Raw genomic sequence first — 57,671 nt, 5'->3', positions numbered from 1 at the left:
GGTGCCTGGTTTGCGGACCTTCCTTCTCGACGCGCTGGGGTATCAAGAAAGGCTTGCCGAAAAGAATGTTGACGCCCGCACCGCGGAGTCCAAGCACGTACACGATGCGTACGCCGACGCCCGTTCAATCATCAAGGGCGAGTTGAGTCGGGAAGGCCTCAGCGAGGAGCGCCGACAGGCCCTTCTCGACGAGGCGTTGAAGACGGCCGACAAGCAAGCCGCCTTCGCCGCCGAGAACGGCGCCGCGAACGAACGCGCGCTGCGAGGCGTGAACAGCGCGGGTGTGAAGTACGCCATCATTGCCACCTCCACCCTTTTCGCCATCGCAGGTGTCCGGGCCGTGATCACTCGGCTGCGGTAGCCGGTGGTAGAAGTCGACTCCGTGACCTCCGCCCGGGCCGCGTCCTCACCTGACGTCGCGCGCCACACCCCGCCATCGGGCACTGCCCTCATGCGGATCCGATGCCGTGGCGCCACGTTGTGCGACGCCATTGCGGTTGAGGCACGGGCGATCCACGTCTACTCGCTCACCAGGACTGCTCGAGCTTGCAGAGGCGGACGGCACGGAGGGCGAAAGCACACCCCACACCAGCACCTGAACGCCGTGAGCAGCGGATCCAACCTTCTTCTTAATCGTCCGCGGCTCCCCGGCCCGGCCACAGGCATCACCAGCGACGCCGTGCGGGTGTGCTGTCGCTCTAGGTACATCGTGAGGGCCTGCCAGCCCGTGACAATCGCCGCGGCTATCGCGACGATGAGCGTCCACGTCGCGATGCATCGGCTGTCTGTGCTGCCTGAATGGCGGGGTTCACTTGGTCACGATATCGGCTCCCGCGCTTCGCTAGCGTAGGTGCCTTGACTGTTCTCGACGACATCATCGACGCCAGCGTCGATTCGAACGTCGCCGCGTCTGACCTGCTCCGCAGAGTTCAGGTCGCCGCGTCTCGCCTCGGTACGGCCGAGGTCGTCGAGTGGGCTCGGAACGAACTCTCCGGCTACAGGGCGGATGATCCCCTGCCGACGTACCGCGTACGCGAAACCGAGGTCAACGGTGTGTTCACAGGGCCGATGCGGGAGGTGCGCCAGTTCAACTTGAGCGTGAAACTGCCGTCACTGGAACCATGGTGGACGGTTGAGATGCGGCAACCCGTGATGGAGATCCAGGCGCTCGCCGAGGCCGAGGGCAACCTATCGCGCGAGTGGTCCGCATACGCCGTCCACGAGTACGAGCACTCGAAGATCTTCGCGCTGGAGTTCTTCGGGTTGTACCAGGCGCACAACATCATCACCCCGCAGAGCCTGCGCGGAGTGATCGACGTGATCCGGTCGAAGGCGCTGGAGTTCGCACTCGATCTGCAGAGCGCCGACCCGACAGCCGGCTCGGTCGGTGGGCCGACCGTCGCCACCGAGCCTGCGCTCGCGTTGGTCGTCTACAACGTCACGAACAACATCTATGGCGACGGCGCTAACGTCGCGACCGGCTCACAGATTGAGCAGCGCTCGAAGGTGAACATGGGCGATGCCGAGGCGCTCCGTCGCGAGGCCGAGGCGCTGGGGCTCTCAGGCGCTGATGCCGAGGAGTTTACTCAGATCCTGATCGAGGAGGAGAGCGTCGACACCCCAAAGGTGAGGCGCTTCCTCGACAGGGTGCGCACGGGTGCGGTCGCCGCCGCCGCTGGCGTCGGGACCGACCTGGCTGCCGGTTCGCTGCTCGAACTGGGCAAGGGGTTCCTTGGATTGTGACGGAGACACCGCAGGACTGGGAGCCGCGATGAACAACGAGCCGGATAGCGGCGAGGATGCCGAAGAGGCGGCACCAACGGAAGCACAGGAGACTTCGCCAGGCGAAGCCGAACCGGACCAATCGCCGGATGTTCATGTGAAGGTGAACGGCGAATGGGTCGTGCTCGAAAGTAGCCGCCCGAAGTCCGACGATCCAGAGATCGAACAGCTCTTGGACATGGGTCTTGAGGGACTGAACGCGATAGTCGATGACCAAGCGCACCCGCTTCATGACAAGGCGGTGGTGGTAGCTGCGCAGGCCTTTGCTCCGCTCACCGACGTAGTCGCCAACTGGAGCTCCTCCGCTGCTGAGTCGATCGCTGGTGCGCTCGCCGGGCTGGCCTTGACACCCGGGATCGACAAGTCGTGGGTGACCGACCTGGTTGTCGACTATCCGAACTGGAAGGCTTTCCGCGACTCGCTCCCGGAGCCGACGGAGCATCTCGTCATCGACGGAATCGACTTCGACTCCGCCGAAGCACCTGACCTCACCGCAGAGGAACTCGCCGCGAAGCTTCCGGGCATCACCATCGAACTCCTCAATGCGCTGCTGAGTCGGGCCGATGAGCAACTAACCGCGCAGCACGCGCAAATGGCCACCATGCGTGATCAACTCCAGACTCTGCGCGACCAGCTCCAGTCTCAGCGGGACCACACAAAGGCCGCATCCCAGTCAGACCAGGCAGCACTGACCGTTTCGAAGAGCGCCAAGAGAGGCAGCTGGTGGGCGGCGTGGGCGGCGATCGCAGGTGCCTTGATCGCCGCAGCTGCCCTAATCGTGACGATCTTCAAGCCGTAACTCGTAGAAACCACCTGACACTCACCAGATCCCGAACCACAATGGCTCCGTCAGCGCGCCGGGGTTCACATGAGCCAAGCGCACCGGCACCGCCTCCATGTCCGGGCCACGTCGGCCCACGCAGTGACACCGATCAGTTGCGGCTCGTGCATCCTCTTGCGCCGCGCGATGCTGTCGGGGTCGACGGCATCCCAGACGCTGCGCTCGAGCAGGCTCGGGACGATGCTGCCGATCTCATCCACCAGCGCCGCGTCGTCAGGGCAGAGATGCCCGCCGCGATACGCCGTAGCTGCGGTCGAGCCCTGCAGCGACAGCAGCCGTCTCGAGGTCACGACGCACGGCGCCCTGGTCCGACCGGTGCACCGGGTCGATGCGGAGGCAGGAGGCCCACGCGATGACTCAAACCTATCCAGACTCCCGGATGCGAGACGATCACCGGTCGACCCTCGCGGGAGGGCACGCCCACGTCACCGAGTCCTGCCACCGGCCCTTTGTCCGGCATTCTCCTGTGTCGCGATGGTCCTCGAATGCATAAGCACGCGGTGCCCGGCTGCTTCCCACTTGGCTCACTGCCCGGATAGGGATGCGACGAGGGCCACCCGGCAGGGCGATGGCAGTGACAGCGAGCGCGGCGGCGATGCGGGGAACTCTCCCTTGAGTGCCCGCACTAAGCATCTGTCCACGTCGGCGCCGAGAACCTCCGCGCCGGGTCGGAGAGAGTTCGGGGCGGCGCTCCAGAACTGGCAGCGCGCAGTGTGCGCCCAGCTTTCGTCGGTTCCATGGACGACGCGGTCTCCGGCTGGCGCGAGCCCGTGCGACAGGGGATACTGACCGTGCCCCGGGCGGCCGAGACTTGAGATGTAGACACAAACTCGACGGTTCAGATACCTCGAGATCTCTCCAGGACCGTCCAGATAGCTCGAACCCCAGTCGCGTATGCTGGCTATCACCACCACCGGAGTGAAGCCGAAGGGCTGGATCCCGGGGTTTTGGGCATCCGCGAGACCGTCCGGGCCTGTGGCGCAGCTGGTAGCGCACCTGCATGGCATGCAGGGGGTCAGGGGTTCGAGTCCCCTCAGGTCCACCAAAAACCCCCGTGATCCGAGCGATCACGGGGGTTTTCTCGTGTCCGGCGTACGGCGCCGCTCCGTGACGCGTCGCGGTCTGTCGTCAAACTCAGTTGGACGGCTGACTTAGTATGGGAGTGATCGTCATGAGCCGGCTGACAGGCCGCGCGGGACGATCGGAGCGGCGGTGGGCGACGAAATGATCGCCGGGGGACGCGGCGATCGTGCCCGCGCTGAGCGGCAGAGGGGGTGCTGCCGCGCCACCGGGAGTTCCCGCACCGATCGGGCGGTGCGGGAACTCCTCAGCGTGACAGCCCAGCAGCCGGCCTCCGACCCCGGAAGGTCTGAACGACGTGAGAGAAGCGAAGGCTGCGAAACGAGCGAATGGCGTGGAGACCCAGCAAGCCCTGCTGACGGCGGCGGGCGCGGTGTTCTCCCGGATGGCCTACGCCGATGCGCGGCTGAGGGACATCGCGGAACAGGCCGGGATCAGTCAGGGATCCCTGTACTTCCACTTCGGGAACAAGGACGACGTGGCACGTGCGGTCCTCGCCGCCCAGCAGGAGCGCATGGCGCAGGTGCTCGCCGACGTTCAGGAGCGTTCGCTCTCCGGCTTGGACTGCATCCTCCGTCTCTTCGACGGCCTCGCACAGCTGATCGCGAGGGACGAGCTCGTGCAGGCCGGAATCCGCCTCGCCATGCAGCCGGCCACGGGGCTGGAGGTCGACTCCAGCACTCCTTACGCTCTTCCCGTGATCGATGGCCTCGCCGTGTTCGAGTTCGGACTCCTGACCGAGGTGTTCGGGCTGGATCGCAGCGTCTACTCCGACGTGCCGGCGTTCGACTTCCGCGTCTGCGGCATCGAGCCCGGCCGGCCCGTGACCACGCAGGTGGGCGCGCAGGTCGTGCCCGAGCACGGCTTCGACGCGATGGAGGACGCCGACCTCATCGCGGTTCCCGCAGTGCGGGTCCGGCCCGCGGACGAGTATCCGGCGGAGCTGCTCGATGCGCTCCGGCGTGCATCCGACCGCGGTGCGATCCTGCTCAGCGCGTGCTCCGGAGCCTTCATCCTCGGAGCGGCGGGCCTGCTCGACGGTCGTGCCTGCACGACGCACTGGCGTTACGCCGAGGAGCTGCAGCGGCGCTATCCGACGGCGCGCGTCGATCCCGATGTGCTGTTCATCGACGACGGCGAGCTCATCACCAGCGCCGGGACTGCCGCGGGCATCGACGCGAGCCTGCACCTCGTGCGCCGGGAACTGGGCAGCGCTACGGCGAACATCATCGCCCGGAACATGGTCGTGCCGCCGCAGCGCGACGGCGGGCAGCGGCAGTACATCGAGCGCCCGGTGCCCCGGGTGCCCTCCGACGCCCTCGGCGACGTACTCGCGCACATGAACGATCACCTCGCCGAGCCGCACTCGGTGGCGTCGCTCGCCCGGCGCGCGCACATGTCCAGCCGGACTTTCGCACGGCGGTTCGTGGCCGAGACGGGCGTCACGCCGATGCAGTGGCTCGCGTCGCAGCGCGTGCTGCAGGCGCGGCTGGCGCTGGAGTCGACAGACGCGACGATCGAGGAGATCGCGGCGTCCTGCGGCTTCGGCAGCGCCACCCTCTTCCGGCACCACTTCACACGCGAGGTCGGCATCGCGCCGAGCGCCTATCGCCGGTCGTACGCCTGCGACGCACCGTTCCCGGACCCGGATCCGGTCCCGACGAGCGGAGACCTGGTCGCGACGCACTAGCGCCCCGACCCGCGGCGCGCGCCCACGCCGCGCCACGGGAACAGCGCGCGTCGTCGTGACGTTGCACCGGCGGTGGACATCCTCGACAGCATCGTGATCGGCGCCGGCCAGGCGGGGCTCTCGACCTCGTACCACCTGCGCCGGCTCGGCATCCCGCACGTGGTGCTGGACGCGGACGACGCACCGGGCGGCGCCTGGCGGCATCGCTGGGATGCGCTCACCATGCAGGACGTGCACGGCGTCGCCGAGCTGCCCGGCTCGGTGCCGCCTCCGCGCACCACGGCCCAGGCCAACCGGGCCGTGCCGGCCTATTTCTCCGCCTACGAAAGGGCGCACGACCTCCCGGTGCTGCGTCCCGTGCACGTGGACCGCGTGACGGATGACGACGGGATCCTGGTGGTGCACGCCGGGGAGGGAACGTGGCGCGCGCGCACGCTTGTCAACGCCACCGGCACCTGGACGCATCCGTTCCTGCCGCACTACCCGGGCATGGAGACGTTCCTCGGCGAGCAGTTCCACACCGTCGATTACCCCGGGCTGGAGCACTTACGCGGCAAGCGCGTGCTCGTCGTCGGCGGCGGCGCCTCGGCCGTGCAGTTTCTGGGGGCGCTCGCCCCGATCACGGACGTGCTGTGGGCGACCCGCCGACCGCCCGTCTGGCGCACGGACGACTTCACGCCCGAGGCGGGCGCGGCCGCGGTGGCACTCGTGGAGCAGCGCGTGGCGCAGGGGCTCGCGCCCCAGAGCGTGGTGAGCGTGACGGGTCTCATGCTGCGGCCGCAGGAGCAGGAGGCCGCCCGGCTCGGCGTCTACGACGCCCGGCGGCCGATGTTCCAGCGCATCGAGCCCGACGGCGTGCGCTGGGCGGACGGCTCCTTCGAGCGGGTGGATGCGATCCTGTGGGCCACCGGGTTCCGCCCCGCGATCGCGCACCTGGCACCGCTGCACCTGCGCAGCGAGCGCGGCGGGATCCAGCTCGATCACGGCGGTCGCGGCACCACCGCGGTGAAGGATCCGCGGATCCAGCTGGTCGGCTACGGTCCTTCCGCCAGCACGATCGGAGCGAACCGCGCCGGACGCACCGCAGCCCGCGGCGTGCGGCAGCACCTCGCTCGTGCACGCCTCGCGGCGGACGCCCGATAGGGCCGCGCTCCGTCGATCCGTTCAGCGGATGATGCGGATCGACCCGGTCGCGGTCGAAGGCGCCACCGGACGGGTGATCCGCAGCAGGTCGGCGAGGAGCGCGCCGACCTTCGTGCCGATGCACAGGCTGATGAAGATCATCGGCGCCGCAGCGAGCGCGGCCGCATCGAAGGAGGCGAGCGCGACCAGTCCGACCGTCCCGGGCACCAGCAGCAGGAACGCCGGCTGGAACGACACCGTCGCGGGCAGGGCCTGCGTCATCCGCTCCAGCACTCGGGCGGCGAGGAAGAGCAGACCCGCCGTGACCCCGGTCGCCACGGTGCTGCCGGTGAACGGACTGAGCAGCATGAGCGCCGCATAGGTGCAGATCATCACGATCACCGTGGCGATCGTGAGCCGGAAGCCGGATCCGAAGCTCAGCCCGATCCCGATCGCGAGCACCACGACGCCGATCCAGCTCCAGGCGAGCGGCGGAACCGCCTCCCAGCCGCCGTGCCCGGTGACGAGCGACGTCTCACCGACGAGCGCGGCGGAGTGCGGATCGACGCGGAGTCCGGTCGCGGCGGCGCCGGTGAAGATCCCCGCCGCCATGAACGTGAGCATGATGAGGCCGTAGACGAGCCGCGACGCCCCCGTGACGATGTCGGCCGCGGTGAGCTCGAGCAGGGCGTTCGTGATGAGCGCTCCCGGTACCAGGAGCGCCACCGGCGCGCACACGGCGAACAGCGGCACCGCACCGAAGTCGAGCCGATCGGCCACCACCCCGACGACGAGGGTCGAGATCAGCGACGCCACGAACGGCACCACGGCGGCCGCCGCACGGATCCGCTCGGTGATGAGCACGATCGACGCGACGAGCGCGCCCACGAGCATCGCGAGCAGGACGGCCCACCACGGGCACCGGAACAGCACCGCGAGCCCCGCGGAGAGCAGGGCTCCGCCGAGCCCCGTCTGCAGCACGGGGTGCCGACGCTCGAGGCCGCGGATGTGCGCCACGTGCCCGGGCACCTGGTCGAGCGTGACGCGTCCCGCCTCGAGTCGCCGGGCGAGCCGTGAGGCGTGCGCTGTCTGCCGGAACGTGAGCGCGGGCCCGCCGCCTGCCGCGATGGTCGTCGCCCGCGGCACGCCGGGGCGGCTCACGAAGACGTGCTCGGGCAGCACGGCGAACGCCAGCTCGGTGCCGGGGACGACGGCGTCGCGGGCGCGTTCGAGGGTGCCGCGCACGTCGGTCACCGACACGCCGGCGTCGAGCAGCAGCGCGCCGAGATCGCCGAGCGCGACGTCCGGCGAGACGGATTCGGAAGGGGACATCACAGAGATCGTAGAACCTGCGGCGATCTAGGCTGGAACCCATGCGATCGCGGGCGAGCAGTGGGCACGACGCGCGCCGGGCGGGCCGGCGCACGGCCGCCGCCACCGCGATGCTCGCCGCTGCCCTCGTGGCCGCGGCGTGCGCCCCCTCCGCAACCACGGGCGGGACGGCTTCCTCCGCACGGTCCAGCGCCTCACCGACTCCGACCGCCACGGCGAGCGCGCCCCCGACGCTCGCGGAGCGGACCCGGCGGATCGTCGAGCGGATGGACGTGGCGCAGCAGGCGGCCTGCGTGGTGATGGGCAACGCCCCGGGCACGGATCCCGCGGCGCTGCACGCGATGATGACCGGCGGGTTCGGCGGATTCATCCTGATGGCCGGCAACATACCGCCCACGGCGGACGGCCTGCGCGGCGTGACGACCGCCCTGACCGTCGACCCCGAGCTGCCGCCGCTCATCGCCACGGACGAGGAGGGCGGCGATGTGACGCGCCTGCCCTGGGACACGGAGCCCGGCGCCGACGTGCTGAAGTCCGAGCCGCCGAGCGCTGCGCAGGCGGCGTTCGCGGCGCGCGGTTCGCTGCTCGCCCAGGCGGGCGTCACCGTCAACTTCGGCGTGGTGGCCGACATCGCGCAGGGGCCCGACTCCTTCATCTACTCCCGCTCGTTCGGTACGGATCCGGCCGCGGCGGCGGAGCGCGTCGACGCGGCCGTGCGCGGGGAGGCGTCCGCAGTGCGTAGCACCCTCAAGCACTTCCCGGGCCACGGCGCCGCCGAGGGGGACTCGCACCACATGATCCCGGCGACCGCGATGGATCTGGAGACCTGGCGTGCGCAGGTGGCGCCGCCGTTCCTGGCCGGGATCAGGGCCGGAGCGCCGCTGGTGATGATGGGGCACCTCGCCTACACCGCCGTCGACGCCCAACCGGCATCCCTCTCGCCGACCTGGCACCGGATCCTGCGCGACGACCTGGGCTTCCGCGGTGTCATCGTGACCGACGACCTCGACATGCTCATCGACTCCGGCGAGTCGGCCTACGCGGACGAGGTCGCCGACGCCGTGCAGTCGATCGCCGCCGGCAGCGATCTCGTCCTCGCGCTCGACGGCGCGGGCCCCGACACCGCACGGCGGATCGCCGACGGTCTCGCCGCCGCCGTGCAGGGCGGCGCGCTGCCGAGGGATCGCCTCGTCGCGGCCGCATCGCGGGTGGTCGCGCTCCGCCTGCAGATCGCCGATCAGCTCGCCGGGCGCTGAAACGCAGCTCGGATCCCGATGGGGGTCAGACCGCGGACCCCAGCCACGCGTCGAGGATCCTGGACCGCAGCGCGTTCCCGCGCTCGGCGAAGCCGCGCTGCCGGCGCACGTACTCGGCCTTGCCCTCCGCGGTCTCGATCCGCACCGGCTCGACACCCCAGTCCGACAGGTCGTAGGGCGCCGCCTCCATGTCGAGGACGCGGATGTCGCGCGCGAGCTCGAACGCGTCCAGCAGCAGCTCGCCCGGCACCAGCGGGCCGAGCTTCATCGCCCACTTGTACACGTCCATCCCTGCGTGCAGGCACCCGGGCTGCTCCAGCTCCGGCTGGCTCTCGCGGGTCGGCGCGAGGCGGTTGCGCGGCACCGCGTCCGGGGTGAAGAACCGGAACGCGTCGATGTGCGTGCAGCGCAGCTCGCCCTGCTGGACCACGTTGTCCGTGCCGGCCTGACCGAGCCGCAGCGGCACCTCGTGACGGTGCTCCGGCGTGCGGTACACCATCGCCCACTCGTGCAGCCCGAAGCAGCCGAACTGCCCGGGGCGCGCCGCGGTGCGGGCGAGCATCGCGTGCACGAGCCGCGCGAGCTCGGGCTTGTCCGCCTGGTACGCGGCCGCGTCGGGTGCGTACGCGTCGCGACCCGGTGCGGGGGAGTACCAGCGCCATGCCGCCCGCTCCGGCGCGTCCTCGAGGGCGATGCCCGCACCGGGGTGCCAGCGGCGCAGCTGACCCGGCTTGTACCCGTAATACGTGAAGAGGAAGTCGTGCACCGGATGCTTCTCGCGGCGGGCCTGCCGAGCGCGGTGCTCCGCGGTCAGCGCGTCCGCGCGTGCGGCGTGCGCTTCCGCGCGAGCCGTCCATGCGGCGCGGTCGAGGCGCGCAGAGGGAGGCCCCGCCACCGCATCGGGGCGGATGGGCGCGCCGGTCTGGTTCATGGCTCGGCGCGGACGACGCCGACCTCGATGAGCTCGTCGAGGATGCCGGCGCCGTCCTCAGCGCTCACCCAGGGGGCGAGGTCGTCGGCCTCGGGCTGGTCGCCGTCGGCGCGGGCGGCGGCGCGGCGTCCTGCGAGCACGCCCTCGGCGGGGAGCAGGCGGCGGATCGCGACCGCGGCGACGTTGTCGGGGTGCTCGATGAGGAACTGGCCGTAGATCGCCTCGTCGTGCTGCCCGTCGTCGCCGATCAGGAGCCAGCGCACGTGGGGGAACTCCACGGCGAGACGCTCGAGGTTCTGCAGCTTGTGCTCGCGACCGCTGCGGAACCAGCGCTCGTGGGTCGGTCCCCAGTCGGTGAGCAGCATGGATCCGGCGGGGAACAGGTGCCGCGAGAGGAACCGGTTCAGCGTCGGCGCCACGTTCCAGGCACCCGTGGAGAGGTAGATCATGGGCGAGCCAGGGTGGTCGCGCATGAGCCGTTCCAGCAGCACCGCCATGCCGGGCACGGGCGTGCGGGCGTGCTCATCGACGACGAACGAGTTCCACGCGGCGATCAGAGGGCGCGGCAGCGCGGTCACCATGACGGTGTCGTCGACGTCGGACACCACGCCGAAGCGCACGTCCTCGGCGACGACGAACACGCGGGCGGGGGTGGGATCCTGGCCCTCGACGGTCATCGTCACCTGCTGCCAGCCGGCCTCGAGCTCGGCCTCGATGCGGCAGTCGATCACGCCGCCGCGGTCGGCCGCGACCTCGTGCGTGCGCCCGGCGACGGTGATCGTCACCGTCGCGAAGCTCACCGGGATGCCGACGAAGCTGCGCCAGCCGCGCACGCTCGCGTCCTTGCCGCCGCGTCGGCTCTTGGGCAGGATCAGCACCCGTCCGACGACCCGGATCCACCCGGGGCCGCCGTAACCGGGGAACGGCACGACGGTGGCGCTGCGGCCCCGCCGGCGGGCGCGTCGTTCGCGCCAGGCGTGGAAGCGGTGCTCCAGGCGGGCGAACCAGTGGATCCGCACGGGCGCGGACGAGGAGGAAGGCATAGGGACTCCAGTCTCCCATGCCCGGCCCGGATGCTCACCCGGCCCGGCCCGGGGTGCGCCACGGCCTGGGATAATCTGTAGGTTGCCCTGTTTCCGGGCGTTCTTCTCCCCTGCTGCAGAGAATGGTCGTCGCGTTGTCTGAGAACCCGTCCCACACCCCGTCGAATGAAGACTCGCCGTCGGTGCACGAGCTGCTTCAGGACAAGTGGCAGGCCTACTGGGCGGAGAACGACACGTTCCAGGCCGGCGGCAGCGAGGACGTGCGGCCGCGCAAGTACGTGCTGGCGATGTTCCCGTATCCCTCGGGCGACCTGCACATGGGACACGCCGAGAACTACCTGTACTCGGACATCGTCGCGCGCTTCTGGCGGCACCGCGGGCACAACGTGCTGAACCCGATCGGCTGGGACTCGTTCGGCCTGCCCGCGGAGAACGCCGCGATCCGCCGCGGGGCGGATCCCCGGGAGTGGACCTACCAGAACATCGCTCAGCAGAAGGCGAGCTTCAAGACCTACGGGGTCTCGTTCGACTGGAGCCGCGAGCTGCACACCTCCGATGAGGAGTACTACCGCTGGAACCAGTGGCTGTTCCTGAAGCTCTACGAGCGCGGGCTGGCCTATCGCAAGAAGAGCCCGGTGAACTGGTGCCCGAACGACCAGACCGTGCTGGCGAACGAGCAGGTCGTCGACGGCCGCTGCGAGCGCTGCGGCGCCGAGGTCGTGAAGAAGAATCTGACGCAGTGGTACTTCCGGATCACCGACTATGCCGACCGGCTGCTCGACGACCTGAACCAGCTCGAGGGGTTCTGGCCGCACAAGGTGCTGCAGATGCAGCGCAACTGGATCGGCCGCTCTGTCGGCGCCGACGTCGACTTCGAGATCGAGGGCCGCGAGGGCGTCGTCACGGTGTTCTCGACCCGTCCGGACACCCTGCACGGCGCGACCTTCATGGTCGTCGCGCCGGACTCCGACCTGGCGGCCGAACTGGCCGCGGGGGCGAGCGAGGACGTCCGCACGCGGTTCGCGGAGTACCTGACCCAGGTGCAGAAGACCAGCGAGATCGACCGCCAGTCGGCCGATCGCCCGAAGACCGGCGTGTTCCTGGACCGGTACGCGATCAACCCCGTCAACGGCGAGCGCCTGCCGATCTGGGCCGCCGACTACGTGCTGGCCGACTACGGCCACGGTGCCGTCATGGCCGTGCCCGCGCACGATCAGCGCGACCTCGACTTCGCCCGAGCGTTCGACCTGCCGGTGAAGGTCGTCGTGGACACGACCGCTCCGATCACCGGCGCCCTGCCCGTGATCGAGGTGGACGAGGACGGCGTGCCGATCGAGCCCGCGGAGTCGCTGGACGACCAGCACCCGGCGAAGACCGGCATCGCCCTGACCGGCGACGGCCGCATGATCAACTCGGGCGAGCTGAACGGGCTGTCCAAGCGCAACGCGATCGCCCGCGCGATCGAGCAGCTGGAGGCGGCCGGCAAGGGCCGCGCGGCGAAGAACTACCGCCTGCGCGACTGGCTGATCTCCCGGCAGCGCTTCTGGGGCACGCCGATCCCGATGCTGCACACGCAGGACGGCGAGATCGTGCCGGTGCCGGAGGACCAGCTGCCGGTGCGCCTGCCCAGCGTCGAGGGCCTGGACCTGTCCCCGAAGGGGACCAGCCCGCTGGGTGCGGCCGAGTCGTGGGTGCGCACGGTCGACCCCGCCACGGGAGAGCCGGCCCTGCGCGACCCCGACACGATGGACACCTTCGTGGACAGCTCGTGGTACTTCCTGCGCTTCCTGTCCCCGAACAGCGACTCCGTCGCCTTCGACGTCGCCGAGGCGCGCCGGTGGGCGCCCATCGACTCGTACATCGGCGGCGTGGAGCACGCGATCCTGCACCTGCTGTACGCGCGGTTCATCACCAAGGTGCTGTTCGACATGGGCCTGATCGACTTCACCGAGCCGTTCTCCAGCCTGATCAACCAGGGCATGGTGATCCTCGACGGCGCCAAGATGTCCAAGAGCAAGGGCAACCTGGTGCTGTTCCAGGAGGAGCTGGACGCCTACGGGGCCGACGCGCTGCGCGTCGCCCTGGCGTTCGCCGGCCCGGTCGAGGACGACAAGGACTGGAAAGACGTCTCCACCACCGGAGCGCAGAAGTTCCTGGCCCGCGCGCTGCGCGTCGCGCACGATGTGGCGAGCCCGGTCGACGTGGTCTTCGACGGCGGCGACGCGGCCCTGCGCCGGATCACGCACCATCTGCTGGCGGACGCGCCGGCGCTGGTCGAGCAGACCAAGTTCAACGTGCTGGTGGCGCGCCTGATGGAGCTGGTGAACGCGATCCGCAAGACGATCGACAGCGGCTCCGGCGCTTCCGACCCTGCCGTGCGCGAGGCGGCCGAGACCGTCGCCGTCATGCTGGATCTCGTCGCGCCGCACACGGCCGAGGAGATGTGGGAGGTCCTCGGGCACGAGCCTTCCGTCGGCCTCGTCACCTGGCGTCAGGCGGATCCGCTCCTGCTGGTCGAGGACACGGCGACTTGCGCTGTGCAGGTCAACGGCAAGGTGCGCGCCACCCTCGAGGTCCCGGCCAAGATCGGCGAGGCCGACCTGGAGGCGCTCGCCCGTGCCGACGAGAAGGTGCAGCGCGCCCTGGACGGCAAGGAGATCGTGCGGGTGATCGTGCGCGCTCCGAAGATCGTCAACTTCGCCGTCAAGGGCTGAGTCCGTGCGCTCCGGGGGGAAAGGAGCGCGCGCCCTCAGGGTGACGAGGCGCCTGCTCGGCACGGTGGCGCTGGTCGCTGTGCTGGCCGGCGCCGGCGTGCTGCTCGCGTGGCAGCTGCCGCGCCCGATCAGCGACAGCAGCGCGATCGGCGCGCTGTGGCACAGGCACAGCGACGAGCTCGGCGCGGCGTGGAACCGCGAGAGCTGCGCGGTCGGCGTCTGCGTGCAGGACTACCGCCGGGGCTCGATCTACGCGGGCGTGCACGGCTCGGCGCACATCGTTCGCGACGACGCGGTGGGCGAGGCGTTCCGGGATCGGGGCGGAGTCTCGCGGTTCGGATTGCCGATCGCGGAGGAGAGCGGATCCGCCGACCGGCCCTGGCAGGCATTCCAGCGTGCCGGGATCTTCGCGACCGGGGGCGAGACGACGCTCGTGCGCGGCGCGTTCTGGCGGTCGTGGCTGCGGTACTCCCAGGAACGCGGGGGACTCGGCTTCCCGAAGAACGCCGAGCACGCGGACCGGCGGGGCACGCGGGTGCAGGAGTTCGTGAACGGCGTCGTCTACCTGCGGGACGGCGATCCCGTGCCCACGATCTCGGACATCGCGACGGCGCACCGCCGCGCGGGAGGGACGTCCGGGCCGCTCGGCTATCCGAAGACCACCCAGCGCGCGGTCGGCGACCGGCTGGTGCAGGCCTTCGACGGCGGCGAGGTGTGGTGGTCCGCCGGTACGGGTGGGGTCTCGGTGCAGTCGCCGTTCCTCACCGCCTATCGCGAGCGCGGCGGCGCCGACGGCTCGCTCGGCCTGCCGACCGCCGAGGCGTCACGGGTCGAGGGCGGCTGGACGCAGCCCTTCCAGGGCGGTGCGCTGTACCGGTCGGACCACGACGGCACGATCCTCGCCACCACGGCCGGTGACATCCAGAAGCGCTACGAGGAGCTCGGCGGCGCCCGTGGCGACCTCGGGCTTCCGACGGGGGAGAAGGTCGACGTGGCCGGCGGGCGCTATCAGAGCTTCGCGGGCGGAGCGCTGCTGTGGCACGAGGGGTCCGGGGTGTTCCGGATGGACGCGGCCGACTTCGCGGTGTGGAAGGCTGATCCATCCCGGTTCGGCTGGCCGACAAAGGACTCCTGGACTGACGACCGTGGCGCGCATCAGGACTGGCAGAAGGGACAGACCGTCCTGCGGGAGGGGCGTCTGCTCACGGTTCCGCAGGCTTCCGTCGACGCGTCCACGGCCGTGCTCCTGTGCGACTCGCAATGCGACGGCAACTCGTGGATCGAGCAGGGAGCCCGCGGCGCGGGGTTCCCGAACATCGTGAAGCTCGGATTGGGCGGATCCGGATATCTGGCTCCGATCCGCGGACTCGGAGCAGGGTTCGCGGAGAGCGTCGCGAGCAACCGCCTCCTGCTGCCGGACGGGGATCCCGGAGTCGTGATCGTCACGCTCGGCGGCAACGATGCCGCGCAACAGCGCTCCACCGGCGAGGTCGCAGCCGCCGAGGAGCAGCTGATCGGGTTGCTGCGCGCGATCTATCCGCATGCGGCGATCGTCGTGGACGGCGTGATGAGCCGCGACGACGCCGCCCACGCGGCTCGGCGGGCGATGGACGCTGCGGTGACGGAACGGGCTCGGCAGCTCGGCGTCCACGCGATCTCCGTGGCCGGGTGGGTCAGCGACTATGCGGCACCGCAGGCCGACAACGTGCACCTCACGCCTGCGGGGCACGACAGGATCGGCCCGCACTACGCCGACGCGCTGCGGACCGAGCTCGGACGCTGACTGCGGCGATCCTGCTGCGTCGGCGCCGCACGAGCGTGACGCTGCTCGAGCGGATCACGGTCGAGCGGCGAGCGCCGCCTGGACCGTCAGAGCCGCTCGAGGGGGTTGGCCGCGAGCTTGCCGATCAGCCCGCCATCGACGAGGCGCCGCGCGTGGCTGTGCGGCTTCCGCTCGGATTGCGCCTGCACGCAGGCGCCGAACTCGTCGGCGAGATCGAGGCGAGGGTAGGCGGCGAGCACCTCCTGGCGGAAGGCGAGCGGGATCTCCTCGTCGCGCCGCCCGGAGATGTCGAGTCCCGTCGCGATCTCCAGCAGATAGCCCTCGACGTCCAGGGCCGGATCCACGGACGGCCAGTTGTGGCGCACGATGACGTCATTGAGGCGCTGCCGCCGCGCGGCGGCCCAGCCGGCGCCCGCGGCCAGCGCCTCGCCGACGAAGCCGCCGGCCTCCTCGTATCCGAGCACATGGTTGTCGTAGGCCGGAACCAAGCCGATGTCGTGCAGCAGCGCGCCGGTGTAGAGGAGTTCGTGGTCGATGCCGGAGCGGCCCTCGAGCAGCGCGAAGGCCTCGGCCCACAGCCAGCTGCGCTGCACGTGGTGCGCCAGCGCCGGGGAATGGAACTGTGCGACCAGATCGCGGGCGCCGCGGGCCGCAGCGGTGTCGGGCGGGAGGAAGTCGTGCAGGCGCATGGTCGCTCCGGTCGGGGGAGAGGATCGGGATCAGGCTATCCGGTGCGCGGGGGCGTCATGCGCGGGGCGGCGTGCGGCGCGGGCACTGCGAGCTGCGCGTGAGGGCTCCGTGCGGCGCAGCCCGCTCGTGCGGCCGTCGTGGGTGGCTCGGCCTCCACATCGATCGGGGTCAGGACGTTGCGCACGGGTTCCGGGGGCGACCCGGATCCGGCCATCCGCGCCGCCTAGCGTCGGCGTGTGAGCGAGCAGGCGGAGTCCGAGAGCCCGGCGCCCGTCGTCGCGCGCGCACCGCGGCGGCTGCGCCTCGGCCTGGGCGCTGCGGTGGTGGTGGCGCTGGCCGCCGTGTCGGTGACGGTCGGCATCGGGCTGCTGAGCCGTTCGACGGGGGCGGCGGAGATCCCGGTGAGCCCTGAGCCGAGCGCCGGCGTCTCGGGGATCTCGGCGGGGAGCGTCTACGTGCATGTGCTCGGCGAGGTCGCCAAGCCCGGGTTGTACGTGCTGGACGACGGCGCACGGGTCGCGGAGGCACTGGCGGCCGCGGGCGGAACCCTGCCCTCGGCCGATCTGGCCGCGGTGAACCTCGCCCGGCCCGTCACGGACGGGGAGCAGATCGCCGTGCCCGCCGTCGGCGCAGCGCCGGCAGCCGGTGCGGGGCCCGCAGCAGGGTCGGGAACGGCTCCTGCGGGCGCGGCGGGGGCACTCATCGACCTCAACACCGCCGATGCGGCGACGCTCGAAGAACTGCCTCGGGTCGGGCCGGCGCTCGCTCAGCGCATCATCGAGTGGCGCACGACGAACGGCCGCTTCACCAGCGTGGACGATCTGCTCGGGGTGTCCGGCATCGGCGAGAAGATGCTGGCCGGGATCCGCGACAAGGTGCGGGTATGAGGGCGGCTCCGCAGAACGCAGGGGTGGCGGGCGGCCGACGGGCGTCGACATCCGACGCGCCCGCGCCGCGCCGCCGGCTGCGCGACGTGCGGATGGTGCCGGTCGCGGTCACCGCGTGGGCGGTGGCGCTCCTCGTCTGCTTCGCGCCGTGGGCGGCCCCTCCGGCGGTCGGGGCGGCAGCGCTCGGAGCGGTTCTCGTGCTGGGCGTGTGCGCGCGCGTGTCTGCTCGCGGGCCGGCGTCTCGCGGACGCGGCGCGGGCCGACTGTCCGCCGGCTCGCGCTCGCCGGGTGGCGCGGTGATGGCGGCCGTCGCGCGGGCCGCGCCCCTGGTGGTCGTGTGCCTCGCGGTCGCCGGGGGCATCGCGCTGTCCGCGGCGTGGGCGGAGCCGGCGCGCGAGCGCGCTGCAGCGCTCGCGGGCCACGTGGTGACCGCCGAGGTCGGTGTGCGCTCGCTGCCCTCGCTCGGGGCGGACGGGCGGCTCTGGGCAGACGCCGAAGCCATCCGCCTGGGGCCGGGGCGCCACCCGGAGGCCCTCGCCGTGCCGGTGCGGATCGGCGTGCCGCCGGACGACCGCTCGGGCACCCTCGGTCCGGGAACGGTGCTCCGGTTCGCCGCGCAGGTGAAGGGCACGGACGCCGGCGAGCGTGCCGCGGTGGTGCTGTTCGCGCAGGGACCGGTGACGCACGTGTCCCGCGGCGGGCCGGTCGAGGCGATCGCCGGGGACGTGCGCGCGGCGTTCATCGCGCGCACCCAGCGCCTCCCGGAACCCGGGTCCGAGCTGCTCCCCGGACTGGCGGTGGGCGACGTCCGCGCCGTGGGCGACGAGCTCGACACGGCCATGAAGGCGAGCGGCCTCTCGCACCTGACCGCGGTGAGCGGCAGCAACCTGGCGCTCGTCGCGGCGGCCGCCTTCGGGCTCGTCGCGCTCTGCGGCTGCGGCCGAGTGCTGCGCATCCTGGTCGCGGTGCTCGCCCTGGCCGGCTTCGTGGTGCTGGTGACACCGCAGCCGAGCGTGATCCGGGCGGCGGCGATGGCCGGCGTCGCGATGGCGGCGCTGCTGCTCGGGCGCCCGCGTGCCGGACTGTCGGTGCTGCTGCTCGCCGTGACGGTGCTGCTGCTCGCGGAACCGCACCTCGCGGCGGCGCCCGGATTCGCGCTGTCCGCCGCCGCGACGGCGGGACTCATCGTGCTCGCGCCACCGCTGGCCGCGGGACTCGCCCGGTGGCTGCCCGGCCCTGTCGCGCTCGCCGTCGCGGTGCCGCTGTCGGCCCAACTCGCGTGCGGGCCCATCATCGCGCTCTTCGCCGCACAGCAGTCCCTGGTGTCGGTCGTGGCGAACCTGCTGGCGGAGCCCGCGTCGCCGATCGCGACGGTGCTCGGGTTGCTCGCCTGCCTCGCCATGCCGATCCCGCCGCTCGCCGACCTGCTCGCGGCAGCCGCGTGGCTGCCTTCCGCGTGGATCGCGCAGACGGCCGTGGTCACCGCCGGGCTTCCGCTCGCGACGATCGCGGCGCCGGCGGGGATCGTCACGGCGCTCGTCGTGGCGCTGCTCAGCGCGGCCGTGTTCTGGGCGATCGCGCCGCACCCGCCGCTGCGGAGTCCGTGGCGCGCGATCCTCGGCGGGCTCCTCGCGGTGCTGCTCGGCACCGGCGCGGGGTGGGGGATCGTGACCGGCCCCGTGGCGCTCCTGCAGCGGCCAGCGGACTGGGGGATCGCGATGTGCGACGTCGGCCAGGGCGACGCCGTGCTGGTGCGCAGCGCGGGCCGCACCCTGCTGATCGACACCGGACCAGAGCCGGAGCCGCTGCGGCGCTGCCTCGCCGAGCTCGGCATCGGGCGGCTGGACGTGCTCGTGCTTACGCACTTCGACCACGACCATGCCGGTGCATCGGATGTGCTGGTGGGCCGCGCGGATGTGGTGCTGCACGGGCCGGTGGACACGGCCGCGCACCAGCATCAGCTCGACCGGCTCGCGCGCGGGGGAGCACGCATCACGATCGCGGCAGCCGGGATGTCCGGCCGCCTGGGGGAGGCGGACTGGCGGGTGCTCTGGCCCCGCCGCGACGAGAAGGTGTTCCCGCCGGGCAACGACGCCGGCGTGATCCTCGAGGTCGCCGGAGGGGGAGTGCCGCGCTCGCTGTTCCTCGCCGATCTGTCCGCCGCCTCGCAGGGGATGCTGCGGCGGATCGCGCATCCACGGCACCTGACGGTCGTGAAGGTCGCCCATCACGGCAGTGCGGATCAGGATCCGCAGCTCTACGCCGATCTGGACCCTGCGCTCGCGCTGATCTCCGTCGGCGCGGGCAACGACTACGGGCATCCGCGCGCCGTGACCCTCGACATGCTCCGGGCCCTGCGCGTGCCCGTCCTGCGCACCGATCAGCGCGGGACGATCCTGGTGTCGCTCGGCGAGGACGGGCTGCGGATCTGGGCCGCGCGCCCGGCGCCGGCCGAGACCCAGGGACCGGCGCCCTCCGCGCCGGCCGACACGCCGGGACCGGCTCCCTCGGCGACGGCGAGAGCGCCGTGAAGGTCCGTGCCCGCCGGTACGCTGGGAGCATGGCTGCACCGCGCTCGTCCTCCGCCGCACGACGCGGGGGGAAGGCGACGAACATCCCGCAGGTGTCCTGGCGCGAGCCCCGGCCGGCGCCGATCGTGCTCGTGTCCGGGCCGGAGGAGATCTGCGCCGAACGAGCGATCGCGGGTGTGCGCGCGTATCTGCGCGCCGAGGACCCGGCGCTCGAGGTCAGCGACCTGCGCGCGGACGACTACGAGTCGGGGAGCCTGCTCGGCCTCGCGTCGCCCTCCCTGTTCGGTGAGCCGCGCCTGCTGCGCATCTCCGGTGTGGAGCGCTGCACCGACGCGTTCCTCGCGGAGGCCGTGGCCTACCTCGAGCACCCGCAGGAGGGGGCCACCGTCGTGCTGCGGCACACGGGGGCTACGGTGCGCGGCAAGAAGCTGCTCGACGCGGTCCGCGCCGGCACCGGCGGGGGGATCGAGATCGCCTGCCCGGCCATCAAGCGCGACGACGAGAAGGCCGACTTCGTGGCCGGGGAGTTCCGCGCCGCGGGCCGGAGGATCGCCCCGCAGGCCCTGCGCGCCCTGGTCTCGGCGTTCTCCGACGACATCACCGAGCTCGCCGCGGCATGTCAGCAGCTCATCACCGACGTGCAGGGCGACGTCATCCCGGAGCTCGTCGAGCGCTACTACGGCGGCCGCGTCGAGGTCTCCGCCTTCGTCGTCGCCGACACGGCCATCGCCGGCCGCCTCGGCGAGGCGCTCGTGGCGCTCCGGCATGCGCTCGCGTCCGGTGCGGATCCCGTGCCGATGGTGGCCGCGTTCGCGATGAAGCTGCGGTCGATGGCGCGCGTCGCCGGATCCCGCGAATCGAACGCGGCCCTCGCCGCTCGGCTCGGCATGAAGGACTGGCAAGTGGATCGTGCCCGCCGCGATCTCAGCGGGTGGAACGAGCGCACGCTCGGTCTCGCCATCCAGGCCACGGCGCGCGCAGACGCCGACGTCAAGGGCGCCGCCCGCGACCCCATCTTCGCGCTGGAGCGCATGATCACCGTGATCGCGACGCGGGCTCCCTACGGCGAGACGCCCACCGGGGCGCGCTGAGCGCATCCGCCGACGCCGCCGCGTGAGCTGCGCCGTTCCGGTGACAAGGACGCCGCCTCGGGCGCGAACGACCCCGCCTCGCGAACGACGCGGCCTCGGGGCGGGAACGACGCCGCCTCGGGCCGGGAACGACGAAGGCCCGCCCCAGACGGGACGGGCCTTCGGAAGAGTTGCGGCTCAGAGAGCGGCGACCTGCTTCGCGATCGACGACTTGCGGTTCGCGGCCTGGTTCGCGTGGATGACACCCTTGCTGACAGCCTTGTCGAGCTTCTTCGACGCCGTCTTCAGGGCGGCCTCGGCGGCAGCCTTGTCGCCACCGGCGATCGCCTTGCGGGTGTTGCGGACGGCGGTCTTGAGCTCGCTCTTGACAGCCTTGTTGCGCTCGTGCGCCTTCTCGTTGGTCTTGTTGCGCTTGATCTGCGACTTGATGTTCGCCACGGATGGAAACCTTCGTTCGAGTGATGGATGGTTGTGCCGGCCTGGCGGTAGAGGGGCGCCTCCGGCGGCGTGCAAGGGTGGGACCTGGCACGCAAGCCAATCACCTATCTTATCAGGGATCCGTCCGGAGTCCGAACCGGCGGATCGCGGCCGGAGCGCCCGGATCCGTGGCGCGTCGTGTGCAGCTCCGCGCGCCGCGATGGTGCATGCTGGCGAAGGACCCGAAGGAGCCGTCCATGCCCGTACCCGCTGCCCCGCTGGATCGTGCGCTGCTGCGCCGGCTGGGATTCTCCGCCGCGACGGCGGCGTTCCAGATCGAGGGGGCGAGGGACGAGGACGGCCGGTCCCGGTCCATCTGGGACGACTTCGTCGACGTGCCGGGGCGCGTGCGGGACGGCGCGACCGCGGATCCAGGCCCCGACAGCTACCACCGCGCCGCTGAGGACGTCGCGCTGCTCGCGCATCTCGGCGTCGACCAGTACCGGTTCTCGCTCTCCTGGGTGCGTGTGCTTCCGGAGGGGCGGCCCAACCCGCAGGGGCTCGCGTACTACGACCGCCTCGTCGATCGTCTCCTCGACGCGGGCATAACGCCGACGCCCACGCTGTACCACTGGGATCTGCCGTCCCGTCTGGAGGCGATGGGCGGCTGGCTGAGCCGTGGCACGGCGGAGCGGTTCGCGGAGTACGTCGAGGTGGTGGCGGACGCCCTCGGCGACCGGGTGCGGTCGTGGTACACGATCAACGAGCCCGTCTCCACGACGCTGCAGGGCTACGCGATCGGCGAGCTCGCGCCGGGACGCGCGCTGCTCTTCGACGCCCTGCCGACAGTGCACCACCAGCTCCTGGCCCACGGCTACGCCCTCCGGATCCTGCGTGGTCGCGGCGCGACGCGGGTCGGCATCGTCAACAACCACACGCAGGTGCTCCCCGCATCCACGTCGGACGCCGATCTGCAGGCGGCGTATCTGTACGACCTGCTGCACAACCGGCTGTTCGCGGATCCCGTGCTGCTCGGCCGATATCCGGACCTCGAACCGCTGGGCGTCACCCTGCCGGTGCAGGACGGCGACCTCGCGCTGATCGGCGCCCCGAGCGACGTCTACGGCGTCAACTACTACAACCCGACGACGGTGGCCGCCGCGGAAGGACCCGTGCCGTTCGAGGTGGTGCCCACGCCGGGAGCGCCGGTGACCGGCTTCGGTCCGCTGTGGCCGATCGTGCCCGAGGCGCTCACCGCCTTCCTCGTCGACGCGAAGGCGCGCTACGCCGATGCGCTGCCGCCCGTGGTGATCGCCGAGAACGGCGCGTCCTTCCCCGAGCCGGACCACGTCGACGGTCCGGTCGACGACGCCGATCGCATCGCGTACCTGCGCGGGCACCTGGCCGCCGTGCTCGATGCGATGCGCGCGGGGGTGCGCATCGACGCGTACACGGTGTGGTCGCTGCTGGACAACTTCGAATGGGCGGAGGGATACACGCAGCGCTTCGGACTCGTGCATGTCGACATGGCCACGGGGCAGCGCACTCCCAAGGCCTCCTACTCCTGGTATCGCGCACTCATCGAAGAGGCACGGTCGTGACCGCAGCCGCAGGATCCGTCGCCGGCGCGCCGAAGCGCGTCGGCCCGGTCTGGATGACGCTGTTCACGCTCGCGTGGCTGGCGATCTGGACGGTCCAGCTCACTCCGATCCAGCTGCTGCTGCCCTTGCAGCTGGACACGAACAGCCAGGGCCAGGATTGGATCGCGGGCGTCGTCTGGGCCGGCATCGTGCTCTCCGTCGGCGGGCTCGTCGGCATCATCGCCGCCCCGGTGTCCGGACGCTGGTCCGACCGCACTCGCTCGCGCTGGGGCCGGCGGCGCCCGTGGGCGATCGCCGGCTCCCTGGTGGCGGCTGCGGGACTGGTGCTCACGGGACTCGCGACCGGTCCGGTCGCCGTGGGCGCCGCGTGGATCGTGGTGTCCGTGGGCGTCTCGGTCGCGATGGCCGCGCTCACGGCCATGATCGCCGATCAGCTGACGACCCAGCGCGGCTCCGCGTCGGCGGCGGCGAGCTCCGCACAGGCGGTCGGGATCGTCGTCGGCGTGGGCGCCGTCGTGCTGCTGGGCCTGGGCATCTGGGACGCGTACCTGCTGCTCGCTGCGGTCATCGCGGTCGTCGGCGTCGGCACCGCCGTGCTGCTCCCGGATGCGCCGGCGCATGAGCTCGCCCTGCCCGCGCCGCGCACGGCGGCCCACCGTGCCTCCTGGCGCGACCGCGACTTCCTCTGGCTGCTGGTCAGCCGTCTCGTGGTGAACATCGGCAACGCCTTCGGCACGTCGCTGCTGCTGTTCTTCCTGCTCTACGGCGTCCGGGTGCCGGCGGCGGAGGCGCAGGACGACCTGCTGCTGCTCATCGTGATCTACACGGTGTTCGTCGTGATCGCGTCGATCGTCGCCGGCATGGTGTCGGACCGCACCGCCGGGAACCCGCTGCGGCGGCGTCGCGCGCTCACCGCGGCGTCCGCGGTCGTGCAGGCGGTCTCCGGCGTCGTCATCCTGATCAGCCCGTCCCTCGTGATGACCTCGATCGCGGCGGCGATCATGGGGGCCGGCTACGGGGCCTACATGGCGGTGAGCCTCGCCTTCGCCACCGATCTGCTCACAGATCCGGACGACCACGCCCGAGACCTCGGGCTGGTGAACGTGTCGGCGCAGCTCGGCCAGCTGCTCGGTCCGCTGCTGGGCGCCGGACTGGTGGCCCTCGTCGGCGGATTCTGGCTGCTGTTCACCGCCGCGGCGGTGCTGTCCGTGGTCGGGGGAGTGATGACCTATGTGGTCAGGACGTCCGCTCCAGCGTCGCGAGCGCCAGTTCCAACACCGCGTTGAACACGCGCGGCCGCATCGCGGTGACGAGGTGGGTGGTCCGCGGCACGACGATGAACTCCGCGTCGGGAGCGAGCCGGCGGTAGAGCGTCTCGTGCGTGCGGAGCTGGTCGAACTGTCCGTTCACGAACCACGTCGGCACCGTGATGCGCGGCACGGCGGACAGCAGATCCAGCGCGGCCAGCGCGCGCAGGGCCTCGTCCTGTGCGGCCATCGCGTACCCGCCGGCTCCGAAGTCGTCGCGGGTGGAGGCGGGCAGAGTGATGTCCAGCACCCGCCGGCTCAGCCACAACCCGCGGTCGGGCATCGCGTTGAGCGCCCCCGCGAGCACGCGATAGGCGGCGAGTCCGGCGCCGCGGGGAAGCGCCGTGCACGACGCGCCGATCAGGCCCGCGATCGGGGCCGGCTCCTCCGCGCCGGCGTACGCGGTGCAGAGCAGGCCGCCCATCGAATGCCCCACCAGCAGCACCGTGCCGTCGGCGCTCCGCACCGCATCGTCGATCGTGCGCATCGCCTCCGCGAGCGTGAACCGCTCGTCCCTGCGCGTGCCGTGGCCCGGCAGATCCACCGCCACCGAGGAGGTTCCTCGTGCGGACAGGTACTCCTGCTGCGCGCGCCACATGGTCGCCGAGGTGCGGATCCCGTGCACGAACACCACGGAGACGGTCATGCCTCGAGTCTAGGAAGCCGGTCCGCACACGCGAAAGCGGGGCCGGTGGCGAACCACCGACCCCGCTCGGGAACCGCGTGAGCTTACTTCTCCCAGCCCACGTTCTCCACGGGCTGCACACCGAACCCGTCGAGGCCCACGTAGGGCTCCGGGGTGAGGTTCGACAGGCCCTTCTTGGCCGTCACGATCCAGGGACCGTTGTAGAGCGGGATGACGCCCCAGGTCTCCTTGATGATCTCGGGCTCGAGCTTCATCGCGGCCTTGGTCCACGACTCGGCGGTCGTCTGCGACTCGACGTCCTTCTTGATCTTCTCGTCGATCGCCGGCGTGCTCGTGCCGGACAGGTTCAGGGAGCTGTCCGAGCAGTAGAGCTGGCAGAAGTAGGCCGGGCCGAACGGGTCGCCGTCCGTGAACTGCAGCGAGAACGCGTCCCAGTTCTTCGTGGTGAAGTCGGTCGAGAAGTCGGAAGACGGACGCTGCTCGATCTTGATGTCGATGCCGATGGCCTTCTCCTGCTGCTGCAGGGCCTTCAGCATCGCGATCGTGGTGGGCGAGTCGTTGTGGTTGGGGAAGACGACGGAGAGCTTGACGCCGTCCTTCTCGCGGACGCCGTCCTTGCCTTCCTTCCAGCCCGCCTCGTCGAGGAGCTTCTTGGCGCCGGCGGCGTCGAACTTCAGGCCCGCCTCCTTGAAGGAGTCGGCGTAGCCGTCCTGGAAGCTGTAGAGGTTCATCGAGCCCACGGCGTTCTCGGAGTAGCCGAGGCCGTTCCAGATGACCTTCTTCAGCTCATCGATGTTGGCGCCCATGAAGAACGCCTGACGCACCTTGATGTCCTTGAACTGCGGCTTGGACGAGTCGACGATCAGCACCGTCTTCGAGGTGCGCTGCGCGCGGTAGGTGACGACGTTCTTCATGCCGGCGACCTGCGCGAGAGCGTCCTTGTTGGGCGTCTCGGCGGCGTCGATCTCGCCGTTCTTGAAGGCGTTGATGCGTGCCGTCGAGTCCAGCCCCGTGAAGGTGACCTTGTCGAGCAGCGGCTTGTCCCCCCACCACTTCTCGTTGGGCTCGAGCGTCGCGCTCTGGCACTTCGTGTCGAACTTGGTGAGCTTGTACGGGCCGGCGCCCCACTCGGGGTGCGCGTTCTCCACGTAGGCGGTTTTGAACGCGTCGGCCGAGTTGACCTTCGGGTTCAGGATCGTGGAGAAGACGGCCTCGGGCCAGGCGAACTTGCCCTTGAAGGTGACGATGACGTCCTTGTCGGTGGCGCCCTTGGTCACCGACTCGATGTTCTTCCAGTTGTCCGTCGAGCTGACCTTGTAGGCCTCGTCGGAGCCGTTGTTGGCCTTCCAGGTGGTCTCGAAGGCGGTCCAGTCGATCGGCGTCCCGTCGTTCCAGACGGCCTTACGGCGCTGGATCGGTGCCGTGTCGAGCACCGCCGGCGAGACCGTCATGTGGCGCTCCGCTCGTGGACTCGCATGAGACGGAGTGCAGTGACCCCTGGGACCCGGTGTCGAGCGGGGGCAACTTCGCGAGACTATCACCGCCCGGGCGCTGACCCGTATATCGGGCGCGGCCCCGTCCGCACCCGCCCGCCGGTCGAGCCGCCTCCGCGCGGGTCGAGCGCTCCCGTAGAATCGACGGGATACCCGGCTCGCGCCGGGAGAGCCCGATCCGCTCGCCGGACCCCGCATCGTTCAGGACCCCATGTCACCTCGCGCCCTTACTCCGCTGCAGCCGGCCGCCACGCCGCCGCAGCAGATCCGCAACTTCTGCATCATCGCCCACATCGACCACGGCAAGTCGACGCTGGCCGACCGGATGCTCCAGATCACCGGCGTGGTGGCCGACCGCGACATGCGCGCGCAGTACCTCGACCGCATGGACATCGAGCGCGAGCGCGGGATCACGATCAAGAGCCAGGCCGTGCGGATGCCGTGGCAGATCGGCGGGGAGACGTTCGCGCTGAACATGATCGACACGCCCGGGCACGTCGACTTCACCTACGAGGTGTCGCGGTCGCTCGCGGCGTGCGAGGGTGCGATCCTGCTCGTGGACGCCGCCCAGGGCATCGAGGCCCAGACGCTGGCGAACCTGTACCTGGCGCTCGAGAACGACCTCACGATCATCCCGGTGCTGAACAAGATCGACCTCCCCGCGGCCGAGCCGGAGAAGTACGCCAAGGAGCTGGCGGACCTCATCGGCGGCAGCCCCGACGACGTGCTGCGGGTGTCCGGCAAGACCGGCGTCGGCGTGGAGGCCCTCCTCGACCGGCTCGTGCAGGAGATCCCGGCCCCGGTCGGCGACGCCGACGCGCCGGCCCGCGCGATGATCTTCGACTCCGTGTACGACGCGTACCGCGGCGTGGTGACCTACGTCCGCATGGTGGACGGCAAGCTGTCGCCGCGTGAGCGGATCCAGATGATGTCCACCGGCGCCAACCACGAGCTGCTCGAGATCGGCGTCTCCAGCCCCGAGCCGGTGCCGACCAAGGGCCTGGGCGTGGGGGAGGTCGGCTACCTCATCACCGGCGTGAAGGACGTGCGGCAGTCGAAGGTCGGCGACACCATCACGAACGCCCGCAAGCCCGCGGCCGAGGCGCTCGCCGGATACACGGATCCCAAGCCGATGGTCTTCAGCGGCATCTACCCGATCGACGGCAGCGACTACGCCGAGCTCCGCGAGGCGCTGGACAAGCTGAAGCTGTCGGACGCATCGCTGCAGTACGAGCCGGAGACCTCGGTCGCGCTCGGCTTCGGCTTCCGCTGCGGCTTCCTCGGCCTGCTGCACCTGGAGATCATCACCGAGCGCCTCTCGCGCGAGTTCGGGCTCGACCTCATCACGACCGCGCCCAGCGTGATCTACGAAGTCGTCACCAGCGACACCGGCGAGACCGTCACGGTCACGAACCCCAGCGAGTACCCGGACGGGCGGATCGGGTCCGTCTCCGAGCCCATGGTGAAGGCCGCGATCCTGCTGCCGAAGGACTACGTGGGCACGGTCATGGAGCTGTGCCAGTCCCGCCGCGGCTCGCTGCTGGGCATGGAGTACTTCTCCGAGGAGCGTGTCGAGCTGCGCTACAACATGCCGCTCGGCGAGATCGTCTTCGACTTCTTCGACCAGCTCAAGTCGAAGACCCAGGGCTACGCCTCGCTCGACTACGAGCCGAACGGATCCCAGGAGGCCGACCTGGTCAAGGTCGACATCCTGCTGCAGGGGGAGAAGGTCGACGCGTTCAGTTCGATCGTGCACCGTGACAAGGCCTACGCCTACGGCACGATGATGGCCGAGCGCCTGCGCAAGCTCATCCCTCGCCAGCAGTTCGAGGTGCCGATCCAGGCGGCGATCGGCGCCCGGATCATCGCCCGCGAGACCATCCGCGCGATCCGCAAGGACGTGCTGGCCAAGTGCTACGGCGGCGACATCACCCGCAAGCGCAAGCTCCTCGAGAAGCAGAAGGAGGGCAAGAAGCGGATGAAGATGGTCGGCCGCGTCGAGGTCCCTCAGGAGGCGTTCATCGCCGCGCTCTCGGGCGACGTCGAGGGCAAGGACAAGAAGTAGCGGACGGCACGCGGAGCACGCCACCCTTGGGAGAACCTGGGCGAGGCGCCGGTGCCGGCAAGTAGGGTGGTTGTCATGCGTCGCGGGACATTCCGAGAAGGAACGGTGGACTATGCCGCCGTGGGGGCGACCCACGCGCCCGACCTGATGCAGTATCCGCCGGAGCAGAGCATCCCCGCGGAGGAGTCCTGGCCGCTCGGCAGCGGCGAGGAGCGGTTCCGCACGGCCGGCGACGCGCTGCTGTCGTGGACGGCGCAGCGAGCGGCCGGTCTGCAGCTCACGGATGTGCGCCCCGCTTCGAGCCCCGGCTATGCCGGCGTCAGCTTCGACGCGGAGGGCAAGCCGATCGCGCCGAGCCACCTGGAGATCGAGCCGCGTTATGCGGAGGACGGCACCCCGTGGGCGGGCCCCGGGATGACGCTGAAGGTGCACGGCCGTGTCGGCGGCATGCGCGCCGACGCGGAGCTGCGGGTGATCTCGGTGACCGAGCAGACGCATCGGATCGGATTCGTGCTCGGCACGGTCGCCGGATCCGTGGTCAGCGGCGAGGAGTCCTTCGACATCGAGTGGAACGACGCCGACGAGGTGTGGTTCACCGTGCGCGCCTTCGACCGCCCGAACAGCTTCCTGTACCGGAGCTTCCCGTTCCTCGTGAAGCGCCGCCGCCGCGAGCTCTTCGCCCGCTATCTGCGCGCGATCTCGCCGCTGTACGCGACACCGGTGTGATAGTGCGGTCCTGATGGCCGGCCCGCTCCCGCTCGGGGATCCGGCGCCGGCGGACGGGCGGCTGCCCGCCGATCTGCGGATCGATCCGGATGCGGCGTTCTCCGCCTACCTTCACGTGCCGTTCTGCCGCGTGCGCTGCGGCTACTGCGACTTCAACACGTACACGGCCTCCGAGCTGCGCGGCGCGCGCCAGGACGCGTACGCCGACACGCTCATCCAGGAGATCGCGCTCGCCCGTGACGTCCTCGCGGAGCGCGGACCCCTGCGCCCCCTGAGCACCGTGTTCTTCGGCGGCGGCACGCCGACGCTGCTGCCGGCCGGCGACCTGGCGCGCATGCTCGGCGCCGCGATCGACGCGTTCGGCATCGTCGACGGCGCCGAGGTCACCGTGGAGGCCAACCCCGACACCGTCACCCCGGCCGTGGCGCGGGAGCTCGCCGACGCCGGCGTCACCCGCATGTCGATCGGGATGCAGTCGGCCGTGCCGCACGTGCTGGCAGCCCTGGACCGCACCCACCGGCCGGAGAACGTGCGCACGGCCGTGGACGCTGCACGTGCTGCCGGCCTCGCGGTGAGCGTCGACCTCATCTACGGCGCGCCCGGGGAATCGCTGGACGACTGGCGCACCTCGCTGGAGACCGCGGTCGGACTGGATCCCGATCACCTCTCGGCGTACGCGCTGATCATCGAGGACGGCACCAAGCTCGCGCGGCAGATCCGCCGCGGCGAGGTTCCGGCGCCGGACGACGACCTGCAGGCCGACATGTACGAGCTCGCGGACACCGTGCTGGCGGAGGCGGGGTACGACTGGTACGAGGTGAGCAACTGGGCACGCCGACCGGAAGTCGGCGGGGACGCCGGCGGCGGGGCGGATCAGCGGTCCCGGCACAACATGGCGTACTGGCGGGGGACGGACTGGTGGGGGTTCGGCCCGGGCGCCCACAGCCACGTCGCCGGGCTGCGCTGGTGGAACGTGAAGCACCCGGCGGCGTACGCGCAGCGGCTCGCCGCAGGGGAATCGCCGGCGGCCGGCACGGAGCGCCCCGACGCCGATGCCGCCGGGCTGGAGCGGATCCTGCTGCGCTCGCGGATGGCCGAGGGGCTCCCGCTCGCCGACCTCGTCCCGGACGCGCGCACGCGGGTCGCCGGGCTCATCGCCGACGGGCTCGTCGATGCAGCGAGCGCGCTGCGCGGCTCGCTCGTGCTCACCCTGCGCGGCCGCCTGCTCGCCGACGCTGTGGTGCGCGCCCTGACGGACTGAGCCCCGGACCAGGGAGTGTCGTTGCTCGGCCCGCTCTCGGCGGGGCAGGATAGGATTGGCACTCAACAGGTACGAGTGCCAGCCAAGAGGAGGAGCGATGGTCTCGGAACGCGGGCTCCAGGTGCTCCGCGCCATCGTCGAGGACTACGTCGAGACGAACGAGCCGGTCGGGAGCAAGTCGATCGTCGAGCGGCATGCCTTCGGCGTGTCCGCCGCCACGATCCGCAACGACATGGCGCAGCTCGAGGACGAGGAGCTCATCGCGGCCCCGCACACCTCCTCCGGTCGCGTCCCCACCGACAAGGGCTACCGCGTCTTCGTCGACCACCTGGCGCAGGTGCGGCCGCTCACCGCGGCCCAGCGCAGCGCCATCACGACCTTCCTCGCGGATGCGGCCGACCTGGACGATCTGATGGTCCGCACAGTTCGGGTGCTCACCCGGCTCACCGGGCAGGTGGCGCTCGCGCAGTACCCGTCGTTCGCCCAGGCGCACGTCACGCACGTCGAGCTCGTCGCTCTCGCGCCCAACCGGCTGCTCGTCGTGCTGGTGACCGACGCGGGCGGGGTGTCGCAGCGGATCGTGCCGCTGCCCGTGGAGCTCGACGAGGGCGAGATCGCGGCACTGCGCGCCACGATCACCGCGCTCATCACGGGCCACTCCGTGCGCCGCGGCGCCGAGCGCATCGCCGCGGCGAGCGAGGGGGCGCTCGGCCCCCGGCTCGGCGCGGCGCAGACCGCGCTGCTGCGGGCGGTGGCGGAGGAGCTCGCCGAGTTCCGGCAGGAGCGCCTCGTGATGGCGGGCGCGGCGACCCTGGCGCGCCGCGAGCACGACTTCCGCGGCAGCATCCACCCGCTCCTCGAGGCGATCGAGGAGCAGGTGACGCTGCTGCGGCTGATGAGCGAGATGCGCGTCGACGAGCACGGGCTCGCGGCGAGCATCGGCACCGAGAACGCGGCGTTCGGCCTGGACGAGGCCTCGATCGTGGCGAGCGACTACATGACGCACGGGGGCACCGCCCGCGTGGGCGTCATGGGCCCGACCCGCATGGACTATCCGAGCAACCTCGCGGCGGCGCGGGCCGTGGCCCGCTACCTGTCGCGCCTGCTCGAGGAGGACGAGACCGGTCGCTGAGCGGCCGGATCCAGACACGCCGCCGCAGGGCGGCCCGGAAAGGCGATGGTGACGGATCACTACGAGGTCCTCGGCGTCTCGCGCGACGCCAGTGAGGACGAGATCAAGAAGGCGTACCGGCGGCTCGCACGGGAGCTGCACCCCGACGTGAACCCCAGTGAGGAGGCCGCGGAGCGGTTCAAGCTCGTGACGCACGCCTACGACGTGCTCAGCGACGCCGACTCCCGGCGCCGCTACGACATGGGCGGCGACCAGAACGGCAACGGCGGCTTCGGCGGGTTCGGCGGCTTCAGCGACATCTTCGAGACATTCTTCGGCGGCGGAGGTGCGCGGGCCGCGCGTCCGCGTTCGCGCCGGGAGCGCGGCCAGGACGCGCTCGTCCGGGTCACCCTCGACCTCTCCGACGTCGTGTTCGGTGTGCATCGCGACATCGAGGTCGACACGGCCGTGCTGTGCGAGACCTGCCACGGATCCTGCTGCGCGGAGGGCACGTCGCCCGTGACCTGCGACATCTGTGGCGGATCCGGTCACGTGCAGCAGCAGGTGCGGAGTCTGCTCGGCAACGTCATCACGACGGCCCCCTGCGGTTCCTGCGAGGGCTTCGGCACCACCATCCCGTTCCCGTGCCAGACCTGCAACGGGCAGGGCCGGGTGCGCTCGCGTCGCACCGTCGGACTGGACATCCCGTCCGGCGTGGAGACGGGTCTGCGCCTGCAGCTGCCCGGATCCGGCGAGGTCGGCCGCGCCGGCGGCCCGAACGGCGATCTGTACGTCGAGGTGACGGTCGCCCCGCACCCGCGCTTCAGCCGCGACGGCGACGACCTGCTCGCCACGCTCGAGGTCGCGATGAGCGATGCGATCCTCGGCACCACGACCACCATCGAGTCGCTGGACGGCCCCGTGGAGCTGGAGATCCGGCAGGGCCTGCAGTCGGGCGACGTGCTGACGATCAAGGGCCGTGGCATCACGCCCCTGCGCGGAACCCAGCGGGGCGACCTGCGCGTCGGCGTGCAGGTGCTCACCCCGACGAAGCTCGACCACAAGCAGCGCCAGCTCATCGAGGAGTTCGCCAAGCGCACCAAGGCGCCCGCGCCGAAGCTGGCCGAGTTCCACCAGGGGCTGTTCTCCAAGCTGCGCGACCGGTTCCGCGGCTGACGCCCATGGCGCTGCACTTCGTGACGCCGGACGCGACCGGGGCGCCCGTCGGATCCCTGGTCTCCCTCACCGGGCCGGAGGCCAAGCACGCGGCCGTCGTGCGCCGGGTGCGCCTCGGCGAGCCCATCACACTGGGCGACGGCGCCGGCGTCTGGCTCGAGGGCGAGGTCGTCTCCGCCGCGCCGGCGCTGGTCGAGGTGCGCGTCCTGGAGCGCCGCGAGGACCCGCGCCCCGATCCGCGGATCCTGCTCGTGCAGGCGCTGGCGAAGGGCGACCGCGACGAGCTCGCCGTGCAGGCGGCCTGCGAACTCGGTGTGGACGAGATCGTCCCGTGGCAGGCGGCGCGCAGCGTGTCCCGCTGGGAGGGCGCCAAGGCGGCCAAGGGCCGGGAGCGCTGGGCGACCATCGTTCGGGAGGCCGCGAAGCAGGCGCATCGGTCGTGGATCCCCGAGGTGTCCGCAGTGGAGAGCACCGCCGATCTGGTGCGCCGTGCCGGAGCCCAGCGCGTGCTGATCCTGGATCCGACCGCGCCGGAGCGGCTCTCCACGATCGTGCCCGATAGGCGGGACATCGTGCTCGTGGTGGGGCCGGAGGGGGGCATCGCGCCCGAGGAGCTCGAGCGCCTGGCGGCAGCCGGTGCCGAGCGCGTGCTGCTCGGCGACACCGTGCTGCGCACCTCGACGGCCGGGCCGGCCGCCATCGCGGTGCTGAACGTGGCACGGGGGCGCTGGTAGGTCCGCCGCCGCCTCGCACCGCGCGGATAGACTGATCGCATGAGCGAACCCTCGATCTTCACGCGAATCCTGAACGGGGAGATCCCCGGCGAGATCCTGCTGGAGACCGAAGACGTCTTCGCGATCCGCGACATCAACCCGCAGGCGCCGCTCCACGTTCTCGTGATCCCCAAGTCCGAGCGGTACCGCGATGTCACCGAGCTCGCCGCCGGGGACCCCGGGCTGATGGCGAAGATGGTCGCCGCGGCGAAGCAGATCGCCGTCGACCACGCCAACGGGGAGTACCGCCTCATCTTCAACAACGGCGCGAGCGTCGCTCAGTCCGTCTTCCACGTGCACGCCCATGTGCTCGGCAATCTCGAGGAGAACAAGCTCGTTGGCTTCTGATGAAACGACCGAGTCCATGACGGCTCGGATCGAGGTGGACGGCATCGCCATGGTGCAGCTGCTCGGCCCGCAGGACCGCCTGCTGCGCATGCTCGAGAAGGAGCACCCCGAGGTCGACGTGCTGGTGCGCGGCAACGAGGTCACGCTGACGGGCGCCCCCGCCGCGGTCCGTGCCGCGCAGAAGCTGGTCGACGAGCTCATCGAGCTGACGCGCACCGGGCATCCGCTGCACCCCAGCGACGTGGCGCAGTCCGCGCGCATGCTCGAGCGCGAGGGCGTGCGCCCGAGCGAGGTGCTCGGCGAGGCCATCCTGTCGACCCGCGGCCGGGTCATCCGCCCGAAGACCCTCGGCCAGAAGGAGTACGTCGACGCGATCGACCAGAACACCATCGTGTTCGGGATCGGTCCGGCCGGCACCGGGAAGACCTATCTCGCGATGGCGAAGGCCGTGCAGGCCCTGCAGCGCAAGGAGGTCGAGCGGATCATCCTGACCCGCCCCGCCGTCGAGGCGGGGGAGCGGCTCGGGTTCCTGCCCGGCACGCTGACGGACAAGATCGACCCGTATCTGCGTCCGCTCTACGACGCGCTCAACGAGATGATGGATCCGGAGATCGTGCCGAAGCTCATGGCGACCGGAACGATCGAGGTCGCGCCGCTGGCGTACATGCGCGGGCGCACGCTCAACGACTCCTTCGTCGTGCTGGACGAGGCGCAGAACACCACGCCGGAGCAGATGAAGATGTTCCTCACCCGTCTCGGCTTCGGCACGAAGATGGTCGTCACCGGCGACATCACCCAGGTGGACCTGCCCACCGGCGCCTCGGGCCTGCGGCTGGTCACACGGGTGCTGAAGGACATCGACGACATCCACTTCTCGCGCCTCACCAGCGACGACGTGGTCCGTCATTCCCTGGTCGGCCGCATCGTGGACGCCTACACCGAGTACGACGAGCAGCGCACGGCCGCGCGCGCCGAGCGGGAGCAGGCCGCAGAGTTCGCCAACCGCGCCGAGCGCCGCGCCGGGCTCCGCCCCGGCCCCCGAGACCGCATGCCGAAACGAGGCCTGAAGTGATCGAGATCAACAACGAGTCGGCCATCGCGATCGACGAGACGGTGCTGCTGCGCCTCACCGAGCGCAATCTCGCGGAGCTGAACGTCAGTCCCGACGCGGACGTGGCGATCGTCCTCGTCGACGAGGGCGCCATGGAGGCGCTGCACGTGCAGTGGATGGATGAGCCGGGTCCGACCGATGTGCTGAGCTTCCCGATGGACGAGCTCCGCCCCGGCACCATGGACCGTCCCACGCCCCCCGGGCTGCTCGGCGACATCGTGCTGTGCCCGCAGGTCGCGGAGACGCAGGCCGCCGCGGCGAAGCACACGCTCATGGACGAGCTGATCCTGCTCACCACCCACGGTCTGCTCCACCTGCTCGGGTTCGATCACGCCGAGCCGGAGGACGAGAAGGAGATGTTCGGCCTGCAGCGGGAGCTCATCGCCGGCTTCGCGGCGGACGAGCGCTCGCACGGTCGATGACCCCGTTCCTGCTGCTCGCCGCCGCCATCCTCCTCGTCGCCTTCGGCGGTCTGATGGCGGCGATCGACGCGGCGCTGTCGGTCACCTCGCGTGCCGATCTCGAGGAGATGGGATCCGAGGGCCGCAACGCGGCGGCCCTCGCGCGGATGGCTTCCGATCCCGAGCCGCATGCGAACGCGGTGGCGTTCATGCGCGTGTTCGTGGAGACGGCCGCCGCCGTGCTCGTCACCGTCGCCCTCGTGCTGCTGTTCGGCGGCCAGATCTGGTGGGCGATGCTCGTGGCCGTGGTCATCATGACCGGCACCACGTTCGTGCTCGTGGGGGCCAGTCCGCGCTCGTTCGGCCGGCTGCACGCGATGGCGCTGCTGCGCGTGTGCGCGCCGACGATCCGCGCGGTGCGGGTGCTGCTCGGTCCGATCGCGCAGGGCCTCGCCGTCTTCGGCAGGCGGGTCACACCCGGCGCCGTGCGCAGCTCGTTCGCCACCGAGACCCAGCTGCTGAGCATGGTGGATGAGGCGGCGTCGCACGACCTCATCGAGGCCGACGATCGCGAGCTGATCCATTCGGTGTTCGATTTCACCGACCAGTTCGTGCGCGCCGTCATGGTGCCGCGCACCGACATGGTCACCGTCGACGCGACCGCGACGACCTCCGAGGCGATGGATCTGTTCCTGACCCGCGGGATCTCGCGGGTGCCGGTCGTGGACGACGAGGCCGACGACGTCGTGGGCGTGCTCTACCTCAAGGACCTCGTGCAGTTCGCCTATCGGGACGATCGCAGCTGGCGGACCGCGTCCGTGCGCAGGCTCGCCCGGCCGGCGGTGTTCGTCCCCGAATCCATGCGCGCGGAGACGCTGCTGCAGCAGATGAAGCGGGACTCCGTGCACGTGTGCATCGTGATCGACGAGCACGGCGGGATCGCGGGGCTCGTCACGCTCGAGGATCTCATCGAGGAGCTCGTCGGCGAGATCTCCGACGAGTACGACCGGCCTGGATCCGAGGTCGTCGAGCTCGAGCCGGGTCACTACCGCGTGAGCGGGCGGATGAGTCTCGAGGATGTCGGCGAGCTGTTCGGCGTGGAGCTCACCGACGACGACGTCGACTCGATCGGGGGACTCCTGGGCAAGGAGCTCGGCCGCATCCCCACGCCCGGCGCGACCGCCGTGGTGCGCGGACTCCTCCTCACCGGCGGCGCCTCGCGCGGTCGCGGGCGCGGCATCGAATACGTCTTCGTGGAGCGGGCCGAGGAGCCGCTCGCGGAGGATCAGGACGGGCCCGAGCGGTTCAGCAAGGAGGACCACGATGAGCGATGAGCGCGAAGCGAAGAGCGAGGGCGTGCACCGCAGCGGTTTCGTGACGTTCGTGGGGCGCCCGAACGTCGGCAAGTCCACCCTCACCAACGCCCTGGTCGGCGAGAAGATCGCGATCACGAGCGAGAAGCCGCAGACCACGCGGCGCGCGATCCGCGGCATCGTGAACCGGTCGGACGGGCAGCTCGTGATCGTGGACACCCCGGGGATCCACCGTCCCCGCACGCTCCTGGGCGAGCGCCTCAACGACCTCGTCGAGCAGGTGCTCGGCGACGTGGACGTGATCGGGTTCTGCGTGCCGGCGACCGAGAAGGTCGGTCCCGGCGATCGCCGCATCGCCGCCTCCCTCGACGGCTACCCGCGAGCGAAGAAGGTAGCGATCGTGACGAAGGTCGACGTCGCCGACCGCGACGAGATCACCGAGCGTCTCATGGAGGTCGACTCCCTGCGCGAGGACTGGGCCGCGGTCATCCCGCTCTCCGCGCTCACCCGCGTGCAGCTCGACGTGCTCGCCGACGAGGTGCTCGCGCTCATGCCGGAGGGGCCGTCTCTCTACGAGGACGACGTCGTCACCGACGAGTCCACGGAGGACCGCATCGCCGAGATGATCCGCGAGGCGGCGCTCGAGGGCGTGCGCGACGAACTCCCGCACTCGATCGCGGTCGTCGTCGATGACATCGCGCCGCGCGAGGACTCGGATCTGACGGACGTGCACGCGTCGATCATCGTGGAGCGCGACAGCCAGAAGGCGATCATCATCGGACGCAAGGGCGCGCGCCTCCGCGAGGTCGGCGCCAGCGCCCGCGCCGGGATCGAGGAACTGCTCGGCACCCGCGTGTTCCTCGGCCTGCACGTGAAGGTCGCCAAGGAATGGCAGCGCGACCCGAAACAGCTCGGCCGGCTGGGGTTCTGACGTGCCGCTCGCCGCACAGCACTGGATCGCCCCGGCCTGGGGCGGGCCGGAGCAATGGCGACTCGTCGAGACGACGGTGCCGGATCCGCGACCGGGGGAGATCACGGTCCGCGTCCGCGCCGCCGGGATGAACCCCGCCGACCGCAAGCACGTGGCGGCGCCCCGTCCCGGCGCGGCCCTGCCCGTGCCGATCGGCTACGAGGTGTCGGGCGAGATCGTGGCGATCGGGCCGGAGACGCGGATCGGATCCGGCGAAGCCCGCGTCGGCGACGAGGTGATCGCGTTCCGCGTGCAGGGCGGGTACGCGAGCGCCCTCACGATCCCCGCGGAGATGGCGTTCCGCAAGCCAGGTCCGCTGTCCCATGCCGCGGCGGCGAACCTGCTCCTGGCAGGCAGCACGGCCGCGGAGATGCTGGAGCGGGTGCATGCGCAGAGCGGCGACACGATCCTGCTGCACGGAGCATCCGGCGCGGTCGGGGTCATGGTGCTGCAGCTGGCCGCGCTGCGCGGCGTCCGGGTCATCGGCACCGCGAGCGAGGCCGGTGCGGAGCGCGTGCGGCGCTTCGGCGGGATCCCGACCGCCTACGGACCCGGTCTCCTGGACCGCGTGGGCGCGCTCGGTGTGCCGATCCGTGCGGCGCTCGACGCGGTCGGCACCGACGAGGCCGTGGACGTCTCGCTGGCGGTCGTCGGCGACCTCGGGCGCATCGTCACGATCGCCGCGCCGGGGCGCGCCGCGGAGCACGGGTTCCTCAGCATCGCCGGCTCGCAGCCCGCCAGCGCGGCGTTCCGCGACGGCATCCGGGACGAACTCGCCCGCCTCGCGGACGAGGGCCTGCTGGAGGTGCCCGTCGCGCGCACCTACCCGCTCGCCGACGCGGTCGAGGCGACCCTCTTCCTCGCCGAACAGCATCCCGGCGGCAAGCTCGCGCTCCTTCCGTAGCGCGTCCGCGTCACCAGCCGCCGGAGGATCCGCCGCCGCCCCCGCCGCCGGAGAATCCGCCGCCCGAGGAGCCGCTGAAGGTCGACCCGGACGATGATGAGCTCGGCGTGGAGGTGCCGGTGAGAGAGCTGCCCACGCCGGAGAGCGAGCTCGAGAGGTTGCCCGCGGCGAACCCGGTGTACCAGTCCGGACCGGTCCCGGCCTCCTGGTAGTGCACGGTCAGGACGTCGCCCCACTCGCGTTCCATCCCGAAGAGCATCGCGTAGGGGAGCAGGTGCTCGTACAGCACGATGACGTCGACCGTGCCGTCCCTCCTCCGCTCCGCCCCCGTGTAGGACTGCAGCATCCGGATCCGATCGGCCTCGGCCAGCCGGATGTACTCCTTCACGCCCAGCAGGTACTCGCGGGCCTCGGCGCCCGCGGGGGTCAGCACCGCGTACGGGATCAGCGCCGCGATGAACGCGACCACGGCGATCGCGGCGAAGACGATCGCCAGCACGAAGGCGCCGATCGCGGCCAGGCGGCCCACCGCCATCCCGGGCACGGCGAGCACGATCCCGGCGACGCCGAGCGCCAGGCCGAGCACGCTGCACACGACCGAGATGACCGATCGGCGCCGGGTGAGGAGACCGCGCTGGACCGAGGCGATGGCGGCCGTCCCCGGAAGGGCGCGCAGCTTCTTCACGAGCGCGTCGTCCGGCGCGCTCAGATCGCGGCTGCTGCCGACCGCTCCTGAGGGGAACAGCGTGCTGAGCGTCTGGGCGTCGAGCGGATCCGGGACGGTCGTGGCGTCCTGGAGGTGCAGCACAGGTTTGATGGTGCCTTCTTCGATGCGGATCGCCTTGCGCACGGCGAGATGCACGATCTCCGCCGAGGTGGACACCGCCTTCTTGCCCTCGATCACGGCGGCCAGCAGCGGCGGCAGGCTGGTCGGCACGTCGTACTGAGCGACGACGATGCCGCGCCCTCGGCGCCGCGCGCGCCCACGCATCGCAGCGACGCCGAAGATCGTGCCGAACAGGGCGAGCGCCGCGCCTCCGCCGGCCACCGGATACGGCACGGTGTCTGTGAGGGGATCCGGCACGCGCGCCGGCGCCGGGGCGAACGTGCCCTTCTTCATCGCGAACGCGACCGTCACTCCGGTGCCCGGGACGACGTTCTCCTGCGCGACGGAGAAGTGGTCCGGTCCGCCGGTGAGGTCGCATCGGGTGGTCGCGCCGGCCTCGCCCGTGTAGCACGCGTGCGCCCCCGTCATCGCGGCCCGCACGTCGGGGGCGAACGCGATCTCCGCCCGGAAATGCTGGATGAACTGGGAGGAGTCGAGCGGCAGCAGGTTCCAGTACCACTCGTCGATCGGCTGGTCGACGGGCCGGTGCACGACATCGCGCATCGTGTAGCGGATGACGTAGGTGGTCGGCCCGTGCTGGAAGACGTCCTCGTCGCCGATCTTGATCTGCCGCACGCCATCCTCGGTGGTGCCGTCGTCGTACGGCAGCGCTTTGCCGGATCCGTCGGTGATGGAGACGAGGTGCAGCTGCAGCGGCGCGCCGTCGTAGTACATCGGCAGGCCGCGGATGATGCCGTGGTTCTGATCGAAGTCGGGGAAGTCGGCGACGAGCGTCTCCGTCACGGCGAGGTCGGCCCGGCCGTCCGCTCCCCGGCTCAGCTCGAAGCGGCTGTCCCAGGACTGGTACGAGAACGCGTTAGCGTCGGCCTGCGCCGGTGGGGCGAACGCCATCGGCGCGAACGCGAGCGCGGCCGCGCAGAGCAGCGCCCGCAGACGTGCGCGTGGTCGAGCCCTCATGCCAGTCAGGCTAGCCGTTCCGCGGCGTGGGGAGGGGAGCCGGACTCCGCGATCAGTGCAGCGCGCTCGTCTCGATGATCTCGCGCAGCACGCTCTCGTCGTTGGCGATCTCCGTCACGCGCTGCGGCGCGGCGAGCAGCGCCTTCAGCTCGTCCGACAGCGGCAGCTCGATTCCGAGAGCCTCGGTGATCGTCTCGCCGAACTTCTCGGGCTTGGCGGTCTCCAGCACGAGCATCGGAACGCCGTCCTCGAGGAACTCCTCGGCGACCTTCACCCCGTCCGCCGTGTGCGGGTCGATGATCGTGCCGCTGCGCTCGTGCACGGCGCGGATCGTGGCCAGGCGGTCGGCGTGGGTGCTGGTGCCGCTCACGATCCCGAACTCGCTCGCGAAGCGAGGAAGGTCGGCGGTGAAGTCGAAGGCTCCGGTCAGGGTGAGCTGGTCCCAGGCGGCGACGACGCGCTGCGGGTCCCGCCCGACGAGATCGTAGATGAACCGCTCGAGGTTGGACGCCTTCGAGATGTCCATCGAGGGGCTCGAGGTGGCGAGGGTCTGCGCGGCACTGCGCGGGCGGTACACGCCTGTGCGGAAGAACTCATCGAGCACGTTGTTCTCGTTGGCGGCGAGCACCAGGCGGCGGATCGGCAGACCCATCCCGCGCGCGAAGAAGCCGGAGAGGATGTTGCCGAAGTTCCCCGACGGCACCGCGAACGAGACCTCGAAGCCGTCCCGCTCGGCCGGGGCGAGGGCGTCCGTCGCGCGCAACCAGGCCCAGAAGTAGTAGACGACCTGCGCCGTGATGCGGGCGAGGTTGATGGAGTTGACGGCGCCGAGATGCTGCGCGCGCTTGAACTCGAGGTCCCCGGCGAGATCCTTGACCAGGTTCTGGCAGTCGTCGAAGACGCCGTCGACCGCGATGTTGTGCACGTTCGCGTCCTGGAGCGAGTACATCTGCGCGCGCTGGAACGCGCTCATCCGCCCCTGCGGGGAGAGCATGAACACGCTGATGCGCTCCTTGCCGTGGAGGGCGTGCTCGGCGGCCGAGCCGGTGTCGCCCGACGTGGCGCCGACGATGTTCAGCACGCCGCCCGTGCGCTCCAGGGCGTACTCGAGCGCCTGTCCGAGGAACTGCATCGCCATGTCCTTGAACGCGAGCGTCGGGCCTTCCGACAGGCCCACGAGGGTGATGCCGCCGCCGATCGGGGTGAGCGGCACCGCCGACGAGAAGACGTCGGGGGAGTAGGCCGCCGCGCACAGTGCTGCGAGGTCGCCGCGCGGGATGTCGGTGGCGAACTGCCCCAGCACCTCGGTGGCGAGCTCCGCATAGCCGAGACCCCGCCATGACTCGAGCGTCGCCGCGTCGACCTGCGGCAGACGCTCGGGCACGAGCAGGCCGCCGTCGACGGCCAGCCCCTCCAGAAGGGCCTCGCTGTAGGTCTTCGGCTCCCCGCCGCCGCGGGTGGAGATGTACTGCAAGAGGTGCTCCTCGAAGGTCGGCGTCTCGGATCCTCGCTCGATGACGTGCGGATCCGCGTCCCTCGATTCTCGCAGGTTCTGCTGAGCTGCCTCGGCCGGATGACGCATCCGCGGTCCGGTCGCGCCGCCGTGCTAGCATGGCGACATGCGCGCAGGCGGTCTGCTCCTTCTTAGCTGCCGCGACGAGTCCCGTATCTGAGGGCCCCACTCGTCGCGGTGTTCGTGTTGGCCCGCTCCCACACCTGAAGCGACGAGAAGAGCACCCCTCATGAAGAACAACCAGCGCCCCACCACGATGCCGGTCCACAAGTACCGGCCGTTCCACGAGCAGATCCAGGTCGATCTGCCCGACCGCACCTGGCCGTCGAAGCGGATCACCGAGGCGCCGCGCTGGTGCGCGGTCGACCTGCGCGACGGCAACCAGGCGCTCATCGACCCGATGTCCCCCGAGCGCAAGCGCGTGATGTTCGAGCTGCTGGTCAGCATGGGCTACAAGGAGATCGAGGTCGGCTTCCCGTCGGCCAGCCAGACCGACTTCGACTTCGTGCGTCAGCTCATCGACGAGGATCTGATCCCCGACGACGTCACGATCCAGGTGCTGACCCAGTGCCGCGAGCACCTCATCGAGCGCACCTACGAGGCGATCGCCGGTGCGAAGCAGGCCATCGTGCACTTCTACAACTCGACGAGCGTCCTGCAGCGCGAGGTGGTCTTCCGCTCCGATCGCGAGGGCGTGAAGCAGATCGCCCTGGAAGGCGCCCGCTTGTGCCGCGAGTTCGAGAAGCGGATCCCCGACACCGAGGTCTACTACGAGTACTCGCCCGAGAGCTACACCGGCACCGAACTGGAGTACGCCGTCGAGGTGTGCAACGCGGTGCTGGAGGTGCTCGAGCCGACCCCCGGCCGCAAGGTGATCATCAACCTGCCTGCCACGGTGGAGATGGCGACGCCGAACGTCTACGCCGACTCGATCGAGTGGATGAGCCGGCACCTGAACCACCGTGAGAACGTCATCCTGTCGCTGCACCCGCACAACGACCGCGGCACCGCGATCGCGGCCGCCGAGCTCGGCTACATGGCCGGCGCCGACCGCATCGAGGGCTGCCTGTTCGGCAACGGAGAGCGCACCGGCAACGTCGATCTCGTCGCGCTCGGCATCAACCTGTTCACGCAGGGCATCGACCCGCAGATCGACTTCAGCGACATCGACCAGGTCAAGCGCACCGTCGAGTACTGCAACCAGCTGCCGGTGCCCGAGCGCAGCCCCTGGGCCGGCGATCTGGTGTTCACCGCGTTCAGCGGCTCTCATCAGGACGCGATCAAGAAGGGCTTCGAGGCGATGGCCGCGAAGGCCGAGGCGCAGGGCGTCTCGGTCGACGACATCGAGTGGGGAGTCCCGTACCTGCCCGTCGACCCGAAGGATCTGGGCCGCTCCTACGAGGCGGTCATCCGGGTCAACTCGCAGTCCGGCAAGGGCGGCGTCGCCTACCTGCTGAAGACCGACCACGCCCTCGACCTGCCGCGCAAGCTGCAGATCGAGTTCTCCGGCGTCGTGCAAGCGAAGACCGACGCGGAGGGCGGCGAGGTCACCAGCGAGCAGATCTGGGAGATCTTCACCGACGAGTACCTGCCCGCGTCCGCCGCCGACGCGAAGTGGGGACGATTCGAGCTGCTCGGCACCCGCACCAACAGCGACATGTCCGGCGAGGTCACCCTCGATGTCGTGCTTCGCGACGACGAGGAGCGCGTCGAGGCGCAGGGCCGGGGCAACGGGCCGGTCGCGGCGTTCATCGAGGTGCTGCGTGCGCGCGGCTTCGACATCTCGCTCTACGACTACGTCGAGCACACGCTGTCAACCGGTGGCGACGCCCAGGCGGCGGCCTACGTCGAGCTGCAGGTCGGCGACCAGCGGCTGTGGGGCGTCGGCATCGACGGCGACATCTCGACGGCGTCGCTCAAGGCGATCGTCTCCTGCGTGAACCGGTCCATCCGGGCGCGCCAGGCCGAGCTCGTGGAGGCCTGAGCGCCCGCTCCTGAACGTCTCCGCGCCGCCACCCTGTGCGCGGAGCCCCCGTCTGCGGCGCATCCGTCCGCATGACCGCGACTGCTCCCCGATGCCGGCCGAACCGCCGTGCTCGGGGAGCAGCCGTGTCTTCCCGCATTTCCCGCGCACAGGAAGGCGGGACGGCGGAGACGACGTGGAGCTCGTCGACGGCGTCCTCAGGGACGCGGTTGAGGCTTGATGATGGGGACGATCCCGGTCTCGGCGGCCACCTTGCGGCGGTAGAGCCGGCGCTGCTCGGGCAAGGAGACATCGAACATGACCGCGAGGACGCGGATGATCGTGGTGAGCACGATGCCGATGATGGCCGCGAGGGTGATCGACACGCCGAAGGCGTGTGCGGCGGCGATGAACGTGCAGCCGGCGCCTGCGGCGACGGCGTAGAGGGACCCGACGTGCATGATCGCCGTCGGCAGGCCCATGAGCATGTCGCGCAGCACGCCGCCGCCGACCGCGGCGCAGACGCCGATGAACACCGCCGGCACGGGCGGCACGCCGAAGCCGATGGCCTTGCTGGTGCCGAACGCGCCGAACATGCCGATCACGACGGCGTCGAGGAACACGATCACCTTGTTCAGGCGGTTGAACAGCCCCGCGAGGAGCATGCCGAGCAGGGCGGCTCCGGTGGCGGTGAGCAGATACCAGTTGCTCTGCAGCGAAGCGGGGGAGAGGCCCAGCAGGATGTCTCGGATGAGACCGCCGCCCATGCCGATCATGATCCCGATGATCGCGACGCCCAGCCAATCGAGCCGGCGCTGCCCCTGGAAGCCGCTGGCGAACATGGCGCCCTGCACGCCGCCCAGGCCCACGCCCAGAAGATCGGCCCACAACGGGATGGTGAAGGTCGGTTCGGTCACAGCTCCATTGTCCTCGGGAGTGGGATGATCGAGGAATGCCCAACTACCGAGACGAAGCGGTGATCCTGCGCACCCACAAGCTCGGCGAGGCGGACCGGATCGTCACGATGCTCTCGCGCACGCACGGCAAGGTCCGGGCCGTGGCGAAGGGGGTGCGCCGCACCTCGTCGAAGTTCGGTTCACGCCTCGAGCCGTTCATGGTGGCGGACGTGCAGCTGTACCAGGGGCGTTCGCTCGACATCGTGCAGCAGGCGGAGTCGCTGGGCTCCTACGGCGCCGACATCGCGCTGCACTACGACCGGTACACGGCCGCCAACGCGATGGTGGAGACCGCCGACCGGCTCAACGATGCCGAGGCCACGCCCGAGCAGTACCTGCTGCTCGTCGGCGGGCTGCGGGCGCTGGCCCGGGGCGAGCACGCGGCGCGCAGCATCCTGGACTCGTACCTGCTGCGCGTGATGGCGCTGTCCGGCTGGGCGCCGTCGTTCACCGACTGCGCCCGCTGCGCGAAGCCCGGCGCGCACACCGTCTTCGTCGCGCAGATGGGCGGCATCGTCTGCGACGACTGCGCCCCGGTCGGCAGCCCGCGCCTGCCCGCGTCCGCGTTCGAGGTGCTCCGCGCTCTCCTCGCGGGGGACTGGGAGCGCGTCGACTCGGCTCCTGATCGCGACGCCGCCGCGGCCTCCGGCGTCATCGCCGCCTACGCCCAGTGGCATCTCGAGCGGGGGATCCGCTCGCTCTCGCTCGTGGAAGGAAACCGTTGAGCCCCAAGCCGTACACCCACAAGGACGCGGTGCCCTACCGTCCGCTCGACTGGACCGGCGCGCAGCCGCCGGCGTTCCCCGCGGTGCCGAACCACGTCGCCATCGTCATGGACGGCAACGGACGCTGGGCGAATCGCCGCGGTCTGAACCGCATCGAGGGACACAAGGCGGGCGAGGAGGTGCTGCTCGACGTCGTCGCCGGCGCCATCCAGGCGGGCGTCAAGCATCTCAGCGTCTACGCGTTCTCCACCGAGAACTGGGCACGCTCGCCCGAAGAGGTGCGCTTCCTCATGGGGTACAACCGCGACGTGCTGCACCGCCGCCGCGACCAGCTCAACGAGTGGGGCGTGCGGATCCGCTGGGCCGGGCGCAAGCCGCGGCTGTGGGGATCCGTCATCAAGGAGCTGCAGTACGCCGAGCAGCTCACCCGCGACAACGACACGCTCACGCTGACGATGTGCATCAACTACGGCGGCCGGGTCGAGCTCGTCGACGCGATGCGCGCGATCGCCGAGGACGTGAAGGCAGGACGGACGCGCCCGGGAGCGATCACCGAGAAGTTGATCCGCCGGCACCTGTACATCCCGGATATGCCCGATGTGGATCTGTTCCTGCGCAGTTCGGGGGAGCAGCGCACCTCGAACTTCCTGCTCTGGCAGTCGGCCTATGCGGAGATGGTGTTCCTGGACACGCTGTGGCCGGACTTCTCCCGTGAAGAGCTGTGGCGCGCGATCGGGATCTACCTGTCGCGCGATCGGCGCTTCGGCGGCGCCGTGGACACGCCCGACGCCCTCGACGAGGCCTGACCCGGGCGGGTCGTCTGCCGTAGGTGTGATCCCAGGGCCGCCCGATCCCAAACGATGCGCACCCCGCCCTGCCTGACGTCAGCCTCCACGAGGCGCGTTCAGGCGGCGGGGCGGAATCGTTTCGGCGGCGGATCGACGTCACCCCAGGCATAGCGGAGTGGAAGCCGCGGGTGCAGCACGGTCTGCCCACCACCTCGATCGTGCAGCACGAACTCGTCCGTCCTGTGCCGGGTGATCCGCCACCCGCCGTGATGCAGTTGCATGTGATGGAACCGGCAGAGCAGGATCCCGCGGTCGATGTCGGTGCGCCCGTCGTCGCGGGCCCATTCATCGATGTGATGCGCTTCGCAGTACGAAGCGGGCCGGTCGCAGCCGTTCCATCGACACCCGCCGTCGCGGATCGCGAGGCCGATCCGCTGCCTCGGGGTGAACAGCCGGGATTCGCGCCCGACGTCGAGCGGATTCCCGCACGAGTCGACCGTCACCGGCACGGATCCGGCCTCGCAGATCCGCCGTTCGGCCACCGCCGCGGGCAGCGCTGTCAGCCCGTCCTCCGTCCTCGCCACGGGAGCGAGCACGCCCTGCCCGTCGACCGTCTGCACCAGCCGCACTCCGGCCTGCCGCGTGCCGAACACAGCTTCCGGTTCAGCGAACGCACCGGCGCGGAGCAGATCCAGCAGCAGGTCGTAGGAGAGCTGGTCGTTCGTTCGGGGATCGGCGACCAGATCGGCGGCCCGGGCGTTCTCGTCTGCATCGACGAATCGCGGGCCACCGCGCCGAGGACGGAGCGCAGCGAACCGCTGTGCGAGCCCGGCATGTCCGGCCGCTCGCGATGACCGTGACGCGATCACTCCGGCGCTGAGCCCCTCGATCTGCTCGACGAGCCGCCTCATCTCGCCGGCCTCACGACGAACCGCGACGATGTCCGTGTCGTTCAATGACACGATCGCGGCGGTTGTCTCGGAAGCGCTCGCGCCCGCGCGGATCCGCCCTGCCAGGGTCGGGATCTGTGCTGCGATCGCTTCCAATGTCGTCATGGCCCGATTCTCCTCCGGGCCACCGACATTCGAATGCCCAGATCAGCTGTCGAATCCAGTCTGTGGAATCTTGCATCGCGGATCCGCTTGTGGAGGACGATCCACTCGTCCTCGCGGGCGATTCACGTCTGGCCGGACGGGGCGCGAGCAGGAGCGATCGCCCCGGATCCGGTAGACTGGCTCGTGCGAAGGGGAGTATTCCGACTTCACGCGATCGTCATCACGAGGCCCGCCGGCGGGCCTCCGGGAGCGTGACCGCCATCGGCGGGGAAGAGACTTTCGGCCTTTGACCGACCCCTTCCGAAAGGCCCCCGTGGACGTTCCCGTCTGGTTCGAAGCCGTCTCCCTCGTCGTCCTGCTGCTGGTCCTGATCGGCGACCTGCTGATCGTGCGCTGGCGCCCGCACATCCCCTCCACGAAGGAGTCCACCCTCTGGGTGGTGTTCTACGTCGCGCTCGCCCTCGGGTTCGCGGGGCTCCTGCTCGCGGTCGCGGGCGGACAGCACGCGGGGGAGTTCCTCACCGGGTGGGCGCTCGAGTACAGCCTCTCGATCGACAACCTCTTCGTGTTCGTGCTGATCATGGCCCAGTTCTCAGTGCCGCGGAAGCTGCAGCAGGAGGTGCTGATGGTGGGCATCATCATCGCCCTGGTGCTGCGCGGCATCTTCATTCTGCTCGGCGTCACGATCATCGAGAACTTCGCACCGGTGTTCTACCTCTTCGGCGCGTTCCTCATCTGGACGGCCATCCGCCAGGCGATGCCGGAGAAGGAGCAGGAGGACGAGACCGCCGCGAAGGAGAGCTTCGCCGTGCGCCTGGTGCGCCGCATCGTGCCGGTCAGCGACACCTTCGACGGTCCGAAGCTGCGCACCCTGGTCGACGGCAAGCGCGTCTGGACGCCGATGATCATCGTGTTCGTCACGATCGGCGTCACGGATCTGATGTTCGCGATCGATTCGATCCCGGCGATCTTCAGCATCACGCAGAACAGCTTCCTCGTGTTCACGGCGAACATCTTCGCCCTGATGGGCCTGCGCCAGCTGTACTTCCTGCTGGGAAACCTGCTCGACCGGCTGCGCTACCTGCACTACGGCATCGCCGTGATCCTCGCCTTCATCGGCGTCAAGCTCGTGTTGCACGCGATGCACGAGAACACGGTTCCGTTCATCAACGGCGGCCAGCCCATCGAGTGGGCCCCCGACGTGCCGATCTGGCTGTCGCTCACCGTGATCGTCGTCGCGATGCTCGGCGCGACCGGTGCGAGCCTCATCGCCTCCGGCCGGGAGAAGCGCCAGGAGCGGCAGGCCGTGGCCTCCGAGTGACCGGTTCTCCGCGCGTCCGCAAGACGCGCGGAGAACCGGTACTCAGAAAGCGCGCAGGTTGGCCTGGAGCCCGCCGTCGGCGTATTCACGGCGCAGGATCCCGCGACGGCGCAGCACCGGCACCAGCTCGTCCAGAGTGCGGTGCAGGGTCACCGGGTGGAAGTCGCCCCACAACAGGACGCCGTCGTTGCCCCAGTCGCCGAGCTCCTCGACGAGGTCCGCGAACTCCTCCGCAGTGCCGACGAAGCCGGAACGATCCGAGATGCGGCCGGCCCGCGCCAGAGCGCTGAGGTGAGCGCGCAGCGGCGCGTCCTCGCCGCGGTCGCCGATCAGGCGCTGGATGCTCCCGCGCGACACGTGCGGACCGAAGCCCGAGAGGTCGATCGGCTGGTCCAGGTCGAGGGCGGTGAGGTCGGTCTCCAGGTCGCTGGACTGCTTGCGGGCGATCTGCACCAGCGCCGCGTCGTCGGGATGCGCCGAGGCGGCGACGATCCGGTCCGCCTCCTCGGCCGACGATGTGATGACCGGCTGGATGGCGAAGAGGATCTTGATGTCGGACGGGCGGCGGCCGACTGCGAGAGCGGCGTCGTGGATCTTCGCACGGTACGCGCGCACGGATGCCTCATGGAGCGGTGCGAGAGCGAGCTGCACGTCCGAGTTCGCGCCGGCGAAGCCGAGACCGCGTCCCGAACCGCCGGGGGACACGATGGCGGGCTCCCCGTTCGGGAGCGGGAGGGCGTTCAGCGGCCGTCGAAGGCGTAGTACTCGCCGCGGTGGCGGACCGGGCTCATCCGCGACCCGTCGGCGTACACCCCGGTGCTGCGGTCGGCGACGAGCGCCTCCGGCTCCCAGCTGCCCCAGAGCGAACGGATCCCGTCGAGCCATTCCTCGGCCCGGTCGTACGCCTCGTCGTGCCCGAGCTGGGCGGCGTCGGAGAAGTGGCGCGCGCTGCCCGTGTCCGTCACGACGTTGAGGCCGAGCCGGTGACCGCTCAGGTGCTGCAGCGTGGCGAACTGGCGTGCCGCGGTGTAAGGAAGGTACGCCGCCGGATTGACCGTCGGCACGACGCCGAGGTGCGTCGTCGCCTGGAACAGATACGGGGCGAGCAGGAGCGGATCGTGCTTGGGGCCGCCGAAGGCGTGGCGCACCCGCAGATCGATGGTCTCCGCCGAGCCGAGCGAGGGCGCGTCCTCGATGATGACCAGGTCGAACCCGGCCTGCTCGAGCGTGCGGGCGGCTTCCTGATAGATCTCCGGGCGGGTCCAGTCGTAGTCCCAATCCAGCGAGGGATAGCCCCAGCCCTGCGGCCCGAAGCCGCGCGCGAGGAACCAGCCGAAGTGCTGCTGCGCGGTCATCGGACGGCCTCCCGCACCGGCGTCAGGACCTGGGCGAGATCCTCGATGAGGTCATCCACGTCCTCGATGCCGATCGACAGGCGCACCGTGCCGGGGCGGATGCCGAGGCGCTCGCGCTCCTCGGCCGTGCGCAGCACGTGGCTCGTGGATCCGGGATGCAGCACAAGAGAGCGCACGTCGCCGATGTGGGTCATGTGCGTGAAGACCCGCACCCCCTCCACGAACGCTTTGGCGGCCGCGAGCCCTCCGCGCAGCGTGACGGTGAAGATCGAGCCGAAGCCGCCGTGCAGGTAGCGCACCGCGGTGTCGTGATCCGGGTGCGACGGCAGGCCGGCGTAGTCCACGCTCTCCACCGCGTCGTGCTCAGCGAGCCAGCGCGCCACGGCGAGCGCGTTGCGGGACTGCCGCTCCACGCGCAGCCCGAGTGTCTCCGCACCCTGGCCGATCAGGAACGCGTTCAGCGGTGAGGGCGAGGCGCCGAACCGCGGAGCGACGGCCTCCCTCGCGTACGCGATCCGCGCGAGCCCGCCGTGCCGTGCGGCGACGGCGGCGGTGCCGCCGCGACCGGGCAGCACCAGGTGCGGCGCGTTGTGTCCGGTTCTGGCGGGGTCGAAGCGTCCGTCGTCGACGATGACGCCGCCGAGCACCGACCCGTGGCCGGCGAGGAACTTCGACGCGGAGTGCACGACGATCGACGCGCCGTGCTCGAGCGGGCGGAGCAGGAACGGCGTCGCCAGTGTGTTGTCGACGATGAGCGGGATCGCCGCCGCATCCGCCACCGCGGCGACCGCCGACACGTCGAGGACGTCGTTGCGGGCGTTGGCGATCGATTCCGCGAAAAGCGCCCTCGTGGAGGGGCGGATCGCGGATCTCCACGCCTCGGGATCCGCGATGTCGTCGACGAACGTGGTCTCGATCCCGAGCCGTGCGAGGTTGTCGAGCAGGAGTCCGCGGCTGCCTTCGTAGATGTGCTCGGAGGCGACGATGTGGTCGCCCGCGTCGGCCACGGAGAGCAGCGCTGTCGCCACCGCGGCCTGCCCGCTGGCCACCAGCAGCCCATCGGCACCGGATTCGAGTGCGGCGAGCTGGCGTTCCACGGCTCGAACCGTGGGGTTGCCGGTGCGGCTGTAGCCGTATCCGTCTCCGCTGCCGAAGTGGCCGGCGGCGTGATCGAAGTCGTCGAACTCGAACCCGGCCGTGAGGTAGATCGGCGTCGCGCGTGAGGGTGCGGAGGGGCGGATCCTTGCAGCGTGCACCGCCTTGGTGGCGAAGCGGGCGGTCTCGACGGACATGCGGCAACCTCTCGGCGGATCGTGGACGTTCAGCGTGACACCATGCAGCGGCGGAGCCGGCACCCGGGGTAATGCGCCGTCATGAGGGATCCTGAATCCGGGTCCGACGAGCAGGAGGGTGGGTGGGAAACACCCACCCTGGCCGGAGGTAAACTCGTGCGCATGCAGGCGGTGCTTCTCCTTAGCGGCCGCGGCGAGACCTCGATCTAGGCCTCTCTCGCCGCGGTGTCTCGCGTGGGCCGCACCCTTGACCCTCTGGAGAAGCACATGAACGACGCATCCCGACCCCGCACCCTGGCCGAGAAGGTCTGGGACGACCACCTCGTGGTGAAGGGCGAGAACGGCGAGCCCGATCTCATCTACATCGACCTGCACCTCGTGCACGAGGTCACCAGCCCACAGGCGTTCGACGGCCTGCGTGCCGAGGGCCGCCCGCTGCGCCGGCTCGACCTGACCATCGCCACGGAGGACCACAACACCCCGACGCTGGCGATCGACAAGCCCATCGCCGACCTCACCAGCCGCACCCAGATCGAGACGCTGCGCCGCAACGCGGAGGAGTTCGGCGTGCGGCTGCACTCGCTGGGCGACGCCGAGCAGGGCATCGTGCACGTCGTCGGCCCTCAGCTGGGCCTGACGATGCCGGGCATCACGGTGGTCTGCGGCGACTCGCACACCTCCACCCACGGCGCATTCGGCGCGATGGCATTCGGCATCGGCACGAGCGAGGTCGAGCACGTCATGGCCACCCAGACGCTGCCGCTCAAGCCGTTCAAGACGATGGCGATCAACGTCGAGGGCACGCTGAAGCCCGGCGTGACCGCGAAGGACATCATCCTCGCGGTGATCGCCAAGATCGGCACCGGCGGCGGTCAGGGCTACGTGCTCGAGTACCGCGGCAGCGCGATCCGCGCCCTCTCCATGGAGGGCCGCATGACGATCTGCAACATGTCGATCGAGGCGGGTGCCCGTGCGGGCATGGTCGCCCCCGACGAGACGACCTTCGCGTACGTGCAGGGCAAGCCGCACGCGCCGCAGGGCCAGGACTGGGAGGACGCGGTCGCCTACTGGAAGACCCTCCCCACCGACGAGGGCGCGACCTTCGATGCCGAGGTGTTCATCGACGCCGACGAGCTGGAGCCGTTCGTCACCTGGGGCACCAACCCGGGCCAGGGCAGCTCGCTGTCGTCCGCGGTGCCGGATCCGGCCGACATCGCCGACCCGAACGAGCGCAGCGCCGCCGAGCGGGCTCTGGAGTACATGGATCTGAAGCCGGGCACGCCCCTCAAGGAGGTGAAGGTCGACGCGGTCTTCATGGGCTCCTGCACCAACAGCCGGATCGAGGATCTCCGCGCCTTCGCATCCGTCATCAAGGGCAAGAAGAAGGCAGACGGCGTGCGCGTCATGGTCGTCCCCGGGTCCGCCCGGGTGCGCCTGGAGGCCGAGGCGGAGGGCCTGGACAAGGTCTTCACCGACTTCGGCGCCGAGTGGCGCTTCGCGGGGTGCTCGATGTGCCTGGGCATGAACCCCGACCAGCTGGCGCCCGGGGAGCGGTGCGCCTCGACCTCGAACCGCAACTTCGAGGGCCGGCAGGGCAAGGGCGGTCGCACGCACCTGGTCTCGCCGCTCGTCGCCGCGGCGACCGCCGTGCGCGGCACCCTGTCCAGCCCGAGCGATCTCGCCGAGAACGAGCAGGAGAGCAACTGATGGAGAAGTTCACCACCCACACCGGCGTCGCGGCTCCCCTGAAGCGCTCCAACGTCGACACGGATCAGATCATCCCCGCGGTGTTCCTGAAGCGGGTCACCAAGACCGGCTTCGACGACGCGCTGTTCCACGCCTGGCGGCAGGACCCGGCGTTCGTGCTGAACCAGCCCGCGTTCCAGGGCGCCTCGGTGCTCGTCGCCGGGCCCGACTTCGGCACCGGATCCAGCCGCGAACACGCCGTCTGGGCGCTGCGCGACTACGGGTTCAAGGTCGTGCTGAGCCCGCGGTTCGCGGACATCTTCCGCGGCAACTCCGGCAAGCAGGGCCTCCTCGCCGCAACGGTCGACGAGAGCGACATCGAGCGGATCTGGGCCCTGATCGACGAGGAGCCCGGCCGCCAGATCACGGTCGACCTCGAGGCGCGCACCGCCACGATCGGCGACTTCCAGACCTCCATCGGGATCGACGATTACACTAGATGGCGGCTCCTCGAAGGGCTCGATGACATCGGGCTCACCCTGCGCAACGAAGATAAGATCGCGCAGTTCGAGGCCCGCCGCGAGTCGTGGCGGCCACGTACGCTTCCTGTTCGCTGAATCGGACGCGGCCGTGGGCCGAGGGCTCCCGCCCGACGGCTCCGGCCGCGCCCGTTCCACAAGAAGAGGCCCTGAATGACGACACCGCTGCACGACACCACGCTCGCTCCGAAGCCTTCGGGCGATGTCCTGGCAATCCGCGGCGGACGTCCACTGCACGGCCGGGTGGACGTCAAGGGGGCGAAGAACCTCGCCACCAAGGCGATGGTCGCCACCCTCCTGGGCGAGACCGCGAGCACGCTGCGCGACGTCCCGGACCTCTCCGACGTCGCCGTGGTGCGCTCCCTGCTCGAGGTGCACGGCGTGCGGGTCACCGAGGGCGACGAGCCCGGTGCCCTGGTGTTCGACCCGAGCGACGTGGAGTCGGCGCACTTCGAGGAGATCGACGCGCACGCCGGTTCGTCCCGGATCCCGATCCTGTTCTGCGGGCCGCTGCTGCACCGTCTGGGCCAGGCCTTCATCCCCGACCTCGGCGGGTGCCGCATCGGCGACCGCCCCATCGACTTCCACCTCGACGCCCTCCGCAAGTTCGGCGCGATCGTGGAGAAGCTGCCCAGCGGCATCCGCCTCTCCGCGCCGAACGGCCTGAAGGGCGCCAACATCCACCTGCCGTACCCGAGCGTGGGCGCGACCGAGCAGGTGCTGCTCACGGCGGTGCGTGCGAACGGCACGACCGAGCTGCGCAACGCGGCCATCGAGCCCGAGATCATGGATCTCATCGCGGTGCTGCAGAAGATGGGCGCGATCATCTCCTACGAGCCGAACCGCGTCATCCTCATCGAGGGCGTGCCGACGCTGCGCGGGTACGACCACCGGTCGATCTTCGACCGCAACGAGGCCGCCTCCTGGGCCTGCGCGGCGCTCGCGACCGACGGCGAGATCTTCGTCGGCGGCGCGAAGCAGCAGGAGATGCTGACCTTCCTCAACGTGTTCCGCAAGGCCGGCGGCTGGTTCGACGTGCACGAGGACGGGATCCTGTTCCGCCGCGACGGCGAGCTCAAGCCGGTGATCGTCGAGACCGATGTCCACCCCGGGTTTATGACCGACTGGCAGCAGCCGCTCGTGGTCGCCCTCACCCAGGCGCACGGCCGTTCCGTCGTGCACGAGACCGTGTACGAGAACCGGATGGGCTTCACCCAGGCGCTCGTGAAGATGGGCGCCGACATCGTCGTGCACCCGCACGGACTGCAGGACGGCCCTCGTCGCGTCCCCCGCCGCGACCTGGAGCAGGCCGCCGTGATCACCGGACCCACGCCGCTGCACGGCGCCGACATCGTGGTGCCCGACCTGCGCGGCGGCTACAGCCACGTGATCGCGGCCCTCACGGCGACTGGCGAGTCGCGGGTCTCCGGCGTCGACATCCTCAGCCGCGGGTACGAGAAGTTCCTCGACAAGCTCACCGCGCTCGGTGCCGATTTCGACGTGATCGGCTGACCGCCGTGCGCGCGTCGGCCGAGAAGACCCGCCCGAGCCTGTTCTGGCTGTTGGCGGTGTTCGTCGTCCCGTTCGTGTCGTACACCGCGAGGATCCGGTTCGTCGGATCCCGCACGCTGCCGCGCGATGGAGCGTTCGTGCTCGCGCCGAACCACTACTCCGAGTTCGATCCGCTGATCGTCGCCGTCGCCGTGTGGAAGCAGGGCCGGGCGCCCCGCTTCATGGCGAAGGAGAGCCTCTTCCGCGTTCCCGTGCTGGGCTGGGCGCTGCGCCGCACGGGCATGATCCCGGTCGCGCGCGCCGCCTCGCTCGCCGCCGCGAAGCAGACGCTCGCCCAGTCCAAGGAGCTCGTCGAGCACGGCCGCGGCGTCATCGTCTACCCCGAGGGCACCCTCACGCGCGACCCGGACCTGTGGCCCATGCGCGGCAAGTCCGGCGCGGTGCGGCTCGCGCTGGCCGGCGACATCCCGCTCATCCCGATGGTGCACTGGGGCACGCAGGAGATCATGGGCCGGTACCAGAAGGGCCTCAGCCTGTGGCCGCCGCGCAAGAAGGTCCAGGTGCTCATCGGGGATCCGGTGGACCTGTCCGATCTCAAGGCGCGGAAGGGCTCCCACTCCGCGATGGTGGAGGCGACGGACCGCCTCATGGCCGCGATGACCGCCCTCCTCGAGGAGGTCCGCGGCGAGAAGGCCCCCGCCGAGCGCTGGAACCCCGCCGAGCACGGCCAGAAGGAGACGGGCCGCCTTGACTCCTAGGAACGTGCATCCGCGCACCGCATCGGTCCCGCTCGGCCCGCGCGTCACGGTGATCGGCGCGGGCAGCTGGGGCACGACGTTCGGCAAGATCCTCGCCGACGGCGGCGCGCAGGTGACCATGTGGGCGCGCCGGCAGGAGCTCGCCCACGAGATCGCCGAGGCCAAGCGCAATTCCCAGTACCTCTCCGGCATCAACCTGCCGCGCAACATGACCGCCACGCACCACCTGGCCGAGGCCGTGCGCGGCGCCGAGCAGGTGTACCTGTCGGTTCCCAGCCAGACGCTGCGCGAGAACCTCACCGCCCTGCGTCCGCTGCTGCAGGACTCGGACATCCCCGTGGTCAGCCTCATGAAGGGCGTCGAGAAGAGCACGGGCCTGCGGATGAGCCAGGTGATCGAGCAGGAGCTCCGCTGCGATCCCGACCGGATCGCGGTCGCCAGCGGCCCCAACCTGGCCCTCGAGATCGCGCGCGAGCAGCCGACGGCCGCCGTCATCGCGTCCAACAGCCAGGAGACCGCCGACATCGTGGCGCGCACGGCGCGCAACCGCTACTTCCGCAGCTTCGTGAACACCGACGTGATCGGCACGGAGTTCGGCGGCGTGCTGAAGAACCTCATCGCCGTCGCCATCGGCATCGTCGACGGCGTCGGCTACGGCGAGAACACCAAGGCGTCGATCATCACGCGCGGGCTCGTCGAGATGACGGACTTCGCCGTGGCGAACGGCGCGCAGCCCGGGACCCTGCAGGGGCTCGCGGGCCTCGGCGACCTGATCGCGACGTGCCAGTCGCCGCTCAGCCGCAACAACACCGCCGGGCGTCTGCTCGGCCAGGGATACAGCTTTCAGGACGTGGTCAAGCAGATGCAGCAGACGGCCGAGGGACTCGCCTCCGTCGCCCCGGTGCTGCAGCTGGCCCGCGCCGCCGGCGTGGAGATGCCGATCGTCGAGCAGGTGAAGATGGTGCTGGACGGCGCCATGGATCCGCGCGACATCGCCCCCCATCTGACCACCGACGACGACACCCCTCAGGGGGAAGGGACGGGCAATGGACAAGCAGACGGTGGTGGTGCTCTTCGGCGGGCGCTCCAGCGAGCATTCGATCAGCTCCGCCACGGCGGGAGGGGTGCTGCGCGCCCTTGACCGGGAGCGCTACGACGTCATCCCCGTCGGCATCACCCGCGACGGCGCCTTCGTCCTCGAGGACGACGACCCCGACAAGTTCCCGCTCGACGCGGCGCACCTTCCCGAGGTGACCGACAACGGCACCCGGATCCAGTGGCCGGAGCCCGGTGGCGTCCGCACGCTGCGGGTGACCCGCTCCGACGGCGCGGTGGACGACCTCGGCGCGATCGACGTGGTGCTGCCGCTGCTGCACGGCCCGCACGGCGAGGACGGCACCCTGCAGGGGTACTTCGACACGCTCGAGGTGCCCTACGCCGGCGGCGGCGTGCTGGACTCCGCGCTGTGCATGGACAAGCACTTCATGAAGGTCGCGCTGCAGGCGGCCGGCATCGCCGTGGCCCCGTGGATCACGGTGCGCGCGCGGCAGTGGGCGCAGGACCCCGAGGGGGTGCGCGCCGCGGTCGCCGAGCTCGGACTGCCGCTGTTCGTGAAGCCCGCTCGTGCGGGCTCCAGCGTCGGCGTCTCGAAGGTCGCGGATCGGGCGGAGTTCGACGAGGCGATGCGGATCGCCCTCGCCGAGGACGACAAGGTGCTCGTGGAGACCGGCGTCGTCGGGCGCGAGATCGAGGTCGCGATCCTCGAGGGGACCGACGCGCCGCGCGCCTCGGTCCCTGGCGAGATCGTGCTGACCTCGCGCGGCTTCTACGACTTCGAGGGCAAGTACCTCGGCGGCGACGGGGTCGACGTGGTGTGCCCGGCCGACCTGACGGACGCGGAGATCTCCGCGATCCAGGACACCGGGATCCGGGCCTTCGAGGCGGTCGACGGACGGGGGCTGGCGCGCGTGGACATGTTCCTCACGGGCGACGGCTCGCTCGTCGTCAA

Annotated in this window: 48 protein-coding genes, 1 tRNA gene and 2 pseudogenes (2 of these 51 running past the window's edge); 37 read left to right on the top strand and 14 right to left on the bottom strand. The window is 70.7% G+C overall.

The window, feature by feature from the left end; genetic code table 11:
• The 3 genes from ACYQ1L_RS11640 to ACYQ1L_RS11630 form a co-directional block, all read left to right on the top strand.
• Window positions 1-361 carry the 3' portion of a hypothetical protein gene (locus ACYQ1L_RS11640; RefSeq protein ID WP_460004289.1) on the top strand. It extends 113 nt beyond the left edge of the window, so 361 of the gene's 474 nt are visible here — the last part of the coding sequence; the start codon falls outside the window, past its left edge; it ends in the stop codon at window positions 359-361.
• 494 nt (window positions 362-855) lie between these two features.
• Complete coding sequence (locus ACYQ1L_RS11635) at window positions 856-1,743, top strand: AbiTii domain-containing protein (RefSeq protein ID WP_460004288.1); 888 nt, start codon at window positions 856-858, stop codon at window positions 1,741-1,743.
• A 28-nt stretch (window positions 1,744-1,771) separates the two neighbouring features.
• Window positions 1,772-2,581 (top strand): hypothetical protein, encoded by an 810-nt coding sequence (locus ACYQ1L_RS11630; RefSeq protein WP_460004287.1) that lies wholly within the window; start codon window positions 1,772-1,774, stop codon window positions 2,579-2,581.
• 65 nt (window positions 2,582-2,646) lie between these two features.
• Here ACYQ1L_RS11630 and ACYQ1L_RS11625 read toward each other — a convergent pair whose 3' ends face one another.
• Entirely contained in the window at window positions 2,647-2,913 is a 267-nt protein-coding gene (locus ACYQ1L_RS11625) for a hypothetical protein (RefSeq protein WP_460004286.1), read from the bottom strand.
• Window positions 2,914-3,592: 679 nt separating this feature from the next.
• On the opposite strand from ACYQ1L_RS11625, the gene ACYQ1L_RS11620 reads away from it, so the two are divergent.
• From ACYQ1L_RS11620 to ACYQ1L_RS11605, 4 genes and pseudogenes are all read left to right on the top strand, one after another.
• Window positions 3,593-3,668 (top strand) — tRNA-Ala (locus ACYQ1L_RS11620).
• A gap of 333 nt (window positions 3,669-4,001) precedes the next feature.
• Window positions 4,002-4,184, top strand: a pseudogene (locus ACYQ1L_RS11615) (TetR family transcriptional regulator); the annotation flags it as partial.
• A gap of 162 nt (window positions 4,185-4,346) precedes the next feature.
• Window positions 4,347-5,393, top strand: a complete 1,047-nt coding sequence (locus ACYQ1L_RS11610) for a helix-turn-helix domain-containing protein (RefSeq protein WP_460005811.1) — start codon at window positions 4,347-4,349, stop codon at window positions 5,391-5,393.
• A gap of 72 nt (window positions 5,394-5,465) precedes the next feature.
• Window positions 5,466-6,536 (top strand): flavin-containing monooxygenase, encoded by a 1,071-nt coding sequence (locus ACYQ1L_RS11605; protein ID WP_460004285.1) that lies wholly within the window; start codon window positions 5,466-5,468, stop codon window positions 6,534-6,536.
• A gap of 21 nt (window positions 6,537-6,557) precedes the next feature.
• Here ACYQ1L_RS11605 and ACYQ1L_RS11600 read toward each other — a convergent pair whose 3' ends face one another.
• Complete coding sequence (locus ACYQ1L_RS11600) at window positions 6,558-7,847, bottom strand: threonine/serine exporter family protein (protein ID WP_460004284.1); 1,290 nt, start codon at window positions 7,845-7,847, stop codon at window positions 6,558-6,560.
• A gap of 41 nt (window positions 7,848-7,888) precedes the next feature.
• Here ACYQ1L_RS11600 and ACYQ1L_RS11595 point away from each other — a divergent pair, with 41 nt between their 5' ends.
• Window positions 7,889-9,103, top strand: a complete 1,215-nt coding sequence (locus tag ACYQ1L_RS11595) for a glycoside hydrolase family 3 N-terminal domain-containing protein (protein ID WP_460004283.1) — start codon at window positions 7,889-7,891, stop codon at window positions 9,101-9,103.
• Window positions 9,104-9,128: 25 nt separating this feature from the next.
• Here the strand turns inward: ACYQ1L_RS11595 and ACYQ1L_RS11590 are convergent, their stop codons facing one another.
• Together ACYQ1L_RS11590 and ACYQ1L_RS11585 are read right to left on the bottom strand one after the other, a co-directional pair.
• Window positions 9,129-10,034 (bottom strand): 3-methyladenine DNA glycosylase, encoded by a 906-nt coding sequence (locus tag ACYQ1L_RS11590; RefSeq protein ID WP_460004282.1) that lies wholly within the window; start codon window positions 10,032-10,034, stop codon window positions 9,129-9,131.
• Window positions 10,031-11,077 carry an App1 family protein phosphatidate phosphatase gene (locus tag ACYQ1L_RS11585; RefSeq protein WP_460004281.1) on the bottom strand — a complete coding sequence of 349 codons (1,047 nt, stop codon included), beginning with the start codon at window positions 11,075-11,077 and terminating at the stop codon, window positions 10,031-10,033. The genes ACYQ1L_RS11590 and ACYQ1L_RS11585 overlap by 4 nt, the downstream gene beginning before the upstream one ends.
• Before the next feature lie 122 nt (window positions 11,078-11,199).
• Here ACYQ1L_RS11585 and leuS point away from each other — a divergent pair, with 122 nt between their 5' ends.
• Complete coding sequence (leuS, locus tag ACYQ1L_RS11580; RefSeq protein WP_460004280.1) at window positions 11,200-13,791, top strand: leucine--tRNA ligase; 2,592 nt, start codon at window positions 11,200-11,202, stop codon at window positions 13,789-13,791.
• A 40-nt stretch (window positions 13,792-13,831) separates the two neighbouring features.
• Window positions 13,832-15,574, top strand: a complete 1,743-nt coding sequence (locus ACYQ1L_RS11575) for an SGNH/GDSL hydrolase family protein (protein WP_460004279.1) — start codon at window positions 13,832-13,834, stop codon at window positions 15,572-15,574.
• Between the two features lie 86 nt (window positions 15,575-15,660).
• Here ACYQ1L_RS11575 and ACYQ1L_RS11570 read toward each other — a convergent pair whose 3' ends face one another.
• The gene (locus ACYQ1L_RS11570) at window positions 15,661-16,263 is read right to left on the bottom strand and encodes an HD domain-containing protein (protein WP_460004278.1); all 603 of its coding nucleotides are present in this window, start codon (window positions 16,261-16,263) and stop codon (window positions 15,661-15,663) included.
• A gap of 237 nt (window positions 16,264-16,500) precedes the next feature.
• Here ACYQ1L_RS11570 and ACYQ1L_RS11565 point away from each other — a divergent pair, with 237 nt between their 5' ends.
• The 3 genes from ACYQ1L_RS11565 to holA are packed head-to-tail and all read left to right on the top strand — an operon-like array spanning window position 16,501 to window position 20,773.
• A complete protein-coding gene (locus tag ACYQ1L_RS11565; protein WP_460004277.1) occupies window positions 16,501-17,151 on the top strand; it encodes a ComEA family DNA-binding protein in 651 nt (216 codons plus the stop codon).
• The gene (locus ACYQ1L_RS11560) at window positions 17,148-19,682 is read left to right on the top strand and encodes a ComEC/Rec2 family competence protein (RefSeq protein WP_460004276.1); all 2,535 of its coding nucleotides are present in this window, start codon (window positions 17,148-17,150) and stop codon (window positions 19,680-19,682) included. Before ACYQ1L_RS11565 ends, ACYQ1L_RS11560 begins: the two co-directional genes overlap by 4 nt.
• A 29-nt stretch (window positions 19,683-19,711) precedes the next feature.
• Window positions 19,712-20,773, top strand: a complete 1,062-nt coding sequence (holA, locus tag ACYQ1L_RS11555) for a DNA polymerase III subunit delta (RefSeq protein WP_460004275.1) — start codon at window positions 19,712-19,714, stop codon at window positions 20,771-20,773.
• Window positions 20,774-20,950: 177 nt separating this feature from the next.
• On the opposite strand, the gene rpsT is transcribed toward holA, so the two are convergent.
• On the bottom strand, window positions 20,951-21,211 hold the full coding sequence (gene rpsT, locus ACYQ1L_RS11550; protein WP_159576031.1) for a 30S ribosomal protein S20: 261 nt from the start codon (window positions 21,209-21,211) through the stop codon (window positions 20,951-20,953).
• 236 nt (window positions 21,212-21,447) lie between these two features.
• On the opposite strand from rpsT, the gene ACYQ1L_RS11545 reads away from it, so the two are divergent.
• Window positions 21,448-22,791, top strand: coding sequence for a GH1 family beta-glucosidase (locus tag ACYQ1L_RS11545; RefSeq protein WP_460004274.1), 1,344 nt, complete (start codon window positions 21,448-21,450; stop codon window positions 22,789-22,791).
• Window positions 22,788-24,077, top strand: a complete 1,290-nt coding sequence (locus tag ACYQ1L_RS11540; protein ID WP_460004273.1) for an MFS transporter — start codon at window positions 22,788-22,790, stop codon at window positions 24,075-24,077. The genes ACYQ1L_RS11545 and ACYQ1L_RS11540 overlap by 4 nt, the downstream gene beginning before the upstream one ends.
• Here ACYQ1L_RS11540 and ACYQ1L_RS11535 read toward each other — a convergent pair.
• Both ACYQ1L_RS11535 and ACYQ1L_RS11530 read right to left on the bottom strand, forming a co-directional pair.
• A complete protein-coding gene (locus ACYQ1L_RS11535) occupies window positions 24,028-24,744 on the bottom strand; it encodes an alpha/beta fold hydrolase (RefSeq protein ID WP_460004272.1) in 717 nt (238 codons plus the stop codon). The genes ACYQ1L_RS11540 and ACYQ1L_RS11535 overlap by 50 nt on opposite strands.
• Window positions 24,745-24,827: 83 nt before the next feature.
• Window positions 24,828-26,195, bottom strand: coding sequence for an ABC transporter family substrate-binding protein (locus tag ACYQ1L_RS11530; RefSeq protein WP_460004271.1), 1,368 nt, complete (start codon window positions 26,193-26,195; stop codon window positions 24,828-24,830).
• 253 nt (window positions 26,196-26,448) lie between these two features.
• Here ACYQ1L_RS11530 and lepA point away from each other — a divergent pair, with 253 nt between their 5' ends.
• The 12 genes from lepA to ACYQ1L_RS11470 all read left to right on the top strand — a co-directional run bounded on the left by lepA (window position 26,449) and on the right by ACYQ1L_RS11470 (window position 38,396).
• Window positions 26,449-28,302: a translation elongation factor 4 gene (gene lepA, locus ACYQ1L_RS11525; protein ID WP_460004270.1), complete on the top strand. Its 1,854-nt coding sequence runs from the start codon at window positions 26,449-26,451 to the stop codon at window positions 28,300-28,302.
• 75 nt (window positions 28,303-28,377) lie between these two features.
• Window positions 28,378-29,028, top strand: coding sequence for a DUF1990 domain-containing protein (locus ACYQ1L_RS11520; RefSeq protein WP_460004269.1), 651 nt, complete (start codon window positions 28,378-28,380; stop codon window positions 29,026-29,028).
• Window positions 29,029-29,041: 13 nt separating this feature from the next.
• Window positions 29,042-30,289 (top strand): radical SAM family heme chaperone HemW, encoded by a 1,248-nt coding sequence (gene hemW / locus ACYQ1L_RS11515; RefSeq protein ID WP_460004268.1) that lies wholly within the window; start codon window positions 29,042-29,044, stop codon window positions 30,287-30,289.
• Between the two features lie 97 nt (window positions 30,290-30,386).
• A complete protein-coding gene (gene hrcA / locus ACYQ1L_RS11510; protein WP_460004267.1) occupies window positions 30,387-31,421 on the top strand; it encodes a heat-inducible transcriptional repressor HrcA in 1,035 nt (344 codons plus the stop codon).
• Window positions 31,422-31,469: 48 nt separating this feature from the next.
• Window positions 31,470-32,576 (top strand): molecular chaperone DnaJ, encoded by a 1,107-nt coding sequence (gene dnaJ, locus ACYQ1L_RS11505; RefSeq protein WP_460005810.1) that lies wholly within the window; start codon window positions 31,470-31,472, stop codon window positions 32,574-32,576.
• Between the two features lie 5 nt (window positions 32,577-32,581).
• Entirely contained in the window at window positions 32,582-33,310 is a 729-nt protein-coding gene (locus ACYQ1L_RS11500) for a 16S rRNA (uracil(1498)-N(3))-methyltransferase (protein WP_460004266.1), read from the top strand.
• 39 nt (window positions 33,311-33,349) lie between these two features.
• Complete coding sequence (locus ACYQ1L_RS11495; RefSeq protein WP_159576015.1) at window positions 33,350-33,697, top strand: HIT domain-containing protein; 348 nt, start codon at window positions 33,350-33,352, stop codon at window positions 33,695-33,697.
• A 16-nt stretch (window positions 33,698-33,713) separates the two neighbouring features.
• Window positions 33,714-34,769, top strand: coding sequence for a PhoH family protein (locus ACYQ1L_RS11490; protein WP_460004265.1), 1,056 nt, complete (start codon window positions 33,714-33,716; stop codon window positions 34,767-34,769).
• Window positions 34,766-35,230, top strand: coding sequence for an rRNA maturation RNase YbeY (ybeY, locus tag ACYQ1L_RS11485; RefSeq protein ID WP_460004264.1), 465 nt, complete (start codon window positions 34,766-34,768; stop codon window positions 35,228-35,230). Before ACYQ1L_RS11490 ends, ybeY begins: the two co-directional genes overlap by 4 nt.
• On the top strand, window positions 35,227-36,543 hold the full coding sequence (locus ACYQ1L_RS11480) for a hemolysin family protein (RefSeq protein WP_460004263.1): 1,317 nt from the start codon (window positions 35,227-35,229) through the stop codon (window positions 36,541-36,543). The genes ybeY and ACYQ1L_RS11480 overlap by 4 nt, the downstream gene beginning before the upstream one ends.
• Window positions 36,533-37,453: a GTPase Era gene (era, locus tag ACYQ1L_RS11475; RefSeq protein ID WP_460004262.1), complete on the top strand. Its 921-nt coding sequence runs from the start codon at window positions 36,533-36,535 to the stop codon at window positions 37,451-37,453. Before ACYQ1L_RS11480 ends, era begins: the two co-directional genes overlap by 11 nt.
• 1 nt (window position 37,454) lies before the next feature.
• Complete coding sequence (locus ACYQ1L_RS11470) at window positions 37,455-38,396, top strand: NADP-dependent oxidoreductase (protein ID WP_460004261.1); 942 nt, start codon at window positions 37,455-37,457, stop codon at window positions 38,394-38,396.
• 10 nt (window positions 38,397-38,406) lie between these two features.
• Here the strand turns inward: ACYQ1L_RS11470 and ACYQ1L_RS11465 are convergent, their stop codons facing one another.
• A complete protein-coding gene (locus ACYQ1L_RS11465; protein ID WP_460004260.1) occupies window positions 38,407-40,200 on the bottom strand; it encodes a DUF2207 family protein in 1,794 nt (597 codons plus the stop codon).
• A gap of 52 nt (window positions 40,201-40,252) precedes the next feature.
• The gene (thrC, locus tag ACYQ1L_RS11460; RefSeq protein ID WP_460004259.1) at window positions 40,253-41,674 is read right to left on the bottom strand and encodes a threonine synthase; all 1,422 of its coding nucleotides are present in this window, start codon (window positions 41,672-41,674) and stop codon (window positions 40,253-40,255) included.
• Between the two features lie 268 nt (window positions 41,675-41,942).
• On the opposite strand from thrC, the gene leuA reads away from it, so the two are divergent.
• On the top strand, window positions 41,943-43,697 hold the full coding sequence (gene leuA / locus ACYQ1L_RS11455) for a 2-isopropylmalate synthase (protein ID WP_460004258.1): 1,755 nt from the start codon (window positions 41,943-41,945) through the stop codon (window positions 43,695-43,697).
• Between the two features lie 197 nt (window positions 43,698-43,894).
• Here leuA and ACYQ1L_RS11450 read toward each other — a convergent pair whose 3' ends face one another.
• Window positions 43,895-44,593 carry a trimeric intracellular cation channel family protein gene (locus ACYQ1L_RS11450; RefSeq protein WP_460004257.1) on the bottom strand — a complete coding sequence of 233 codons (699 nt, stop codon included), beginning with the start codon at window positions 44,591-44,593 and terminating at the stop codon, window positions 43,895-43,897.
• Between the two features lie 35 nt (window positions 44,594-44,628).
• Between ACYQ1L_RS11450 and recO the strand changes: the two genes are divergently transcribed.
• A complete protein-coding gene (recO, locus tag ACYQ1L_RS11445) occupies window positions 44,629-45,357 on the top strand; it encodes a DNA repair protein RecO (RefSeq protein WP_460004256.1) in 729 nt (242 codons plus the stop codon).
• The gene (locus tag ACYQ1L_RS11440) at window positions 45,354-46,163 is read left to right on the top strand and encodes an isoprenyl transferase (protein WP_460004255.1); all 810 of its coding nucleotides are present in this window, start codon (window positions 45,354-45,356) and stop codon (window positions 46,161-46,163) included. Before recO ends, ACYQ1L_RS11440 begins: the two co-directional genes overlap by 4 nt.
• Before the next feature lie 98 nt (window positions 46,164-46,261).
• On the opposite strand, the gene ACYQ1L_RS11435 is transcribed toward ACYQ1L_RS11440, so the two are convergent.
• Window positions 46,262-47,200 carry an HNH endonuclease signature motif containing protein gene (locus ACYQ1L_RS11435; protein WP_460004254.1) on the bottom strand — a complete coding sequence of 313 codons (939 nt, stop codon included), beginning with the start codon at window positions 47,198-47,200 and terminating at the stop codon, window positions 46,262-46,264.
• A gap of 313 nt (window positions 47,201-47,513) precedes the next feature.
• On the opposite strand from ACYQ1L_RS11435, the gene ACYQ1L_RS11430 reads away from it, so the two are divergent.
• Window positions 47,514-48,521: a TerC/Alx family metal homeostasis membrane protein gene (locus ACYQ1L_RS11430; RefSeq protein WP_460004253.1), complete on the top strand. Its 1,008-nt coding sequence runs from the start codon at window positions 47,514-47,516 to the stop codon at window positions 48,519-48,521.
• A gap of 42 nt (window positions 48,522-48,563) precedes the next feature.
• Here the strand turns inward: ACYQ1L_RS11430 and ACYQ1L_RS11425 are convergent.
• Window positions 48,564-49,876, bottom strand: a pseudogene (locus ACYQ1L_RS11425) (LLM class flavin-dependent oxidoreductase).
• Window positions 49,873-51,168, bottom strand: coding sequence for an O-acetylhomoserine aminocarboxypropyltransferase/cysteine synthase family protein (locus ACYQ1L_RS11420; RefSeq protein ID WP_460004252.1), 1,296 nt, complete (start codon window positions 51,166-51,168; stop codon window positions 49,873-49,875). Before ACYQ1L_RS11420 ends, ACYQ1L_RS11425 begins: the two are co-directional and overlap by 4 nt.
• 267 nt (window positions 51,169-51,435) lie before the next feature.
• Here ACYQ1L_RS11420 and leuC point away from each other — a divergent pair, with 267 nt between their 5' ends.
• From leuC to ACYQ1L_RS11390, 6 genes are all read left to right on the top strand, one after another.
• Window positions 51,436-52,875, top strand: coding sequence for a 3-isopropylmalate dehydratase large subunit (leuC, locus tag ACYQ1L_RS11415; RefSeq protein ID WP_460004251.1), 1,440 nt, complete (start codon window positions 51,436-51,438; stop codon window positions 52,873-52,875).
• Window positions 52,875-53,471 carry a 3-isopropylmalate dehydratase small subunit gene (gene leuD, locus ACYQ1L_RS11410; protein ID WP_460004250.1) on the top strand — a complete coding sequence of 199 codons (597 nt, stop codon included), beginning with the start codon at window positions 52,875-52,877 and terminating at the stop codon, window positions 53,469-53,471. The genes leuC and leuD overlap by 1 nt, the downstream gene beginning before the upstream one ends.
• Window positions 53,472-53,546: 75 nt before the next feature.
• The gene (murA, locus tag ACYQ1L_RS11405) at window positions 53,547-54,905 is read left to right on the top strand and encodes a UDP-N-acetylglucosamine 1-carboxyvinyltransferase (RefSeq protein ID WP_460004249.1); all 1,359 of its coding nucleotides are present in this window, start codon (window positions 53,547-53,549) and stop codon (window positions 54,903-54,905) included.
• The gene (locus ACYQ1L_RS11400; protein WP_460005809.1) at window positions 54,902-55,663 is read left to right on the top strand and encodes a lysophospholipid acyltransferase family protein; all 762 of its coding nucleotides are present in this window, start codon (window positions 54,902-54,904) and stop codon (window positions 55,661-55,663) included. The genes murA and ACYQ1L_RS11400 overlap by 4 nt, the downstream gene beginning before the upstream one ends.
• Window positions 55,653-56,804 (top strand): NAD(P)H-dependent glycerol-3-phosphate dehydrogenase, encoded by a 1,152-nt coding sequence (locus tag ACYQ1L_RS11395; RefSeq protein WP_460004248.1) that lies wholly within the window; start codon window positions 55,653-55,655, stop codon window positions 56,802-56,804. Before ACYQ1L_RS11400 ends, ACYQ1L_RS11395 begins: the two co-directional genes overlap by 11 nt.
• Window positions 56,710-57,671 carry the 5' portion of a D-alanine--D-alanine ligase family protein gene (locus ACYQ1L_RS11390; protein WP_460004247.1) on the top strand. 121 nt of this gene lie beyond the right edge of the window, so 962 of the gene's 1,083 nt are visible here — the first part of the coding sequence; the start codon lies at window positions 56,710-56,712; its stop codon lies off the right edge, out of view. Before ACYQ1L_RS11395 ends, ACYQ1L_RS11390 begins: the two co-directional genes overlap by 95 nt.

This window comes from Microbacterium xylanilyticum, assembly GCF_054654695.1.
The sequence above is the reverse complement of the archived record's forward strand: the minus strand, read 5'-3'. Positions and strand labels throughout refer to the sequence as shown.

Bases quoted from the DNA above. Each gene is read 5' to 3' on its own strand.
- murA (WP_460004249.1), top strand. From the start codon at position 53,547: ATGACGACACCGCTGCACGACACCACGCTCGCTCCGAAGCCTTCGGGC.
- ACYQ1L_RS11490 (WP_460004265.1), top strand. From the start codon at position 33,714: ATGACGGCTCGGATCGAGGTGGACGGCATCGCCATGGTGCAGCTGCTC.
- ACYQ1L_RS11535 (WP_460004272.1), bottom strand. From the start codon at position 24,744: ATGACCGTCTCCGTGGTGTTCGTGCACGGGATCCGCACCTCGGCGACC.
- ACYQ1L_RS11465 (WP_460004260.1), bottom strand. From the start codon at position 40,200: ATGAGGGCTCGACCACGCGCACGTCTGCGGGCGCTGCTCTGCGCGGCC.
- ACYQ1L_RS11480 (WP_460004263.1), top strand. From the start codon at position 35,227: ATGACCCCGTTCCTGCTGCTCGCCGCCGCCATCCTCCTCGTCGCCTTC.
- ACYQ1L_RS11570 (WP_460004278.1), bottom strand. From the start codon at position 16,263: ATGCGCCTGCACGACTTCCTCCCGCCCGACACCGCTGCGGCCCGCGGC.
- hrcA (WP_460004267.1), top strand. From the start codon at position 30,387: ATGGTCTCGGAACGCGGGCTCCAGGTGCTCCGCGCCATCGTCGAGGAC.
- ACYQ1L_RS11600 (WP_460004284.1), bottom strand. From the start codon at position 7,847: ATGTCCCCTTCCGAATCCGTCTCGCCGGACGTCGCGCTCGGCGATCTC.
- leuS (WP_460004280.1), top strand. From the start codon at position 11,200: ATGGTCGTCGCGTTGTCTGAGAACCCGTCCCACACCCCGTCGAATGAA.
- ACYQ1L_RS11590 (WP_460004282.1), bottom strand. From the start codon at position 10,034: ATGAACCAGACCGGCGCGCCCATCCGCCCCGATGCGGTGGCGGGGCCT.
- leuC (WP_460004251.1), top strand. From the start codon at position 51,436: ATGAACGACGCATCCCGACCCCGCACCCTGGCCGAGAAGGTCTGGGAC.
- ACYQ1L_RS11585 (WP_460004281.1), bottom strand. From the start codon at position 11,077: ATGCCTTCCTCCTCGTCCGCGCCCGTGCGGATCCACTGGTTCGCCCGC.
- ACYQ1L_RS11610 (WP_460005811.1), top strand. From the start codon at position 4,347: ATGCAGCCGGCCACGGGGCTGGAGGTCGACTCCAGCACTCCTTACGCT.
- ACYQ1L_RS11520 (WP_460004269.1), top strand. From the start codon at position 28,378: ATGCGTCGCGGGACATTCCGAGAAGGAACGGTGGACTATGCCGCCGTG.
- ACYQ1L_RS11530 (WP_460004271.1), bottom strand. From the start codon at position 26,195: ATGACGGTCTCGCCGGCGGTGCTCGACACGGCACCGATCCAGCGCCGT.
- ACYQ1L_RS11495 (WP_159576015.1), top strand. From the start codon at position 33,350: ATGAGCGAACCCTCGATCTTCACGCGAATCCTGAACGGGGAGATCCCC.
- ACYQ1L_RS11630 (WP_460004287.1), top strand. From the start codon at position 1,772: ATGAACAACGAGCCGGATAGCGGCGAGGATGCCGAAGAGGCGGCACCA.
- ACYQ1L_RS11595 (WP_460004283.1), top strand. From the start codon at position 7,889: ATGCGATCGCGGGCGAGCAGTGGGCACGACGCGCGCCGGGCGGGCCGG.
- leuD (WP_460004250.1), top strand. From the start codon at position 52,875: ATGGAGAAGTTCACCACCCACACCGGCGTCGCGGCTCCCCTGAAGCGC.
- recO (WP_460004256.1), top strand. From the start codon at position 44,629: ATGCCCAACTACCGAGACGAAGCGGTGATCCTGCGCACCCACAAGCTC.
- ACYQ1L_RS11545 (WP_460004274.1), top strand. From the start codon at position 21,448: ATGCCCGTACCCGCTGCCCCGCTGGATCGTGCGCTGCTGCGCCGGCTG.
- ACYQ1L_RS11435 (WP_460004254.1), bottom strand. From the start codon at position 47,200: ATGACGACATTGGAAGCGATCGCAGCACAGATCCCGACCCTGGCAGGG.
- leuA (WP_460004258.1), top strand. From the start codon at position 41,943: ATGAAGAACAACCAGCGCCCCACCACGATGCCGGTCCACAAGTACCGG.
- hemW (WP_460004268.1), top strand. From the start codon at position 29,042: ATGGCCGGCCCGCTCCCGCTCGGGGATCCGGCGCCGGCGGACGGGCGG.
- ACYQ1L_RS11500 (WP_460004266.1), top strand. From the start codon at position 32,582: ATGGCGCTGCACTTCGTGACGCCGGACGCGACCGGGGCGCCCGTCGGA.
- ACYQ1L_RS11420 (WP_460004252.1), bottom strand. From the start codon at position 51,168: ATGTCCGTCGAGACCGCCCGCTTCGCCACCAAGGCGGTGCACGCTGCA.
- lepA (WP_460004270.1), top strand. From the start codon at position 26,449: ATGTCACCTCGCGCCCTTACTCCGCTGCAGCCGGCCGCCACGCCGCCG.
- ACYQ1L_RS11560 (WP_460004276.1), top strand. From the start codon at position 17,148: ATGAGGGCGGCTCCGCAGAACGCAGGGGTGGCGGGCGGCCGACGGGCG.
- holA (WP_460004275.1), top strand. From the start codon at position 19,712: ATGGCTGCACCGCGCTCGTCCTCCGCCGCACGACGCGGGGGGAAGGCG.
- era (WP_460004262.1), top strand. From the start codon at position 36,533: ATGAGCGATGAGCGCGAAGCGAAGAGCGAGGGCGTGCACCGCAGCGGT.